The sequence below is a fragment of the Paenibacillus sp. FSL R10-2788 genome (assembly GCF_038003885.1).
Taxonomy (GTDB): domain Bacteria; phylum Bacillota; class Bacilli; order Paenibacillales; family Paenibacillaceae; genus Paenibacillus_AQ; species Paenibacillus_AQ odorifer.
On the sequence record NZ_JBBOQA010000002.1, the window covers coordinates 1 to 57671 of the forward strand.

69 protein-coding genes are annotated in these 57671 nt (G+C 38.9%); 55 read left to right on the forward strand and 14 right to left on the reverse strand.

What is annotated here, in order from left to right; translation table 11 throughout:
• The first annotated feature begins 505 nt into the window (after positions 1–505).
• From mobQ to NSQ50_RS31025, 11 genes are all read left to right on the forward strand, one after another.
• A complete protein-coding gene (gene mobQ / locus NSQ50_RS30975; RefSeq protein WP_051491167.1) occupies positions 506–2389 on the forward strand; it encodes a MobQ family relaxase in 1884 nt (627 codons plus the stop codon).
• Positions 2390–2413: 24 nt separating this feature from the next.
• Positions 2414–2716 carry a hypothetical protein gene (locus NSQ50_RS30980; RefSeq protein WP_036681045.1) on the forward strand — a complete coding sequence of 101 codons (303 nt, stop codon included), beginning with the start codon at positions 2414–2416 and terminating at the stop codon, positions 2714–2716.
• A 758-nt stretch (positions 2717–3474) separates the two neighbouring features.
• On the forward strand, positions 3475–3750 hold the full coding sequence (locus tag NSQ50_RS30985; RefSeq protein WP_143758621.1) for a hypothetical protein: 276 nt from the start codon (positions 3475–3477) through the stop codon (positions 3748–3750).
• Complete coding sequence (locus NSQ50_RS30990) at positions 3740–5602, forward strand: VirD4-like conjugal transfer protein, CD1115 family (protein WP_051491168.1); 1863 nt, start codon at positions 3740–3742, stop codon at positions 5600–5602. Before NSQ50_RS30985 ends, NSQ50_RS30990 begins: the two co-directional genes overlap by 11 nt.
• 19 nt (positions 5603–5621) lie before the next feature.
• Entirely contained in the window at positions 5622–5954 is a 333-nt protein-coding gene (locus NSQ50_RS30995) for a hypothetical protein (protein ID WP_036681049.1), read from the forward strand.
• Positions 5955–5969: 15 nt separating this feature from the next.
• The gene (locus tag NSQ50_RS31000; RefSeq protein WP_036681051.1) at positions 5970–6857 is read left to right on the forward strand and encodes a conjugal transfer protein TrbL family protein; all 888 of its coding nucleotides are present in this window, start codon (positions 5970–5972) and stop codon (positions 6855–6857) included.
• 9 nt (positions 6858–6866) lie between these two features.
• Positions 6867–7178, forward strand: coding sequence for a hypothetical protein (locus NSQ50_RS31005; RefSeq protein ID WP_036681053.1), 312 nt, complete (start codon positions 6867–6869; stop codon positions 7176–7178).
• Complete coding sequence (locus tag NSQ50_RS31010) at positions 7171–7863, forward strand: hypothetical protein (protein ID WP_036681055.1); 693 nt, start codon at positions 7171–7173, stop codon at positions 7861–7863. The genes NSQ50_RS31005 and NSQ50_RS31010 overlap by 8 nt, the downstream gene beginning before the upstream one ends.
• Position 7864: 1 nt before the next feature.
• On the forward strand, positions 7865–9712 hold the full coding sequence (locus tag NSQ50_RS31015) for a VirB4 family type IV secretion system protein (RefSeq protein ID WP_036681057.1): 1848 nt from the start codon (positions 7865–7867) through the stop codon (positions 9710–9712).
• Positions 9712–11076, forward strand: coding sequence for a bifunctional lytic transglycosylase/C40 family peptidase (locus tag NSQ50_RS31020; RefSeq protein ID WP_051491169.1), 1365 nt, complete (start codon positions 9712–9714; stop codon positions 11074–11076). The genes NSQ50_RS31015 and NSQ50_RS31020 overlap by 1 nt, the downstream gene beginning before the upstream one ends.
• A gap of 66 nt (positions 11077–11142) precedes the next feature.
• Positions 11143–11577, forward strand: a complete 435-nt coding sequence (locus NSQ50_RS31025) for a hypothetical protein (protein WP_340949978.1) — start codon at positions 11143–11145, stop codon at positions 11575–11577.
• A gap of 3 nt (positions 11578–11580) precedes the next feature.
• Here the strand turns inward: NSQ50_RS31025 and NSQ50_RS31030 are convergent, their stop codons facing one another.
• Positions 11581–11892 (reverse strand): helix-turn-helix transcriptional regulator, encoded by a 312-nt coding sequence (locus NSQ50_RS31030; RefSeq protein ID WP_063829801.1) that lies wholly within the window; start codon positions 11890–11892, stop codon positions 11581–11583.
• Between the two features lie 143 nt (positions 11893–12035).
• Between NSQ50_RS31030 and NSQ50_RS31035 the strand changes: the two genes are divergently transcribed.
• The 27 genes from NSQ50_RS31035 (at position 12036) to NSQ50_RS31165 (ending at position 34898) form a co-directional block, all read left to right on the forward strand.
• Positions 12036–13322 carry a hypothetical protein gene (locus NSQ50_RS31035; RefSeq protein WP_340949980.1) on the forward strand — a complete coding sequence of 429 codons (1287 nt, stop codon included), beginning with the start codon at positions 12036–12038 and terminating at the stop codon, positions 13320–13322.
• Between the two features lie 15 nt (positions 13323–13337).
• On the forward strand, positions 13338–14027 hold the full coding sequence (locus NSQ50_RS31040; protein ID WP_036681064.1) for an SAF domain-containing protein: 690 nt from the start codon (positions 13338–13340) through the stop codon (positions 14025–14027).
• Positions 14028–14039: 12 nt separating this feature from the next.
• Complete coding sequence (locus tag NSQ50_RS31045; protein ID WP_036681066.1) at positions 14040–15110, forward strand: hypothetical protein; 1071 nt, start codon at positions 14040–14042, stop codon at positions 15108–15110.
• 188 nt (positions 15111–15298) lie between these two features.
• A complete protein-coding gene (locus NSQ50_RS31050; RefSeq protein ID WP_178420288.1) occupies positions 15299–16540 on the forward strand; it encodes an ATPase, T2SS/T4P/T4SS family in 1242 nt (413 codons plus the stop codon).
• Positions 16541–16551: 11 nt separating this feature from the next.
• Entirely contained in the window at positions 16552–17580 is a 1029-nt protein-coding gene (locus NSQ50_RS31055) for a hypothetical protein (RefSeq protein ID WP_036681071.1), read from the forward strand.
• 12 nt (positions 17581–17592) lie between these two features.
• Entirely contained in the window at positions 17593–18462 is an 870-nt protein-coding gene (locus NSQ50_RS31060; RefSeq protein ID WP_036681074.1) for a hypothetical protein, read from the forward strand.
• A gap of 101 nt (positions 18463–18563) precedes the next feature.
• Positions 18564–18791 (forward strand): hypothetical protein, encoded by a 228-nt coding sequence (locus tag NSQ50_RS31065; RefSeq protein ID WP_036681077.1) that lies wholly within the window; start codon positions 18564–18566, stop codon positions 18789–18791.
• A 165-nt stretch (positions 18792–18956) separates the two neighbouring features.
• The gene (locus NSQ50_RS31070; RefSeq protein WP_036681080.1) at positions 18957–19337 is read left to right on the forward strand and encodes a hypothetical protein; all 381 of its coding nucleotides are present in this window, start codon (positions 18957–18959) and stop codon (positions 19335–19337) included.
• A gap of 13 nt (positions 19338–19350) precedes the next feature.
• On the forward strand, positions 19351–19848 hold the full coding sequence (locus NSQ50_RS31075) for a hypothetical protein (protein ID WP_036681082.1): 498 nt from the start codon (positions 19351–19353) through the stop codon (positions 19846–19848).
• Between the two features lie 293 nt (positions 19849–20141).
• Positions 20142–20783 carry a hypothetical protein gene (locus NSQ50_RS31080; RefSeq protein WP_036681085.1) on the forward strand — a complete coding sequence of 214 codons (642 nt, stop codon included), beginning with the start codon at positions 20142–20144 and terminating at the stop codon, positions 20781–20783.
• A gap of 15 nt (positions 20784–20798) precedes the next feature.
• Positions 20799–23078 carry a PKD domain-containing protein gene (locus tag NSQ50_RS31085; RefSeq protein ID WP_036681086.1) on the forward strand — a complete coding sequence of 760 codons (2280 nt, stop codon included), beginning with the start codon at positions 20799–20801 and terminating at the stop codon, positions 23076–23078.
• An 11-nt stretch (positions 23079–23089) separates the two neighbouring features.
• Positions 23090–26899: a hypothetical protein gene (locus tag NSQ50_RS31090; protein WP_036681089.1), complete on the forward strand. Its 3810-nt coding sequence runs from the start codon at positions 23090–23092 to the stop codon at positions 26897–26899.
• Between the two features lie 141 nt (positions 26900–27040).
• Positions 27041–27358, forward strand: a complete 318-nt coding sequence (locus NSQ50_RS31095; RefSeq protein WP_051491170.1) for a helix-turn-helix domain-containing protein — start codon at positions 27041–27043, stop codon at positions 27356–27358.
• Entirely contained in the window at positions 27351–28550 is a 1200-nt protein-coding gene (locus NSQ50_RS31100; protein WP_036681092.1) for a toprim domain-containing protein, read from the forward strand. The genes NSQ50_RS31095 and NSQ50_RS31100 overlap by 8 nt, the downstream gene beginning before the upstream one ends.
• Positions 28551–28563: 13 nt before the next feature.
• Positions 28564–28974 (forward strand): hypothetical protein, encoded by a 411-nt coding sequence (locus NSQ50_RS31105; RefSeq protein WP_178420286.1) that lies wholly within the window; start codon positions 28564–28566, stop codon positions 28972–28974.
• A gap of 9 nt (positions 28975–28983) precedes the next feature.
• Positions 28984–29409, forward strand: coding sequence for a hypothetical protein (locus NSQ50_RS31110; protein ID WP_036681096.1), 426 nt, complete (start codon positions 28984–28986; stop codon positions 29407–29409).
• A 16-nt stretch (positions 29410–29425) separates the two neighbouring features.
• Positions 29426–29764 carry a hypothetical protein gene (locus tag NSQ50_RS31115; protein ID WP_036681098.1) on the forward strand — a complete coding sequence of 113 codons (339 nt, stop codon included), beginning with the start codon at positions 29426–29428 and terminating at the stop codon, positions 29762–29764.
• Positions 29757–29951, forward strand: a complete 195-nt coding sequence (locus NSQ50_RS31120; protein WP_143758618.1) for a hypothetical protein — start codon at positions 29757–29759, stop codon at positions 29949–29951. The genes NSQ50_RS31115 and NSQ50_RS31120 overlap by 8 nt, the downstream gene beginning before the upstream one ends.
• Entirely contained in the window at positions 29948–30853 is a 906-nt protein-coding gene (locus NSQ50_RS31125) for a Fic/DOC family protein (protein ID WP_051491171.1), read from the forward strand. The genes NSQ50_RS31120 and NSQ50_RS31125 overlap by 4 nt, the downstream gene beginning before the upstream one ends.
• A 642-nt stretch (positions 30854–31495) precedes the next feature.
• Positions 31496–31879, forward strand: coding sequence for a hypothetical protein (locus tag NSQ50_RS31130; RefSeq protein ID WP_036681100.1), 384 nt, complete (start codon positions 31496–31498; stop codon positions 31877–31879).
• Positions 31880–31980: 101 nt separating this feature from the next.
• Entirely contained in the window at positions 31981–32313 is a 333-nt protein-coding gene (locus tag NSQ50_RS31135; protein ID WP_036681102.1) for a hypothetical protein, read from the forward strand.
• A gap of 31 nt (positions 32314–32344) precedes the next feature.
• Positions 32345–32731 carry a hypothetical protein gene (locus NSQ50_RS31140; RefSeq protein WP_200870214.1) on the forward strand — a complete coding sequence of 129 codons (387 nt, stop codon included), beginning with the start codon at positions 32345–32347 and terminating at the stop codon, positions 32729–32731.
• Between the two features lie 229 nt (positions 32732–32960).
• Entirely contained in the window at positions 32961–33212 is a 252-nt protein-coding gene (locus NSQ50_RS31145) for a hypothetical protein (protein ID WP_036681105.1), read from the forward strand.
• 161 nt (positions 33213–33373) lie between these two features.
• Positions 33374–33664: a hypothetical protein gene (locus NSQ50_RS31150; protein WP_235219452.1), complete on the forward strand. Its 291-nt coding sequence runs from the start codon at positions 33374–33376 to the stop codon at positions 33662–33664.
• A gap of 41 nt (positions 33665–33705) precedes the next feature.
• Positions 33706–34107, forward strand: a complete 402-nt coding sequence (locus tag NSQ50_RS31155) for a hypothetical protein (RefSeq protein WP_036681107.1) — start codon at positions 33706–33708, stop codon at positions 34105–34107.
• Positions 34108–34155: 48 nt separating this feature from the next.
• A complete protein-coding gene (locus tag NSQ50_RS31160; RefSeq protein WP_036681109.1) occupies positions 34156–34524 on the forward strand; it encodes a hypothetical protein in 369 nt (122 codons plus the stop codon).
• 2 nt (positions 34525–34526) lie between these two features.
• Positions 34527–34898 carry a hypothetical protein gene (locus NSQ50_RS31165; protein ID WP_036681111.1) on the forward strand — a complete coding sequence of 124 codons (372 nt, stop codon included), beginning with the start codon at positions 34527–34529 and terminating at the stop codon, positions 34896–34898.
• A 79-nt stretch (positions 34899–34977) separates the two neighbouring features.
• Here the strand turns inward: NSQ50_RS31165 and NSQ50_RS31170 are convergent, their stop codons facing one another.
• From NSQ50_RS31170 to NSQ50_RS31180, 3 genes are all read right to left on the reverse strand, one after another.
• Positions 34978–35328, reverse strand: a complete 351-nt coding sequence (locus tag NSQ50_RS31170) for a YolD-like family protein (protein WP_051491172.1) — start codon at positions 35326–35328, stop codon at positions 34978–34980.
• Positions 35325–36536, reverse strand: coding sequence for a Y-family DNA polymerase (locus NSQ50_RS31175; protein ID WP_051491173.1), 1212 nt, complete (start codon positions 36534–36536; stop codon positions 35325–35327). Before NSQ50_RS31175 ends, NSQ50_RS31170 begins: the two co-directional genes overlap by 4 nt.
• 327 nt (positions 36537–36863) lie before the next feature.
• Positions 36864–37766, reverse strand: a complete 903-nt coding sequence (locus NSQ50_RS31180) for an AbrB/MazE/SpoVT family DNA-binding domain-containing protein (protein WP_036681117.1) — start codon at positions 37764–37766, stop codon at positions 36864–36866.
• Between the two features lie 274 nt (positions 37767–38040).
• On the opposite strand from NSQ50_RS31180, the gene NSQ50_RS31185 reads away from it, so the two are divergent.
• From NSQ50_RS31185 to NSQ50_RS31205, 5 genes are all read left to right on the forward strand, one after another.
• Entirely contained in the window at positions 38041–38547 is a 507-nt protein-coding gene (locus NSQ50_RS31185) for a hypothetical protein (RefSeq protein WP_036681119.1), read from the forward strand.
• A 265-nt stretch (positions 38548–38812) separates the two neighbouring features.
• Positions 38813–39706, forward strand: a complete 894-nt coding sequence (locus tag NSQ50_RS31190) for a tyrosine-type recombinase/integrase (RefSeq protein ID WP_036681121.1) — start codon at positions 38813–38815, stop codon at positions 39704–39706.
• A 28-nt stretch (positions 39707–39734) separates the two neighbouring features.
• The gene (locus NSQ50_RS31195) at positions 39735–39920 is read left to right on the forward strand and encodes a hypothetical protein (RefSeq protein WP_036681123.1); all 186 of its coding nucleotides are present in this window, start codon (positions 39735–39737) and stop codon (positions 39918–39920) included.
• A 45-nt stretch (positions 39921–39965) separates the two neighbouring features.
• Entirely contained in the window at positions 39966–40229 is a 264-nt protein-coding gene (locus NSQ50_RS31200; protein ID WP_036681126.1) for a hypothetical protein, read from the forward strand.
• A 58-nt stretch (positions 40230–40287) separates the two neighbouring features.
• On the forward strand, positions 40288–40668 hold the full coding sequence (locus tag NSQ50_RS31205; RefSeq protein WP_051491174.1) for a hypothetical protein: 381 nt from the start codon (positions 40288–40290) through the stop codon (positions 40666–40668).
• Positions 40669–40715: 47 nt separating this feature from the next.
• On the opposite strand, the gene NSQ50_RS31210 is transcribed toward NSQ50_RS31205, so the two are convergent.
• Positions 40716–41189: a hypothetical protein gene (locus tag NSQ50_RS31210; protein WP_036681919.1), complete on the reverse strand. Its 474-nt coding sequence runs from the start codon at positions 41187–41189 to the stop codon at positions 40716–40718.
• 112 nt (positions 41190–41301) lie between these two features.
• On the opposite strand from NSQ50_RS31210, the gene NSQ50_RS31215 reads away from it, so the two are divergent.
• From NSQ50_RS31215 to NSQ50_RS31225, 3 genes are all read left to right on the forward strand, one after another.
• The gene (locus NSQ50_RS31215; RefSeq protein ID WP_036681505.1) at positions 41302–41727 is read left to right on the forward strand and encodes a hypothetical protein; all 426 of its coding nucleotides are present in this window, start codon (positions 41302–41304) and stop codon (positions 41725–41727) included.
• Positions 41728–41846: 119 nt separating this feature from the next.
• On the forward strand, positions 41847–42311 hold the full coding sequence (locus NSQ50_RS31220; RefSeq protein ID WP_036681503.1) for a hypothetical protein: 465 nt from the start codon (positions 41847–41849) through the stop codon (positions 42309–42311).
• Between the two features lie 29 nt (positions 42312–42340).
• Positions 42341–42790 carry a hypothetical protein gene (locus tag NSQ50_RS31225; protein ID WP_036681501.1) on the forward strand — a complete coding sequence of 150 codons (450 nt, stop codon included), beginning with the start codon at positions 42341–42343 and terminating at the stop codon, positions 42788–42790.
• 306 nt (positions 42791–43096) lie between these two features.
• On the opposite strand, the gene NSQ50_RS31230 is transcribed toward NSQ50_RS31225, so the two are convergent.
• From NSQ50_RS31230 to NSQ50_RS31255, 6 genes are all read right to left on the reverse strand, one after another.
• Entirely contained in the window at positions 43097–43999 is a 903-nt protein-coding gene (locus NSQ50_RS31230; protein WP_036681499.1) for a hypothetical protein, read from the reverse strand.
• A gap of 220 nt (positions 44000–44219) precedes the next feature.
• Positions 44220–44930 carry a ZIP family metal transporter gene (locus tag NSQ50_RS31235; protein ID WP_036681497.1) on the reverse strand — a complete coding sequence of 237 codons (711 nt, stop codon included), beginning with the start codon at positions 44928–44930 and terminating at the stop codon, positions 44220–44222.
• Positions 44927–45151 (reverse strand): helix-turn-helix domain-containing protein, encoded by a 225-nt coding sequence (locus tag NSQ50_RS31240; protein ID WP_036681496.1) that lies wholly within the window; start codon positions 45149–45151, stop codon positions 44927–44929. The genes NSQ50_RS31235 and NSQ50_RS31240 overlap by 4 nt, the downstream gene beginning before the upstream one ends.
• Positions 45148–45315 carry a YvrJ family protein gene (locus tag NSQ50_RS31245; RefSeq protein WP_076099531.1) on the reverse strand — a complete coding sequence of 56 codons (168 nt, stop codon included), beginning with the start codon at positions 45313–45315 and terminating at the stop codon, positions 45148–45150. Before NSQ50_RS31245 ends, NSQ50_RS31240 begins: the two co-directional genes overlap by 4 nt.
• On the reverse strand, positions 45308–45751 hold the full coding sequence (locus NSQ50_RS31250) for a sigma-70 family RNA polymerase sigma factor (RefSeq protein ID WP_036681494.1): 444 nt from the start codon (positions 45749–45751) through the stop codon (positions 45308–45310). Before NSQ50_RS31250 ends, NSQ50_RS31245 begins: the two co-directional genes overlap by 8 nt.
• Before the next feature lie 165 nt (positions 45752–45916).
• Positions 45917–46240: a hypothetical protein gene (locus tag NSQ50_RS31255; RefSeq protein ID WP_036681493.1), complete on the reverse strand. Its 324-nt coding sequence runs from the start codon at positions 46238–46240 to the stop codon at positions 45917–45919.
• A 200-nt stretch (positions 46241–46440) separates the two neighbouring features.
• On the opposite strand from NSQ50_RS31255, the gene NSQ50_RS31260 reads away from it, so the two are divergent.
• The 9 genes from NSQ50_RS31260 to NSQ50_RS31300 all read left to right on the forward strand — a co-directional run bounded on the left by NSQ50_RS31260 (position 46441) and on the right by NSQ50_RS31300 (position 54391).
• A complete protein-coding gene (locus NSQ50_RS31260; RefSeq protein WP_036681491.1) occupies positions 46441–47076 on the forward strand; it encodes a hypothetical protein in 636 nt (211 codons plus the stop codon).
• 129 nt (positions 47077–47205) lie between these two features.
• On the forward strand, positions 47206–47403 hold the full coding sequence (locus tag NSQ50_RS31265; RefSeq protein ID WP_143758617.1) for a hypothetical protein: 198 nt from the start codon (positions 47206–47208) through the stop codon (positions 47401–47403).
• A 99-nt stretch (positions 47404–47502) separates the two neighbouring features.
• Positions 47503–48111, forward strand: coding sequence for a recombinase family protein (locus tag NSQ50_RS31270; RefSeq protein ID WP_036681489.1), 609 nt, complete (start codon positions 47503–47505; stop codon positions 48109–48111).
• Between the two features lie 78 nt (positions 48112–48189).
• Entirely contained in the window at positions 48190–48408 is a 219-nt protein-coding gene (locus NSQ50_RS31275; protein WP_143758616.1) for a hypothetical protein, read from the forward strand.
• A gap of 41 nt (positions 48409–48449) precedes the next feature.
• A complete protein-coding gene (locus tag NSQ50_RS31280) occupies positions 48450–48896 on the forward strand; it encodes a hypothetical protein (RefSeq protein ID WP_036681486.1) in 447 nt (148 codons plus the stop codon).
• A 55-nt stretch (positions 48897–48951) separates the two neighbouring features.
• Entirely contained in the window at positions 48952–49374 is a 423-nt protein-coding gene (locus NSQ50_RS31285) for a hypothetical protein (RefSeq protein ID WP_036681484.1), read from the forward strand.
• Positions 49375–49455: 81 nt separating this feature from the next.
• Positions 49456–49689, forward strand: a complete 234-nt coding sequence (locus NSQ50_RS31290; protein ID WP_036681483.1) for a hypothetical protein — start codon at positions 49456–49458, stop codon at positions 49687–49689.
• Positions 49690–50295: 606 nt separating this feature from the next.
• Positions 50296–51687 carry an MFS transporter gene (locus tag NSQ50_RS31295; RefSeq protein ID WP_036681480.1) on the forward strand — a complete coding sequence of 464 codons (1392 nt, stop codon included), beginning with the start codon at positions 50296–50298 and terminating at the stop codon, positions 51685–51687.
• Between the two features lie 34 nt (positions 51688–51721).
• On the forward strand, positions 51722–54391 hold the full coding sequence (locus tag NSQ50_RS31300) for a DNA topoisomerase (protein WP_036681478.1): 2670 nt from the start codon (positions 51722–51724) through the stop codon (positions 54389–54391).
• A gap of 203 nt (positions 54392–54594) precedes the next feature.
• On the opposite strand, the gene NSQ50_RS31305 is transcribed toward NSQ50_RS31300, so the two are convergent.
• From NSQ50_RS31305 to NSQ50_RS31315, 3 genes are all read right to left on the reverse strand, one after another.
• On the reverse strand, positions 54595–55266 hold the full coding sequence (locus NSQ50_RS31305; RefSeq protein ID WP_036681476.1) for a hypothetical protein: 672 nt from the start codon (positions 55264–55266) through the stop codon (positions 54595–54597).
• Between the two features lie 201 nt (positions 55267–55467).
• A complete protein-coding gene (locus tag NSQ50_RS31310; RefSeq protein WP_036681473.1) occupies positions 55468–55662 on the reverse strand; it encodes an aspartyl-phosphate phosphatase Spo0E family protein in 195 nt (64 codons plus the stop codon).
• Between the two features lie 29 nt (positions 55663–55691).
• On the reverse strand, positions 55692–56450 hold the full coding sequence (locus NSQ50_RS31315; protein WP_143758615.1) for a hypothetical protein: 759 nt from the start codon (positions 56448–56450) through the stop codon (positions 55692–55694).
• Positions 56451–57671 lie beyond the last annotated feature (1221 nt).

The window sequence follows — 57671 nt, forward strand, 5'->3', positions numbered from 1 at the left end:
TCGGCTATGCCTCCGGTTTTACTAGTCGGCTATGCCTCCGGTTTTTTCTATGGTGTTTAATGAAAAGTGTGAGCGAGAATGATACTTATATACTACCGCAAAATGAGCATACGTGGTAGAATTATCCCGAGCAGAGATGCGTAGCATTACTGCTGAGGGCGCACTTATACACCGCTACGCGGTGTGTGCGACAGGGTTTTACCCTGTATCCGTTCGATCCTACGAATCGAAAAAATGTAATTTTGCTTATCAGCGTATTCCATTTTTAAAACCATAAAACCAAAAAATAGAGGAAACCACTTCGTGTTTTCCCTCGTCGCTTCTGACGAAGCGAAAAACGTTAAGCTGCCGATGGCGCTTACGTTTTTGATGAATCAAAACATAATTTGTGCTACTTCGTATCGCACTAATCATGTTTTGATTTCCCTTGAAATACTTCGTCGCACTCTGCGTTTTAGCATTTTAAAACTTATGAATTCATTACACCCATGAAAGGAGAAGACTTATGGCCATCTACCATTTTGCAATGCAAATTAGTTCTCGTAGTGCTGGTAAATCCTCGGTCGCCATGGCTGCTTACCGCAGCGGCGAACGTTTAACCGATGATCGTACCGGCGAGATCAAACAATATCGTCCACGAGCTATTGAACCTGAAACTGCAATTTTGGCCCCTAAGCATGCTCCTGAATGGGTGTACAATCGTCAACGTCTGTGGAATGAAGTCGAGCTTATTGAAAAGCAAAGTAATGCGCAGCTTTGTCGCGAGTTCAATATTGCCCTTCCTGTTGAACTTTCAAAAGAGCAGCAGCAGATATTGGTTGCGAAGTTTGTTCAAGAACAGTTTGTAGATCGTGGGATGGTCGCGGATATTGGGATTCATCGGGACGATCCTGGTAACCCTCACTTTCACGTTATGTTAACCATGCGTCCATTTAATGAGGATGGGACTTGGGGAAATAAGTCCAGAAAAGTTTATGTTTTGGACGAACAGGGCGAAAAAATCAAACTTAAGAGTGGGAATTATAAGACCTACAAAGAACGGACTACGAATTGGGATGAAAAAGAGACTCTAACTAAATGGAGAGAAGAATGGGCCAACTATGCTAATAAGTCTCTTGAACAAGCTGGTTTTTCCACTCGTATAGATCATCGATCATTAGAAGAACAAGGAATTACTGATCGCATGCCTACGATTCATGAAGGTGTCATTGTAAATAGTATGGAACTAAAAGGGAAAATCACAGAACGCGGAGACATTAATCGTTCTGTTAAAGAACATAATGCTATAGTTGTTTCTTTGAATGACTATCGTAAAGAGAAAGAATCCATTGAACAACAAAATGGTCTTTTGCGTCCGGAAGAGCGTAAGATAATTCGCCAGGCTAAAGCCATAATTCAAAACACACTAAATCTAGATTCTGTTCAAGAAGGCTTGGATAGTTTAAGCATGCGTGAAAGTGGTCTACATCAACAAATTGATCAGATGCTGAAACAAGAAGTCTTGTTTAATAATGCTGAAGGGCTTCTGGATCTGATCAAATCATTACAATCGGATCTAGAAGGACCACGGGTTATTAATAAAGAGGGCAAGCTTCGGCATACCCGGATTGAAAATGAGATTGCTAAGGCACGTGATACTCTTCAAAAACTTGGCTTTAGTACAAATGAGGAACAATTTAAATCACGTAAAGCAAAAGTGCTTACTTATCATAATGATGAAATGACTAAGATCAAGCAGGCACGAGAGCAGATAGCCGAAAAGCAAAAGATACTGAGAAGGTCTGAAAAAATATTACTGAAACAAGAGGTGCAGATCCTCGCTCAACAATTCTCTGATTCGCCAGGTAGTGCGAAGTTACAGTACTCAGAAGTGAAGGCCATTCGAGAGATGAATGAGCATATGGGTAAAATGTCTCTCAAAGACCTACGGTCTACTTTTAACAAGCTGTCCGAAAAAATGAATGCTCTTATAAAGGCAAAAGAACAATTCATAAAAAATGCTGAACGATTACGTGTAGGAGAACAGTGGTTGGCTAAGTATGAAAAGCAGCTACAAGAAATTCGTAAGTTATTCTTGTCTAGCAAGGTTAAACAGCAGCTGAAGGAAGATATAGCAGTTTCTTCAAAGATGCTGAAACAACATGGGATCGTGGATAGGAAGGATTATAACAATCAGGTACTTATTCATAATCAAGATTCTAGCCAGATTCAGAAAATTGATGAACAGATCCATGACCTTCAGCCTGGGGTTAATGTCCTTCAAGGGGCTGTTCGAGCATTACGAGCTGCAGAGCAAAGAAATACAGCCGATCAGCAGCGTAATCACTGGGCCAATAAACAAAGAAATGTTATTAGAACACAAGAGAATGATAGGGACTTAGAACGGTAACTATACTAGGGGAGGCTATGATATATGGAGTGGATTAAAAATCTGGTTTGGAATCGAAGACTCCAAAATACACGGAGATGGGAAAGAACAAATTCAGAATCTTTAATCGAGGGGGAATCATTCGATCAAGCCACTAAGATTCTTAATAGTATTAGAGACGAGTTAATTTCAAAGGTTAGTGTAGTTGAAATAGGTTTAGTTTCTCAAGCTTTTGCATTTTTTGATGGTGAATATAGGCATCGCTATTGTCTTATTCCGACAATGGCGGGAAAAAATAAAGAGGGTTATGATGTTGTTCATTTTCAGGATCGATGGAAAACCAACTGAGACCGTAAGTAACTCTATGATACCCAGAGGCAGCCCTATTAAGGGCTGTTTTTTTGTACCAACCACCTCTGAAGTTATTGGCGGTCTATTATATTATCTGCCGAAAAGCTAGTTACAGGTTGCAAATCAAACGATAGCTCCTGTATCTACTGTGATTTTTCTCCGACCTTCTGGTTCTCAAACGCTACTTAAATCTACTAACTAAATAAAAAAGCAAAAGTTGGCCAAAAAATAACCGGTGAAAAGGATAAGATAAACCAAAATATGGATAGTTTTCAATTCTGTCAAAATTAATTTCAAATTCTTTTTTTAGATATTTGGTTTAAATATTATCTATTGGTGAATATTTACAGTCATATTTCGACATTAAATAACACATAAATACATGTTTTAAAAGTATGAAAGTATAAAACTACGTCTTAGTGCACTATTTAAATAATCCGTTCGTATATTCAAAAAAAGCTGGTATATCAATATTTCTCTAGAATTTGTATTTTTACTTGTATGTTTCATCAAAAGAAATGCTTTTAGTACCTAGATAAATTTTGTATGAAGGATTGTGTTAGTGCATTCGACAAAAACTAGTTCCAATGGATTATTAACAAAAAAACGCTTGTGGGTCTTATACCTTATTGTGGAAATATGTCTAAAGTACTTAAATTATGTCAGTAAGCAATTCAGGTAATTCGAAAGTAATGATCCGATTATCACAGTGGAAGAGAGGTTTCCTTTTGAAGACAATCCCTTTTAACGGAAGGTTGAAACTATCAGACGATGCTCGACATTTCTATGAATCTCATGGACAAGCGCGTGGAGGATATACACGAATCATTGAAAAAGCCCTTGAATACTATGTGGATCAAGGTGCTTTAGCCAATACATTAGAAATTGAGAAAATACATGAAAGACTTAAAAATCATAATCTGCAGTTAGAAGAAATAAGAGAGATTCTTTTGCAGATTTCTGAAGGCTTACTTTCTCACTCTGAGCTTTCTGACCCTCAATGCGGAAAGGGGGTGAATAATGAAACGTAAGCAAAAAATTAATGGGATTTATTTTAAGTGGGCAACGGTAGTCGTTTTGATTTTACTAGATTTCCTCTTCTTTCCTAGTTTGCTAAAGGGAATCGCAAACGTACTGAAGCATAAAGGTGAAGGCATAGGTTTTGGTTTTAGTATGAATACATTATCACCTATTCATACATTGAAAGAGATATTGTCAGATCCTTTACTGTCTAAAGTTTTGGCGATCTTGCAAGTTCCACTGCTAATGCTCATGGTGTCTATCTTTTGGAAAACTGATTATGAGCGCAAAACAATCAAAATTGACGGAATTGGAGGCCCACCAGCAGCAGGGGCGGGACAGTTTGGGACAGCACGTTGGCTCAATGAAAGAGAAGTGGATCAAAATTATACTGTTTGGCCTTTGAAGAAACCATTACTTAAAGGTGGAACCGTACTAGGTATGGATCCGGATCAAGGAAAGGCATGGCTAGATACTGAGGATACACACAAGTTAATTATTGGTACAACTCGGTCCGGTAAAACCAGAACAGTCGTTTATCCATCCATTTATGCTATCGCACAAGCCGGAGAAAGTATGATTTTAACAGACCCGAAAGGTGAGCTCTACGACCGAACATCGTTATATTTGGAAGAACAAGGTTATAACGTTGTGGTACTTAATTTTCTGAATCCAGGACATGGGAACAGATGGAATCCGATGAGTCTTGTAGTAGAGGCGTTACAACAAGGGGATCAAACGGCAGCAGCTGAAGCAGCATGGAACGCAGCTCATTTGCTTGCTCACCAAAAGGATTCCAAAGGAGATTCTATTTGGGTGGATGGGTCTGAATCGGTCATTGCGGCGTTAATTTTCGCTATAGCAACCGAGGCAGACTCTGAAGATCAGAAGCATATGACGTCTGTATATAAGACGCTCATTGAGCTGGGCGAAGTGCAAAAAGTTAAAGTAGCGAATCAAGTTATGGACTATGTTCCTCTGAATGAGTTCTTTAAGCATCTTCCGACTGATCATCCAGCCCGAGATGCATATGGTACAGCACGATTGTCACCTGAAAAAATGCGAGGAAGTTTTTTTGGGAGTGTCTCTGTTATGCTTCGACTCTTCGCAGATCCTGGTGTGGCGTATCTTACGGCGGCTCAAGATCATGACTTATCAGCCCCGGGTTCTGAAAAAACAGCAGTGTTTCTTATCATTCCAGATGAAAACACAACACGGCATCCACTTGCAGCCTTATATGTGGCACAAACCTATCAGGAATTAGTGAAGCTTTCACGTAAACATCGAAATCGTCTACCGGTGAGAGTTCATATGCTTCTCGACGAATTCGGTAACATGCCTCAATTTAATGACTTTGTAACCAAATTAACCGTTTCAGGCGGGCGTGGGATACTTTGGAACATCGTCGTGCAGGGGATTAACCAGATCAAGAAGACCTACGGAGCAGATGATATGGGGACGATTCTGGGGAACTGTCACACATGGATCTACATCCTAACAACGGATTCAACCACCGCGAAAGAAATCAGCTTTAAATTGGGTACCTATACGGTGGAGAGCGAGACCCTTAGCTCGAACCGAAACGATAGGTCTAGTGGAACAGGGGCATCAAGGGGACTGATGAAAAGGGAGTTGCTAACTCCAGATGAAGTATTACGCTGGCCGGTAGAGACATCCCTAGTCATAAGAGCTAGAAAAAACCCAGCCATGCTAAGCTGTCCGGATATTACAAAGTGGCCAGCTGATGCTCTTTTCGAATGGCGTGTAGACAATCAGAATCGTTCGGTCCCTAAAGTACCCATTTTTATTCCTGGCTCTTCAGCAGTTGAAATGGAACCAGATGAAGCCATGGATGATTACTAAAACAGGAGGATTACATTTAATGAAATTCAAAAAAATGAAGTCTAAGATTGCTGCAATAACAACACCACTTCTTATTTTTGCTACTCGTGTATCAGCATCAGATATTCAAAATTCTAAATATGCTACGGGTACAACAAAGATGGTTCGAGATATCGGAGCTGTCTTTACAATTCTCATCCCGATTGCCGCTGTTGCATTTATCGGATTCCAACAGTTGACCAAATATTATAGTAACCATGATGGACAAGTTACAACTGAAGCAAACAAAAGAACCAAAGCGGCATTATGGACAGCTGTAATCGGTACCACAGCTACAGGACTCGTTACTCTCATTACGAACTATTACGTTTAATAGGAGTAACCAACTATGGTAAAAATGCTGATCAAAGGATTTTCAGGTCTAATAGAGTGGATAGCCACGACTATGATTGAATTTGTACTATCTATTTTTCAATATTTAGGCCTTTTAGGAAGGGTGGTTTTAGAAATGCCGGTGGTAGACGCCGGCATTGTCTTCACACAAGTTTTGGCCTTATCGTTACTCTCTGTAAAGGTAGCCTATGAAGGATTCATGACATTTTTACTAAGACAGTCCGGCGAAGTTAATGGCGATCCTTCTAATTTAGTAGTTGGAACGGCAAGGGCAGCTGGTATTATCGCAGTGATGCCTTGGCTTGTACGTTACTTATTCGAATTTGGAGTGACATTGCAGAGTGATGTTGTTTCAATGGATGTCATTGGAAATGTTACGAATGTAAATAGTAGTACATTTTCAGTTTTGACCCAAGCACTTGCTGAGGCAGGGAACCTTATTCTGTTTTACGGTATAGGAGTTATTGTGTCTTTGTGCTTTTTACTTATCATCATGGTTCAGAGCTTCATCCGTGCAGCAGATCTGATTGTACAAGCTTGGACAGGATCTTTTAGTGCTCTTGGACTAACCAATTCACAGAGTCAAACCTGGAATCGATGGTTTTGGGATACATTGGGCATAGGTTTAACTGCAGCCTTACAGTTAGCACTTATTAAACTTTCTTTTTATTGCCTAGCTCCTATTAATGTATCCATAGGAGGTAGCATCATGCCTTTACCACCAATCGTTTCATTATTTCTATTTATTGCTGTTTTGTGGGTAGCTTATCGTTCCCCAATAACTTTAAAAGAGAAATTACACGTAACAGGTACGGGAAAAGTAGGCGGGGCAGTAGCACAAATGAGCGTACAATCTTTTGTTATGAGATCAATGAAAAGGTGAGGAAATCATATGTATTTGGTTCCTAAGAATGTGGGGGGAAGATTTGAGTTTTTTGAAGGTTTTGGGTTTAAAGAGTTATTTTACTGTCTAATAGCAGGAGCGATTAGTATTGGGTTTTCTTTATTCTTAGGAATTTTCATACATTCATTTTTTAGATTTTTACCTGTTCCAATATTGATTTATGGAACATACATGCTTGTGCGTGTAGATCCAAGATTAGGTAAATCACTACTCGATAATATGATCACAGTTAACTCATTCCACGGGAAACCAAAACGTTATGATTTTATATACGGAGAGGGGAGAAAAGATAGTGTTTAACCTTATGGGCAAGGACAAGAAAAATAAAAAGGCTACTGACTCTAAGAAGATCCAATCACCGATTAATACATTATCAGGTACAACAACTAACTTTCCTTCTGTACAGGCATGGCTTCCCTTTTACGATGTGAACAATAACTTTATTTGGTTGCGGCAAAATAAACTAGTTACTGCAATTTCGATTGAGCCGGTTAACTTGGATCTATATTCGACCGTTGAGGAAAAACGAATAATACATTCTTTATTTGAAGTCGTAAATAGTTTAGATGTTCATTGGATTATCCATTCTCAGCAAAGACCGGTTAACTTGGATGCTTACATTACCTCACAAGAAGAGATGAGGGATCAGGAAACCAACTTTACTCGTAGACGGATTTTAGATAGTTCTATAAGAAATGCTTCTAAAATTGCAAGTAGTGGAGAATCCATCGATGTGTTCTATTATCTAATTTTATTTTCTCAACTAATAGAAAAACAACATCGCTTAAATGCAGAGGAACTTGCTGCAAAGGCGACGGAGATATCTTTAAATTTATCAGCGTCCGTGCAAGAATCTCATGTTTGTGACGATCAAGAACTTCGTGATATTCTCTTTTCCTTCTTGAATCCTTCGCAATCGTCTTATGAAAGAGCACCTGCTCATAGCTGGGAACAACTACCACCTCAATTAGCAGGAGGAATCTAAAATGGCTGAACCTAAGCGAAAGAAGCAAGAGAGTGCTACAGCCATGACAGGGCTTTTGGATGTTTTAAGTCCGGCATCCTTACACTTCCAGCACAAAAAAGTATTACAGGGTGACTCCTATACTCGAACATTAGTTGTTACGGCGTATCCAGGAGAATTAAAGCCGGCGTTTCTCTCTCGGTTTACAACCATGCCAGGTGTTACCTTAACGATGCATGCTTTACCAACAGACCCGTATAATCTTGTAAATGCAATTAAGATTACGATGGGAGAAGCTGAGTCTCGCATGGAGACGGGAAATAGTGTCACTAAGGAAAGGGCATTAAAACAGTTCAACGACTCAAGAGTTCTTCTGAAAAAGATAGATGAAGAACAACAGAAAGTTTTTAATGTGGTTATTCTCTTTAAGGTTACGGCACCAAATGAGGACTTATTAGAGGTTCGGGTACGAACACTAGAACATCGTTTGTCTGGTGTAGGTATGCGCGGTAGAACAGCAATGAATAATCAGGAAGAGGCGTTTCTATCAGTGGGGCCTTGGGCCGTGCTAGATCCTAAAATTTTTAAAATGGGTTGGAGAAACATGCCGGCTGAGACGGTAGCAGGATCTTTTCCCTTTGTTTATTCGGGGCTTAATGATGGAAATGGTGTTTTGTTAGGCAAAGATAGTGCTGGTGGTATTGTGCTAATCGATATTTGGTTGCGGTCTGGTGATCGCACCAACTCGAATTTGACCATTCTCGGAAAACCGGGTGTGGGAAAAACGACAACAATAAAAAAATGGTTGAAAGAAGAATTTGGTCGGGGATGTAAGATTATCATGCTCGATCCGGAAAATGAATATCCAAGTTTAGCTGAAGGTTGTAATGGTGCAGTAGTGGATATCGGTGATGGCACTAGAGGACGGATTAATCCTCTGCAGGTTCGTGGGAGCGTACCAAAGGACGATGATAATGAAAAAGACCGCCTATATAGCAAAGAAGAAGTAGAAAAAGGTCTAGTTGCCCTGCACTTCAATTTCCTCAGAACCTTTTTCAAACTGTATTTAAAAGAAAATAAAGAAGACAGAGACTTTACTCAGAAACACTTATCGTGTCTTGAAATGGCCCTAATTGAAACTTATGAGAGATTCGATATTACATGGGATACTGACCCTACAACCATTCCAAATGAAAAGTGGCCTCATATGGGTCATTTATACGAAACGATTGAGGGAAAACAAAAAGAAACAAAATACAAGCAGTATTGGGAAGATCTTGAGCTCTTACTGTATCCAGCCGCTAAAGGCGCAGATCAGTTCTTATGGTGTGGACCTACTACACTGGAAGCCAAAGATGAAGTTGTTATTCTGAATCTTCAACAATTACTGGATGCTGATGAAAAGTTAAAGAGATCCCAATTTTTCAATGCACTATCTTGGGCTTGGGGAGTTATTGATGAAGATTGGGAGCAGCGTATCATTCTTGGGGTTGATGAAACCTATTTGCTTGCAGATCCCGAAACCCCACAAACACTAATGTTCTTAAGAAATTGTTCTAAGCGTATGCGTAAAAGAGAAGGTGGTCTATGGGCAATCACCCACAATATGATTGATTTTATGGATCCAGCGATTCGACGTTATGGACAAGCACTACTTGATAATCCTGCATACAAGTTTTTTATGGGACAAGGAGAACATGACATTGAAGCACTGAACACCCTTTTACATCTGAGCGATAAGGAAAAGGAAACCATAGCTGGGGCAAAACGGGGACATGGATTATTGCTTGCGGGGAATAAACGAGTGGCTATTAAAATTGAGATTACCGCCGAAGACAGAGTCTTTATAGGAAGTGCTGGTGGTCGATAATGGCAGCTATAGCAGGGAAAGTAGCTGTTGAGGTCATTAAGGATCCAGATAAAGCGGTTAAAACCGGGTTTATTTTAATTTTCATCATACTAGGTTTTTTAATGCTTCTACTGTTACCTGTAATGCTCTTTTTCTTACCTGCTGCTGAACCAGAAAGTTATGATCGTTACTATGAAGCAGCGCAGGAAATTTATAGAGAAACAGGCGTGGCGGTCAGTTGGGAAGAAATGATAGCTATTGATACTGTTTTGAAAGAGCAAGAAATTGAAAATATACAGACTAGTCAAATCATTAAAGAGTACACAGATCTTTTTATAGTTAAGACAACCGGACGGGAAGAAACATCATGCGGATATTTTGATCCTCCTGAAAGGAAATGTTACAAGGACGTCATTTTATATTCAGCAAGAACTTTCGAAGAAGTAATGTCTCTTCTTGGTCTGGATGATGATCAGCGCGAACAAATCTTAACGATTATGGAGTCTGATTTAAGTGAAATGCTATCAGAAAAGTATCAAAATACGCTTCCAATAGGTGGCGGTGGAGGTACTGCAAAAGTAACAGAAAGTGTATTGCGCTGGAAACCCATTGTAGTTAAATATGCTATAGCAAATGGGATAGAAGCATATGTACCTTATATCTTAGCTCAGATACAACAAGAAAGTTCAGGCGAACTATTAGATTTAATGCAGTGCTCTGAATCATTAGGACTCCCTCCTAATTCCATTACAGATCCTGAATATAGCATCAACAAGGGCGTTCAGTATTTTGCTGATGGATTAAAATTAGCGAAATACGATGTGAAAATTGCACTGCAAGCTTATAACTTTGGGCATGGCTTTGTTAATTATGCTGTTAAGAGAGGGGGATATACCAAAGAAGTTGCAAAAAGCTATAGCAAAATGATGGCCGAAAGAAATGGTTCAACTGGATACGGGGATGTCAATTATGTAGACAACGTAATGCAATACTACTCTGCTGATGGAGTACTTGTTTACAATTTCGATAATGTGTATGCAGAGTTAAAAAAGTATGAGGGTTGGCCTTATGTCGATGCAGGACGTGTCCCATCACAAGGCGGATTTGACTGCTCTGGCTTACTAGAATATGTATTTAAAGGTTTTGGTATTAAAGTATCTGGTGCAGCTTCAGATATGTTTGCGCAAACCGACGCTGTTAGCGAAAGTGAAGCACTACCAGGTGATCTTGTGTTTTTTAAGACTACGGCTAAAGAAATATCTCATGTTGGAATGTATATCGGAAATGGAAAGTTTTATGATGCAAACAATACGGGGATTGGGGAAAGTAATTTAGCTTATTGGAAAAATAAATATGTATTTAAAGGGTTTCGGCGGATCAAGTAAGGAGGGAATATGAAAAAAATAAAATTTATTGTGATACCCATACTTGCTGTAATAGTAATGATCCTAATGATTTATATATTGGTTTTAAACGGGCAGATCAAGGAGGGGGAAGCCAAATTATTTCGGATTGAAAAATCAGATTTTTCTATAACCAATCAACAATTTATTAAGGGTTTTTTCAATTATTCGAATCCAGGATTACGTTATAAACAAATCGAATCCATAATGACAGATAAAGGATATCATCAAACGTTTCCTTCTGGAACGGAGCTCCCTAAAAAAAGTGCGATTGATATTATATCGTCGGTTAAAAGTATTATCACTTATGAGAATCAAGTCTCCAAGGTAGAGGTGTGGTATATGAATGACATTGTTACAACAACAACTTTTAATGGAGTATCCAATAATATCAATCTAATCGTAAAAAATAAGCTTCTGTACCTAGAAGGTGAAGGCTGGAAGGTAGATGATGTAGAGTACGTTTCACAGGTTGCAAGATAAACACTAGCGCTTCTCAAGAATAAGTTTGAAGAGTTTTAAAAAATGTTCCTTTTCTTGTCCTGAAAGTTTTCGGTATATAGTCAAAAGCTCAGACTCATCTTCGGAAAGGAAGCTTTCTTGTGAATATGGAAAGATTTCCTGTAAAGAAATATTTAAAGCCATACACAATTTTTCCAAGGTGTTAACAGTCGGAGATCTATTTCCGGCTTCAATATCACTAATGGTTGATTGTGAAACACCAGACGATTTACTTAATTGAACGGTGTTTAGCTTTTGCTCTATTCGTTTTCTTTTTAATAGAATACCAATTTCCATAGACTCAATTCCTTATCATAAAAATAGTTAGTTCTATATTACCACGAAAAGAGCAGTCAAGTTATTGTCTATAATATCTTTTTACGGGTAGAATATATATTTTATATCTGTTTTAAGATATAATAAGGATACAAGCTTACTGCTTGGAGGTGTGTTATCTGTACGGGATCATTGCTAGCAGGGAATATATCCCTGATCTGAAGGAAGTAATTGGAATTTCTGAAATTTGGTTTGAGAGAGTTGGTGATTTTAGCGACGAAGATTTTATGATTCATTCACAGGCAGCCATGAGTGCCAACGTTCAAGTTCTATTTATAGATATGACCTGTGCTGAAGATAACGCAATCATACGAGGCATTAAGCAGTACAGACTAAAAAGAGATAACCGTATTATTATGATTGCCCCAAATCGAGTACCTGGAGACCCAACGATCACGGCGCTAATCTCACTGCAAGTGCTAGACTTTATTTCCTTCACCGTTGAAGTTGACGAAGAGGAAGAGACAAGAGAGTCCATATCATATCTCGTGAAGCAGCAGCTGAACAAAAAACCGAGCTATGGTAATGTCGCCCGGTGGAATGTTCAGACAGAAAATACAATTGAACGAAGCGAGAAAGCAAGGCTAGAGAAGAGGACATCCAGAAACAAGTCTGATGATCAGTATAGCCGTACATTATTGGAAGAACTCGAAGCACTGGCTGGTCAAGATAGTGGTCCGCGACGGGAGATCATCAAACAACCCGAACTCATTATCATGGAAAAAATGCTTGGTACCGCTCTGATCGCAGTGGGTGGAACTGGCCGGCGAACAGGAGCGTCACATACTGCAATTCAAATTTCAAACATTTTACAAGAATTGAGTGAATCCGTAGCCTGTGTAGAATTATTAGACCCGAATGCTGGAAAACCCGTCTTCAAGAAATTTAGGTCTGGTGACCAATCAGCATCCATTGAAGGAGGGTTTCGTTATAAGGAAGTTGATTATTATCCTGAAGCGGACATGAAGCAGTATCTTAGGGTTCTGTCTGGAAAATACGATTACATTGTTCTAGATCTTGGCGATTGTTTGAACAACCAATATTATGAAGAGTTTTTTCGAGCCCAAGTATCAATCCTAACATGCGGCTCATCAGTATGGGATTTTGACGATCTGCTGAATGCTTTGGATCATCTCTATCAGAAAGGCTGGAATAAACACTTGTTTATTCTTGTTAATCTTGGGGACGATGAAGCATTTGAAATGACAGCCAAGACCTTTAGTAAGAAAGAAAAGAAGCATATGAACGTGGATTTTTATCAAGGTCCATTTCAGCCAGATCCGTTTTTGATCGATGATGATAATCGAAGAAACTATGAATCAATGCTTGATGAGATCTTGCCGACCGAAAACAAAAAAAAGAGATTATTCGGCGGTTTTTTCAGGAGATAAAAAGGAGGATATAAATTGAAATTTCGGTGGAATTACCTTTATGCATTCCTCATTTGTGTAGTCGGTTTTGGAGGTTTGCTTGGATACGATCTTTATGTTAAGCCGTATCTCTTGTCAGAAAAAATTGTGAAGATCAAGGTTGCAAGTGGCGAGGTTCTGCCGAAGAACCATGAGATCAAACTAGGAGACGTCTACTTGGATTCAGTTCAAACCAAAGATGTTCCAAATGATGCTCTTCGAAACATTGATGAAGTACAAGGGAAAATTCTAAATGTGGGGGTCACCAACGGAGTCATACTAACATCTTCATTAGTCGATGTGGATGAGCTGGAGCCCAAAAAGAACGAGGGGATTTATCCCATCCCGAAAGATTCTATTTACGCCATCAATGGATCGCTTCGCAGTCGTGATAAGGTCGATATTTATTTGATTAAAAACCCACGAAACAAGAGTAACGATCCTGGCGCACAGGCTGAGACGTTGCTAAGTGCGGGAGAACCGATTTTCAGAAGTATAACCGTCAACTACGTGCGTACTGATGACAATAATGATGTTAAAGACACCGAGGAAGGAAATTATACGAATCGGTATACATCGACCGGTAAAGTATCGTCCCCTGAACTTAAGCTCACTCAGGAACAGGGAGAGACCCTAAAACCTTATTTGGAACAGGGTATGATGCTTTGGATTGTTCGAGTGGAATAGGAGGGTAACACCATGAAGAATATTTATACTTTGGGGATCGATCAGATCACATTAAATGAACTACGAAATGCCGAATACACTACTGTTCCCCAAAATGAACTTCCAGATCCTGAGCAAGTAAAGGATAGCGTACTTCTCCTTACTAGCGACATCGTTCGGGTGGAAAAAATAAATGAAATTCGAGACAGGTACAAATTCATACCCATCTTGTATTGGTATAAGAAAAAGGGGGTGCGCGGATATCAGTCCGTTCATCTCAGATGTCAAGAACATCAAATTACATTTATTCCGCCGAGAACAACGCCAAAAGGGATCATTGATATCATCCGAATCATTCAAGATGAAGAGATCGAAGTATACGGTAATACGATTGGGTTCTTCGGAACAGCTCCGGGTGTAGGTTGTACCGTTGTGGCAAAAGCTTTTGCGAAACGGTTTGCAGCTGCAGGAAAAAAAGTGATTTATCTTGGTCTGGATCTCTATGATCCTGGTCATGATCACAAACCAGCAATCAGCTTGGATGTTCTCCGGCCAAGAATTACAGGTAAAATTCTTCAGACCGGAGATTTGGAAGATTTTCTAAAACATGATGGTTACTACTATCTGCCGGGGAACTTTGATTACCTATCTGCTCAAGACTACCAGGAAGAAGAAATCGAATATTTATTGGAATGGTGCGGAAAGCAAGCAGATATTGTCGTTGCTGACTTCGGCTCCTTCCCTGAAAGCGCGGCTTGGTACGTTGGCATTCAGAAATCAGTTCTGCGGTACGTCGTTACTCATATGAGACATGATTACCGACTCACACAACTTATGGATCTGGCCAGCCACATCCACCTGACTCCAAATCAATTTCAGCTAATCATTAATCGGGCCAATATCCTAGATGGGGTCGTTTCCTTAAAGCAATTGGCAATGGCAGCTGGTGCAGAAGTATTTACGGAATTCCCATTATACCCAAACTTCCCAGATGAACTACAACCGGGGAGACGAGAACAAACGATACTTGATGAAAAGATCCAATCCATTCTTATTAGTATGGGTCTGGAAGAGAGAACAAAGAAGAAGGGGATATTCTCATGAGCCACCAGGTCCCTTTCTCATTGAAAAGTCGTGTGACACAAAATCGGAAGATTAACTCGGATAACTTCTATGAGTATCTGCAGGTAATGAGAGAGGACTTTTCCAAGATTCTAAGACAGGACGATGATAATTACTTTGAATTAAATACAAAGGCACTATTAGGGGACAGCAAAGCCATTTCATTTTTCATGAATGAAATTGAGAAGTACATCCGTAGGAAACCTTACGGCGGAACAATTCCAGAGGCTTATAGTAGCCTCTCTGAGGCGTTATATCATGAGTGGAAGGGTTTTGCTACTGCGTTTCGCTGGTTCACTGACAAGGCTTATAGTGCTTCTTCTGGACTTCAAATAATTGGGCAGAACATTTTCTATAAAGAAAATGGTGACTATGAAGCCTATCCCTATAAAATGCCTACCTTAGACCGGGTGGAACAGCTAAAACGGACACTAATGAAATCTGATCCGAATATTAAATTGAATGCGAACAAGCCATCTGCAGAGTTTAATATGGATGATCCATTATGGCCCGGTCGCTTTATTCGGATAGCTATATGGGTGTACCCACGAATATGGAATGGATTTACAACAATTACGTTCAGAAGACAAATTGTAAATTTTATGACCTACGATGAGCAAGCTGGAAAAAAGACGATTGGTTATGAATCCATCAAATTACATCGTCTCCTTGGTAATACGTTTCGGAATACTGTGGTTGCTGGGGCAACTGATTCAGGGAAAAGTACTTTGGCCAATACGCATGTTGGGGAGCAGCTGATTGCCGCTGATCACAAAATGGGCGGGATTCTCATCGAAAAGCATCCAGAGTCAACATTGCCGTATATAATGTCTGATCACCGGCTTATTCCGATTAGAGCTGAAAATGAAGAACTGATGGACGTTGGGATTGAATCCCTACGACATGACCCAGAAATCATATTTATGACCGAAATGCGCTACAACGAATGGCAATTCTATCTATTTAGTGGGGAAAAGGGCCACAAGGGTTTAACAGGTACTTATCATACAGAAGATCCAGAAGATATCCCTTATCAAGCTGCTCTTGCCGTGCAAACTAGAATTGGCGGGAGCTTAAAAGGGCATTTGATTTCAGCACTTAAATCGATTGAAATCGTATCGATTATGGAGAGTATGAGCAATGGAGTAAAGAAAGAAACGCGAGTCTCAGAAATCTATTTTGATGAACTGAACAATTCGGTTTTCGCAAATGATTTGATTCGGTATGAAAGAGATAGTGACTCTTGGACATATAACAGCCATATCACTGAAAGATTAAAAGAGAGAATGATTAGGAAAGATCCCAACGCTGCAAAACTCTTTTTTGATGAACTTGATAGATTATCAAAAGAAAAACCGATGAAAAATCCAATGAAAGAGAGCTTGAAGTCCAAAATTTTGCTTCAAGGGTGAGGTGAAGAGAAATGAGCACATTTGTCGATAATGTCATTCGTCTCATCTTTCAACTGATTGTAGTGTTTGGAATCTGGCGAATGATTAAACCGATTGTAGATCGACAAATCAGCCTATCTGATAGTAAACGAGATCTTCGGAAAAATTTAAAAAAACAGCGTGATCGGACACTGAAAATAAGAAAAGGGATATACAAGCACTTAGATGACTTGTTATATCTGGTCCAAAAGGGATATGAACCAGGAGCTAGTGTCACAAAATTTCTTATTCGTTCAATATTTATGTTCATAGGGATTTTCCTTTTGTCCTTCTTACTGCTACGTGGCTTGCCAGCACTAACAAATTCCGATATCTCATTTCTTCAAAATACACAAACACCAGCGAAGGAATCATGGCAGTTTCCGTTTTATCTAGCCATTCTTGCAGCAGTAATTCCTTATCTACAATTACGGTATCGATATTCGATTCGCCAAGCTAAAGGTAGCTATGATCTGCTCGAAGTGGTGAAGATTTATGCGAAATACTGCTATCTATCGATCGATGTGGCATTACATCGCACTTCGGAATTTTTGAGAGAAGATAACGTCTTGAGAGATCCACTTAAGTCTCTAGCTGAGGCCTTTGCGAATTATCGTACGACAGCAGAATTAAACGAGGAAGCAGCTCGCTTTACCAGAGCCGTTTCAACAACATTTGCAAGTAATTTTGTCTCCGACCTCTTGAACGCAGAACGAGAAGGAACCCATTTTTTAAATGCATCCCTACTTGATCTCAACCAAGCAATGGAGACGCAAAGAGAGACGATCATGGACGTAAAGTCGAATAACCGAGATGCTGTATCTCTGGGGTTATGGGTAAATCTATTTACTTTCATTTGTTGTGTAGGCAGCTTTATGTTTCTAGTTAATCCAAAGGTATATTTTAAGTTGCAATTCCAAACCACAATCGGATTAACGTTTCTGGTGATTATCATAAGTAGCTTCTTTGCAGCTCTTATCATGAGTGTAATACTGGCTAGACCCAAATTGGATTATATGTAAGGATGTGCGGCCATGGATAGACTATTTATGCTGATTGCCATTGTGGGAATAGCGTATCTTGCTTTAATCGTTTTTCTTAGCACAGCTAAACAAAGCCAAAGAAAGTTTTATCGAAATAAACTATCATTAAAAGCCGTACAGGGAAGGTTTAAGAGTGATCGTCTGCAAGAAATGCTGGACAAGGCGAAAATTCCTTACTCGGCTCAAGCCATCAATTACTTTCGAATTGTTACAGCTACGGCAATTATTTTAATTGAACTGATAGGAGCATTTCTTCGCAAAACTTCGTTATCGGGGACGGATTTTCTCATTCCGGCTGCGATCATTTATTTCACCACTCCAAATCGATTCTCTCCATTAGGGTGGGTGTTAGCAGCCAGACAACGAAGTATCGATACCAAGAAGGATGGGGAACTTGTTTCTTTTCTTAAACAATATGAAAACAATCGAAAGCGATCCAGAGGATATATAGATTTCGGTACATTCTGTGAGCAAATCGCCCCAAACTTTCAGTATCTGCAGAAGGATCTACAAGAACTTGCAGAGCGTTCAATAGATGACGGTACAGAAGAGGCGATTCTATGGTTTTGTAATACCTTTCCTACCAATCATCACTTCGTAGGCGATGTTCGCTCGATCTTACTAGCGACTGAAAGCATTCAAAATAATGAAGATGCAGTATTGTACCTGAAAGAACAGAGCAAGACTATTGCTAAGATCTCAAGTGATCATTATCAGAAAAAGTGGAAGAAAATTGGTGACCATGCCACGACTTTCAATACACTACCTTCACTTATAACCATTCTGATGATTGTGGTATTAGCGATTCAGTACGTAGGTGTTGTTCAAAGTAACTTCGGTGAAGTTAGTTTGTTCAGATAAAATTTTATTACGTCAAGGAGGGATTCAATGTAAAAATATATGATCATTTCTTTATCGCTTTTTTAAAATATTATTTAAAAACAAAAGGAGATTTTATTTAAATGAAAAACATGACGATTGGTGAAGTACTATTTCTTGTTATTGGTTTTGTAGCTGCTGGATTCTTTATTGTTTGGTTCTTCCCGCAACTCTCTGCAATCTTTAAGGATGCTGAAAACAAAAAGCCACCACTTCCGACAACTGCTTACGTTGCACCTGCATTCGAAAAAATGGAAGTACCTACTTCCAAAAAAGAACTGATCATCACCCTGCCAAATCAAGCAGCATGAAAAGGGATACAGTTTCGATTGTTATATTTATAATGGTTGCTTTTGCAGCACTTTCAGTATTTATACCTTTTGCAGTAAATTACATTGGGTCTTCTCAAGATGATGTAATTTCTTGGACCAAAAAAGTCGAAAAATATTAAAGCGGTATGAAAGGGGTTCTTTTCGTTGAAAGAGACCATCATTCGGGCGCTGACAATGTGGCTGGTCTTATTGATTATTCTACAGCCCATTGTATCTTATATGGATTACTTGCTAGATTTGCAGATCAAAGCAAATACATCCTACCTTGCGCAAAAAGCTGCTACTGAAGGGATGGTCACTTCAGCGTTGAAGAATGAAGTGATCAAAAATTTATCAGCCGTCGGGTTCCCGGCGGCTAGTATCCTTATTAGCAGTTCTACCGAAACAATACAAGACAGAAAGACAAGGCTTGATGTATACATAGAAGCGCCGCGTCTGGTGTCGTTCGTCTTCAACTTCTCTAAAGGAGGGCATTCCAAGAATTATTATGCCCATTCCTCAATTATGAGTGAATATATCAATTAAGGGATGTTTTCACATGGACTATATTTTTAAACTTACTTTTGTCCTTATTATCTTCATATATTCTTGGTTTTTCACCACTGAGAATCAGGAATGGGATATTATTAGGACAATGTTAAAAGATGCAAATAACATGGCCGTTCATGATGCAGCTCAAGAAGTGAATGAATACCAACTGTCTCAAGGCCGGTTAATAATAAATCCGGGGGAGGCTTACGAGACTTTTAGAGAAACATTGGGAATGAATCTCGGGTTGGATAGTGAACTGAACCCCAAAGTAGGAAGCCGATTTCATGATAAAGTCAAAATTGTGGATTTTGTTATTTTTGACGAATCTAGCGGCAAATCCTTTCCATTTCTTTACGAAGATAGTCGGTATGGAATCACCAAATACATTCAAGGCCCTTGCGTTGTAGCAGTAGTAGAAACTGAACATCCTGTTATACTCGCAGGCTCAAAGAAGCATAAGGCCATCCAGGTTCCTGCTGTACAGGAGTACAAATTTAATAGGTAACTCAGGAAGTATGCGGCCTTTGGGGCTCTGGTCGCCTTAGATCCAGCTTACCATTACCGGTTTGAACCGCAATTACGTTGCGGCATATCCTCCCAGCTACGCTGTTCCGGTAATCCTCACTACATTGCCCTTCAAGTTCATCGGCCCCTTCCCAAGCTTCGCTCGGGTGTGGCCCCTACCGATGAACTACCCGGTGCAGCATAGGGGTTAAGCATATTCGAAATGGTAAACCTGATCCGTGGCGAGCCTTTAGCGGCCGCATCTAAAACTAATTTAAAGGGAGAGATTCTACGATGAAAAAGACAACATTGGTAAAGAGCGTTTTGGCAGCAACTATGTTATTTAGTGTGGTATTAGGAAATGGGGCCATTACAAACGCAGCTGCAACGGCTAAACCAGCTAATACCGCCAAACCGACAGTTACGGCCAAACCAACTGCTACACCAGCACCTATTATGAGGGATAACCTTAGTAAATATGGGTTGAAGAAGGATGTTGAACTGCCGGTGACTGTGACAGCAGGAGGTCTTAGCTATACTTTGGAAAAGATCATGATCTATGATGCAAAGTCTAAAGATGCACAAGCACTGATTAAGAAGTTCAACTATTCCGGAGAAGGAAAGTACTTTATTTGGACCAAAATTACAGTTAAAAATAATAGTGGTAATACAATTAAAAAAGATTACACGGATGTAAGCGAGAAATGGCGTTTAGGATTCGGTAGTCAACTCGGCGCGTACCCGACTATGCCACAAAGCAAAGATACTTCTGTAAACGATAAAGAGGCTCTATGGGGTTGGAATCTGAAGCCAGGGCAGTCAATGACTAGCTACCAAGCCTATTACTATAATGGGGATTTTAAGTCTTTTGTTATTTGGGTGGAAAACAAAAATAATTTGGTTTCACAATATATCGTTAATCCTCCAGAAGTTTAAGAGGGGATGCAGCAGATGAAAAACAATAAAAAAATAAGGAAGTTCTCAATTTTCTTAATGATTTGCCTATTCTTTGCACCAAATTTAATGTATTCTGCTCAGGCTGCAGACGTAAAATCTGGATCTGTAAGTATACCGATCACAACTGGATTAACTGGATCAGGGAATGCCGCAAAGACTTTTTACTTAGATCCGCCTAGTGGAGTAAACAGCGCTGCAATTAAAGCAGGAACTTTTAAATATTCAGGTAATAACAGCGTAATTGGGGCAATCACCGTAGAAAACGGAAAAATAAAGGTTACTCTTAAAGGTAATGAAAAGGTCGAAACGTTTAAAGTCACAGGTGCTAACGGTAATAATTCTACAAGTGTTTTTAGGACTACGCCGGGTAACTCTATTTGGCGATATGCAGATGGTCGAAGATGGCAGATTAATGATTATAATCAAGATCGTGGAGCGAACACAACCAAAAACGTAAACGCTACAGATTATTCAACTCCATCTGGCGCACCGCCAAAAACAACTGTTACCACAAAATCTGATCCAGTTAGTCCGAGTCAAGCAACGTGGTTTAGGGACAGTGTAAATACTGTCCCTTACAGTAATATTATTCAGTCAAGCATTAAAATGATAGATATGGAGCTTGAAGGGGACAAAGGTAAAGTAGGTCAGAAAGATGGGAAATTCATTATTACTTACCAGGTCCCATCAGCGCAATACTTACCCGAAAATGTATCGGATGCATTTGATAAAGGTGAATGGGTAACGGGTCGACTATATTACATTACACTACCATATTATTTTACGGCTGAAGCGAAAATGACCTCATATAGTTATGCAGGAACTGTCAATTTTGATTATGCTTTGCCTGACCAAGTTACTTTAAATGCTTCAGCTACATTAATTCAGCCCAACCCGAATCCCACAAAAATGACTGGTGAAAAAGTAGCGGTGAAAATTAATGTTAAAGGCGAATTGCTCTCCTATACGGATGCCCAAAATATTTCTGAGTGGGTATTTTATGCAAGGGAAAAAGAAAAAACTGATTCGTCTATGAAGAAAGAATATTCAAAGGTACTTACTGCCAATAAGGATTTTGATTTTGAAATTCCGGCAACTAAATTAAATGGAAAAAATGATTATAAACAAGATTATGTTTTAAAAGTAGTTGTAAGATTCAAAAATCCAGTAATAACAAAAACAGGACCAATTTCATCTTTGGAAGTTGGGCTCGAAACTTCAGCTGGAGTATATAAAAAAGATCCTCCTGATGATCTGTTCCCGCCCCCGCCAAACCCACCGGCTAAACCAGAAGGTAAACCTCCTATCGCGCGAATAAGTGCTCCTAAATATATTAAAGCAGGCGCTGATATGTTAGTTAACGGGTCAGGATCTTCTGATCCAGACGGATACATTACGGACTATGCTTGGGGTACACAAGGAGCACAGGGAGGAATCGGTAATACATCGAGAGGATATGTATGGTATACCAGAGAGGACGTAGGTCAGACGTTTCCGATTGCGCTCACTGTAGTTGACAATGATGGTCAAATTGGAAGTACAAGTACAGAGGTAACGGTGATTGAACCTATCCCATCTGCAATTATTGATATCACAGGTACGTTAAAGCAAAACCGGTTAACTACCCTTACAAATCGTAGTCAAAGTCCGACGCGTTTTCCTTTGGTACCATCGAAAACTCAAGTTACAATTAGTGCTATATCAGGAGGGACTAATTCAGATATTAAATTCAGTGGTACGCTAGCTGAGTTTGAGAGTAAGGATGTCTTGTTTAAGAAGCCGGGTAAATACAAAGCAACAATCTATGTGGAGAATACGATTGGCTACTCTGCAAGTAGTGAGATAACATTTGATATCGTACCAGACGAGGTACCTTTTGCTTATTTTTCAATACCGAGTAAAGTATATCGCGATCCGAGTAATGGAAATAAGGCAGTGATTTCAATAGATGATATGTCATTTTCGAAGGATAAAGATCCACTCGTTCGGAGGGTATGGGAATATCGCTACGATTCTAATAACAACGGAACTTTTGCAGATGAAAGTTGGGTTACGTTTAATGAAGAGAATCGCACTCGTCTCAATTTGGAACTATATGAAGTCGGAAAATACGAAATACGCCTTACAGTTCTTGAAGAATTTGGGCAGCCGACCATCGAGCAGTTTGTAACTGAAGCTGACAGAAGATCGATAAATTCTGAAAGTACACAAAATCTCATTGAACGGATCGTAGAAGTTGAAAACCGAGCGCCAGATGTAGATTGGGATCTATAGGGGGGAAAAGATTGAGGTTTACTAAAAGAATTTTACTCGTTGTAGTGTTTCTGTTACTTTTTTCCCTTGTACCGGAGCAACTGCCTGGAGTATCAAAGAAAGACTTGAAAGTATCAGCAGCAGAAGGCGAAGACATCACATATTACCGTAATATCACGGTGTATCCCGTATCTGATTCACAAGGGGATTTCAGAGGGTCATTAAGTTTTTATGCCCCATCATTTACCCTTATAAATATTCAATATAATCGTACAACAAAGTTAATGAGCTTCGATATAAGTCCAGAAAACGCCACAATGCAAGGTAACGTGGGTGTGCCGATAACGGTAACTACTGGTGGAAGAAGTGTCAGAGCACAAATATCTTTGATGTTCAATGCATTGCAGAATCCTGATTGGGAATATGATAATGATCAATGGTCAGGAATGAGAACAATGACCTGGGAAAATTATATAGGCACAGTAGATAATTATGGGACTAATTATAATGAGTCTACTACTTTCGATCTGAGTTCTACCCCAGATAAAAATGATATAGGGTATTATTGGCGGCCTGATCCTTTTGAGCCAAAAGCGATTCAATTGTTTTATAATTATTCTACTACTGTGAGTAATTTAGATGAGTATAGCAAGTGGATTTACACAGGGGGGCACAAGTATACGCTGATCCCCAATCATCCACCAACGCTCACAGTGACCACGCCTAATAATCAGCTTTTAATTAATGATAATGGGTTGAGCGGTATGACTATTGAGGGTTATGTGAACGATCCGGATAATGAAGACGTGACGGTAACCGCCGAGATACCAAATATTTTCTATAAAAAAACGGTTGTCCCTCAAGCTCAAGCAGTAAAGCCGTTTTATATTCCGATAGATGCTATTGAAGATTCCTTGCCCCCAGGCGATTATACGATGAATATTACCGCATCAGATCCTTCGGGTATGAAAAAAACCGCCACGCTCAATTTGTCTGTGAAGGCGAGACTGAGGAACAAAGCGTTTGTCTTAATCAACACACCTATAGAAACAAAAACAAAATATATGGACTCTGAAGGAGATCAAAAATACACGGAGCGATTTAGATATGACCATGATCCTTACTTTTTTGATAATTCTATGGGGATTATTGGAGATTCAGGGTTATGGAGATCATCCGCTTATCCGTCATTTCCCTTCAGTGGTGTTTATACGGCAACTTTTCAGGGACGGGACAATCCCAAAAATGATGACCGATTTGATGTATACCGGAAGTGGAGTCGAGATAATTTATCTACCATGACTTTTCATGTGCATCGTAAGCCCATAGCATTATTTACTGCGAAACTGATGGGGGGATATGTTCAAATCGCTGATACCTCCTATGACCTAGACCACATTACTGCGTCCAATAAAGGGATTGTGGATAGGCAATGGCAATATAAGAAAACAAAATCCACAATATGGAATGATGGCCAGCCACCTAATCCGCTGCCAAGTAATGATCAATACGATATACGGTTAAGAGTAAGGGACATGGATGGTGAAAATGGGTTAGGTGTATGGAGCGACTGGTGCGAGAGGACAGTCGGAGCAGCTGGTAATTTACCTCCTGTAGCACTATTCACAGTTGAGCCTAATATTGTTTCCTATCGTAAAGCTACGACGATTATAGATAAATCCTTTGATCCGGATAATGATCCATTAGATGTTTATTATTGGACTGTAATCAAAGATGGTTGGAATAAAGTTTGGGAACATTGGGGTGGAGCAACAACACCGCCGAACATCGCCGCTTTTGGATTAGGAAATTATCAAATTAATCTACAAGTACATGATAATCGTGGTTTGTGGTCGGAGTGGTATAGCCAAAATGTACAAGTTATGAATCTTCCACCTGCAGCCGCTTTTAAAATGCCATCTGAAGTATATCGAGATACACCTATTACGATGCAAAATCTGACACCAGATCCAGATGAAGATGGAGATTCACTGTCATACGCATGGTACGCCAGACTTAATAGCAGCCCCTATTATTATACGGGTAGCAATCGTAATCAATCCATGACAATTGGTAGCATCATGGCAAGTAGTGGAGTTTCACCACAACAAGCAATCTCTGATGGATGGGAAATGCGACTTAATGTCACAGATATACCAGTAGCATCAAATATCACACCACTGACTTCGTATGCTACACGTATGTTCACTGTTAAAAACCATATTCCAACAGCAGGAATTAATGGCCCAAGTAGTGTTTATCAGTATGATACTATAACGTACTATGGCGTGGATTCAGATGAAGATCCATCAGATATTAGTAGCCTGCAGTATTACTGGAAAGTCACAGATAGTGATGGTACAACTGAAATGTATCGAACTCCTAATATCAAGATTGATTTTCCTGAGTCTGGGATCTACACATTAGAGCATTGGGTTGTGGACCAGATCGGTGATAAGTCCAACATCGCTACTCTGAAGGTAAATGTAGAGAAGAATCTAGCACCAACTCTAACTCTTACAACTCCTGCTGGGACCGCGACTAATCCGTCGGTAATCGATGCAGAGTTACAAGGAGATCCACTCATTAAGTGGACGTATACAGATCCTGAAAATGATCCACAGGAAAAGTATAGACTGGAGTTTTATTCGAAGGATGATCTCTTGGTTAAGAGTGTTGAAAATCCGGATAGCACCGGACTACTGAGACAATATCAAATTCCTAACAATACATTTGATCGTTTTGAATATTTTACAGTTTATGGACGTGCCTATTCAAAATTGTCTTGGTCAGAAATCTCTAATGAAAAAACGTTTATCATTGATAATCCACCTAAACCGGGATTCACTTTAGTAACGGATACAGGTAGAGATGCGACAAAGGTACCGATTTATCGGACGGACGTTCTTAATATTAAGAGTACGGCAACTGATCCGGACGAACCAAAAGGAGATACCATAAGCCACAAGTATTTCTTAAAACCAGCAAGTGGAACAGAAGCCCTAGCAAGCACTAAAAAGGACTTTAACAAGCAGTTTAGTAGTAATGGTGTATTCACCTTTAGACAGCTTGTAACGGATTCCCTGGGGCTGTACCGTGAAATTTCGCATAGTATAACAGTCGTGAATCGAATTCCAACAGTAAATATTACGTATCCAACCAGTACGGACTCGTCAAAACCAACGATCGCAAGTACACTCACACCGATCATTAAATGGGATTATCAAGATGAGGACGGAGATCTACAGCAACGGTTTAAGGTGCGAATTATTAACTTGGCCACTGGTGCAATCAAGGTACAATCCGGTGAACAAGTATCAAGCGCTAAGCAATGGCAGATTCCAGCTGGTTCGCTGATCGAGAACGAGAAGTATGCCGTCGAGGTTGAAGTTTTTGACGGATTCAACTGGAGCAATGTTTCTGCACGTAAATACTTCATGGTGAATCTATTAAGTATAAAAGGTGCAGTGAAGCACACCGAAGAATGGAATAATAACCGCAAAGACTACAACCTGAAACAGAGTGGTAACGAGGAAAGCCCGAGAGGTTATAACGTTTTCTGGGCAGGAGAACGTTTTGTCCTGCAGGGGATAGCAACAGGTCTGCCAGATACCGTGCAAGTAACCATGACAGGTGGATATACCACGCAACTCACGCCGACCAACAGTGATAAGACTCTTTGGACAGGAGAATTATATGACAGCTCTTTTGATAAGCTTCCGGATGGACCGGTTACGTTTACCTTTACAGCTAAGAACGAATACAATACCAAAGTAGATACGGTTTCCGTTGTGATCGCTGGCGACTGGTCTGAATATTTCAGAAGCCATCGGATTAAATAATTAATTGAAAAGAGAGCCGGAATCACGGCTCTTTTCTCTTTTATATTGCGTAAATACTCAAAAAAAGTTGTGTATTTACGCAATATAAAATGGTATAATTAACTTATCGATAATGCATTTGTTTACCAATGGAGGATGACCATGGAATTATTTAATGAGTACCTACGAGATTTAAGGAAGGAAAAAAGATTAAGTCAAGGTGAGCTGGCAGAAATGGCTAATATAAAAGCACCTTATTTGAGTAAAATCGAGACGGGAAAGGAACCGGCACCATCTGAAGAGATATTGATTCGGTTGGCTCATGTACTTGAAGAGGACCCGTACCGAATGATTATCAAGGCAGGAAGGATCCCTAATGACTTTAAAAATGTGATTCTTCGGGATGAGCATGTCTATAACTATCTGTATCGAAAAGTAAAAAGTAGACCTATAGAGGAAGGGGCAACCAAATATGAGTAGTCAGCGCTTGAAATTAGCTGAAAAAACTCCCCATCTTGCCATTGTAGAACGGAAAGAATCATCGTTTACAAAGATGCACTTTACAACGGATTATATCGATCAACTTTTAGCAAATGTGAGCCTGGTAGATGTTATGAAAGCACATGGTGTAAAGGTTAAGATTGGGAGCGCTAAAAATGATATGTATATAGCAGATTTTTGTTGTGGTAAAAGTGACTACGATAATGGAAGAATCAAAAAGAAGACTCAAACCTTTAAATGTGAATCATGTGGAGCTTACGGTAATGCCATTCATTTTTTGACTCGGTATTCTGGTAAGACATTTCAGGAAGCGATAGTTGAGTTAGCAGAAATGGCTGGAATGGATCTTCCGGAGAAAACGGGTGAAGATAGAAAGCATCTTGCGCTTAAATTAGCAGCTGAATTCTATCATAAGCAAGAAAACTATGAATATTTCCTAAGTCGAGGGATATCTTTGGACGTATTGAAAAAGTATAAAGCCGGTTACGCTCCTGGCGGTCGCTGCCTTCGTAATCACCTGGAGCAACTTGGATTCACGAAAGAAGAACTGACTGAATTTAAGCTGCTCAATAAAAAAGGGTTGGACAAGTTCTTCTACCGGGCGATCATTCCCATTTTTATGAACGGTAAAGTAGTGGATCTCTATGGCCGGGCCATTAATGATGAAAACACAGGGGTAAAGCATCTATACCTATACGGAGATACGAATTTCCTTGGTGGTTATGATTACCTTGTTTCGGGACTTGTTACTATATTTGAAAGTTTCATTGATCAGCTGGTGGCAGAAACTCACGGTAATGCCAATGGTACAAACACAGGAGGCGCTAATAAGTTCTCCAAGGAGCATGCAAAGTTGTTAAAGAAACGTGGTGCTACGAAAGGACTTATCCTATTTGACGGGGATCCAGCTGGCCAAGAAGGGGCGTATAATGCAGCGGAAATTCTTCAGGCTGAAGGGCTGGAGAGTTGGATTGGTTATCTTCCGGAAGGAGAAGATCCAGCAGACTTGATCACCAAGAAAGGCATGGAGGATTTTAAATCCAGCATCGAGACTAAGCCCTTCAGAGAGGTCGAAATGTTTAATCTGTTGAGCCAGTATACAGCAGAAGAAATTCAGAAATATTTAGAGCACCTATCAAATAAAGAGGGGACTTCTCATGGAGAATTATAGTTTGCTCGTAAGAATGGCTGTAGAGGCTGAGAAAATTAACCCTTTTGTAGTTATTGCGAAGTTAAGATGTCATGAGGAAGGATTTCAAAAACGAATGAGCAATGTATTGCCTCGATATGTAATGACATTTAGATATTATTCTTCCATTGAAAAACTGTTGCGAAATAGAGATCGTAGTAAGGTGTTTATATGTCCTGCAGGGACGCATGGACTTTTATACAACGAACAAGAAAAGTCACTCCTTGATCTTATGAAGCCAGAGGGATTAACGTATGTCCTGCATAGTGTGGGAGAACTGGACTTATTTCACCAGGAGGTTAATCAGGAACTTCAAAGTTACATCCACAGGGAGAACCACATCTACAATGAACTTAAAGAAAAAAGTGCAAAATATTCAATGAAAAGAGAATTTCTAATGGAATGAGGTTGTAATATGTGGCGTGTAATTCATTTTAACTATTACGATGATTTATTTGTTGAGGTTGTAGTCGGGGAGGCGGATAACTGTACTGAAGAAGAAGCGGCAGCTCGTTTCCAAGGAACGATCATGGTATTGAGAGAAGATTATATTCAGCTTCTAGCTCAGGAAGATAAAGAGATAACCGATACAGATCGAGTATTGTACGGATTTGAAATTGTCACGAAAGAAACACCACCTCCAATCGATCCCAGAAGGTTGTCTCAGAAGGAGAAACTAGACCTCTTGTTTAACCCAGATTACATGTTAGAAGAAGATGATTTTCAAAAAGTGACTTGGACGATATCTGAAGCTTTTCAGTGGCTAAAGAATCTCAATCCAGATGAGGATGAATTTTTGTTGTCTTCATCGGCCTATCGTGTGGAAAAGGTAGAGAATTAAGAAAGGAGCATACTTTATGTACGGGATCTGTAAAGTTTGCGGATGTACTGATAACAATGCTTGCGTGTCAGTGAATGGTCCTTGTTATTGGTTGAATAAAGAACATGATTTATGTAGTGAATGTTCCGACTGGCAGGGAGTTGATATATCCAAAATCCCAAAGATTGATAATCAGTTGACTATACAGGGTGAAAGCTATACAGATGGCCAAGAAGTTAGGGTTATCTTGGGTTGGGATAATGGAAATAAGAAAATTTATTATATAAGTAATCCTGTGATCGGTACAAAAATGAACGATTACAAAGAAGAAGAATGTCATTACCAAGATATGAAGGATTGGACACTTAATGAATAAGGAGAGAGAAAAAATGACTATTTCAAGAGAAGATTTCGAAAAAAGGTTCAAAGAGGTAAACGCTTCTCTCAATTATGAGGAAGCTGCGTTAAATGAAAAAGAAAAGGATCTGCTTTTCCGCCGATTAAACGGAGAGATTTCTGATAAAGAATACAACGAGGCAATGATGGAGGCTGGAAAAAAGTGAGTGAGGCTTACTTGTACCCGGGAACGAATGTCCTTATTAACCATGCTGGTTTGAGAGATCAAGAGCTGCTGGATATTTTCGAGAGGAACCGATCTGCGCTCCGTCTCATGGAGTTACAAGCTAAGCCTATCCTGGGCAACTTCGATATGAAACATCTTCAGGTCATACATAAGTATTTATTTGAAGACGTATACCCTTTCGCAGGTAACATTCGCACAGTGAATATTGGAAAGGACAATTTTTGGTTTTCGGATAGTCCTTCCATTCCTTTCAAGGCAGAGAATATCTTCAATACATTGAAAGAGAATAACTTTTTCAAGAATACAACGCCAGAACAGTTTGCTGACAAAGCTGCAGCGTTATATTCGGATGTAAACTACCTTCATCCCTTCCGAGAAGGGAACGGAAGAAGTACCCGAGAATTTTTTCGACAATTGGCACAGAATGCTGGCCATGAATTGAAGTGGTCACAAGCCTCAAAGGAAGAGTATATGAGTGCAGTGATCCAAGCTACTGACGATCCTATGAAGTACAATAGTGAGCTATCAAAGGTTCTTTTAAAATGTATCAAGCCTGAAGAGGTAGAATGGAAAGTACCTGAGAAAGAGATTCCGTTAAAAGAAGTGCTAAAGCAAGCTGAAGGCATGCCAGCCGTACATAATAAATTTGACATCACCTCAGAAATGCTTAATAAGCCTGTGGAGCGCTTTAAATTAGATCACACAGGGAAAGGAAAAGAGCGCCTACAATTTCAGTTTAAAGGAAGCCAGGAGATCTATAAGGTCGTACTAGAGAGACCGCCTTTAATGTCACAACAAATGAAAAATGAATGGTTAGACTTAGCTGCTAATACTGTAGGACCCATCCAAATGCGAAGTCTAGGAATGGGGCTAGGGGAGTGATTTACGATTAAAGAACATTTATCAAGTAGTAATCCCCGAGGTGAAAATACAGATGAATAAATTCGTTCATAGGAAAGGCAGTTTTTTGTTGTAGCCGTGTAAGGATGATAAACATGGTCCTGGTGAGCGCATGCCATACTAAAACAGCGCGCATCGATATTCAATCGGTACGCGCTAGTTACTTAGCTCAAACACTGAAGTTTTTCTGAATAACTCTCTATGCTAAGAACGTTTGTTAGTCACAATATTCTACGCATTCCTTAACGCAAACGCCACCAACACAAGTCTTTACACAAACAGTTCGGCACTGTCGTAACCCTTGTGGTCCCTGTTTCTGGTATGGTTGACTAATTGATTCTATAGTCACCTCCGGAGTGGGCATGTAGACATTCACTGGTATAAAATTTGGAGTGCTAGTATGTGGTTGTGTAAGATCATGTTTCATCATTAAGATAACCTCCATAAGATTTTTATATATCCTATGTAGTTGGTGCAAATACGTGATAAATGCCTAAGTCTCTAAATATAAGCTGATCAGTCCGATCGGCGTCCGATCAACCGCCCGAATTTGTCCTGTGGCAAATGAAAAAGTTCAGTAATGCCACTCTACAGCCATTGAAAAGATAAAAGGAGTGTATTTTTATGAAAGAGGTTACTTTTTGGATGCTTGGAGGGTTATTATTTATTCTTTTAGCGAAGCCCATACTAATTCTGCAGCAACACAGAAGTATAGGGAAAGCAGTGTCATTATTAGCAAATTATAATGACGATTTTAGCTCGAAACAGAAGAAAAATATTGCTTATGGTCTATCTGTTTCACGCGATTTGTGGTTGAGCAGAGGTAATAATGTATGTCAGTCATTAGGTGCCCGTTGTGATGGAATTGGTCGTTCTGTTTTAGGAATTTCAGATAGGCCAATAACAGAAAATGACCGTAAAATAGCAGCTGATCTGCACTACTGGAACTGGGCTTTTTCCGGTGGGGTATCTGAGGGAATCAAATCTATGATTCGCGCAAGGGTGTAAACATAATTCACGTATTGGATGACTGTTAAAATTAAGTCATATCATGATTTAGATGATGAAAAATATTAATGTACTTCAGTGAATAGAGAGGATGTATTGAAATGATGCTTGAGTATGAGTGGGAAAACTATATATCACCCAAAAGATTACAGAAGATTAAGGGCAAATATACTCTTCTTTTTCAAATTAGGGACTCCCTGTTAAAAGCAGATTCTGGCAATCAAGAAAAGGTTAGCATATCGTTCCCGGATAACAAAGATGAGAGGGAAATTTTGGCGATTGCCGGTAGCCTTCATTATTGGTGGGTAATTGATTACGTAATTCAGGAAGAAGGTAAAACAACTTTGCTCTATAGAAATTGCAAGAAACATAAAGATACTGATCCAGCCGAATTGTGGGCAGAATTCATTCCGACTTTGGCCAATCGGAATTAGGTTACATATTGATAAGGAGAGTGTATAGGGAATGAGCGATTGTGAAAGTAGTCAGAAAATGGTGTTGGATAAAGGTAATCCCGATATGTTGAAATTTTTAAGAAATGAATTTATACAAGTGATAAGTAATACAACAAATTCACATCTAAATTTTTTAGTTCGAAATGACGAGAAAACCATTGCTGATGTAAAAGAAATAATTCAGATATTTATGAAGGAAAATATATCACTTAATAAATGGGGGCTATTTGAAATTCCAATTGATGGATGCTATTGCTTCATTAATTGGGAAGAAGATAAACATGTATCATTCGCAAACTATTTTTCAGAAGATAATAAATTTGTACCAACAACATTGGATGAATATAGTAATGAGGTACAATCGGATTCAATTACACTTGCAATAAATGCCGGCTAAGATACATATTGAATAAATCTTTGTATCAGAAAAGGAGATTCAAAAAAAGTGAATTCTGTGGAGGAATGAATACATGGATGCTGAAAAGATTAGTCTAAAGTATAGTTTTATAGCGGCTATATTTTTAAGTATTATTATCATAATTTCAAAGTATTTTCTCTTGTAAATGTGGCCATATATAACGCTTCATGCGGTTGATGAATCATATTGAATAGAAGGGTGTGAAGGTATGAGAGTATTAGTTAGTCGTAAAGTAAACAACTACGGACAATACATATTTGAAAAAGCAGAGATCGAAGATGTTTCATCCTGGGACATTGTAGTCTTAAGTTCAGCTCTCGAAAAATTGATTCAACATATAGAAGAGAAAGATACTTCTACTAATGTCGAAGATCAAGAAAGACTTCAAACAGCTAAAGATTTATTTAAACAGTTAGATGTTCAAAATGAAGTTCCATGGAGTTCAAAAGATACAAAATGAATAGGACGGTGTATTAAATGTGGCTGATTTATCTTTTTTAAAAGATATAGGAATCTTTTTAGCTCCATTCAGTGGAATATTCTTCATTCTAGTTATTTATGGTATCTCTCAAAATCGCAAAGGAACAAAATGAATATTAAGTTGTATAGGGAGTTCCATATATGAATGAAAAATTCCAAGCAGTTATTGAAAAACATAACGAGCAACCGTTTGTCTTTGGAGACGATGAAATGATTCAAAGCATTTTGGAAGACGTAGGAATCTTAATCGAGGAGCTGCCTTATCTTGCAACTTATCTGGATCAGGAATATAAAATAGCAATCCGAGAAAATCAAAGGAATATAGCGGAAAAGATCGAACGACTTCATTACGGCGTGAATTTCATTTTTGAAGCCCTTCGAGAGGGTGATAAAGTGGGCTATAAAACTAAGTATATAGAACAAATATCATGAACACCGACTGAATATTAAGTTGTATAAGGGGAGCAATGTGAATGATGAAAAAATTTAATGTTTATGGAGTGTTTCAGAATAATGAATATCTAATGAATGTACTTGTAGATGTAATAGATGCAGAAGATCAAGAAAATGCAATGGATATTGTATGTGAAATGAACTTAGGAACAGTAATATTTGATGCTAATCAAAATGCTTTTTTTCATATATATAATGGAGAAACACAAATACTAAATGATGATAAAATAATACATTGTGAAGTTTGCGATCCGAGAAATAAGATTGTAGAGATACCTATATTAAAAATTCCAATTTATTCTAGTAAGGATTATGAAGAAATTACCTTAAATCAATTGGTTCGAGGGATTTTAAAGGAAGTGTTTGAAAAGAACAAAGAATTTATTTCATTTGAAAGTATTGCCTTTGGAGTAAATGCTTAAACACCGTATGAATATTATGTACCCTTCTTAGAAGGGTGGAGGCCTAAGATGAGTGAAAAATTATATTACACTTTTATAGGTATTGTTGCGATTGTATTAGTCATCCCTATGTATGTATTTATATGGACAAATCCAATATCACTTTCTTGGCTAGTTGTCATTCTGATTGTAGCCTTTGGAATAGGTTTAATTCTTAGTCATATTAGTGATTATTTTAAACTGATAATCGGTACAAATTACAAGAAAGAAAAATCACCGCCTCTTAACCTAACCAAAAGCGAACCGAGAGGGTATCGTCGAACATTTGATATTAAAACGAATTACTCATCATTTTCAAATCGTTCCAATGATGTAGATACTTCAAAACCCACGATGTTCATAATGGGGAAAAACAGTGAAAAAATTTCTAAGGAGTAATTATGGAACAGCATATTTTGTGGGCGATAATATTTTTAACTTTGTTGATGGGTATCAGTCTATTAATTCTTAGACAAATCCGAAATAACAACTATGTTTCCAAGATCGTGGGTTCATTACTGAAATCATTCCCTGAGCGTGAGAGACCCCTTGAATTTAGAATTGATGAAAAAAAAGCCAAACAAACAAACCGTGAATTTCAAGTCAAGACAATGAGAGGCGATTATTTCATAGTCAACATGAAAGGGAGACATGTTATAAAAAAGGCTCCTGTCATCGGGTTTACGTTGTCTGAAGAAGATTCTTTGCTCATTGGTAAAGTTGATCCGACAGATTTGAGTCGTTATGAATTAGAAATAAAGACTCGAAAATAAGTTGAATACTTACAAATAAACACAATATTATGAGTACGATGATATAGCTAATTGTTAGCAGTTGAAAAAAAAGTCCACTTTAATCGTGAGTGGTCTTTTCAGTGTTCACAACTAAATCTATATCCTTCACGTCACGAATTGAGATCCGCAGCAAGCCTCTTAATCCTGCAAGACTAATCGTTCCTTCCAACATATCGACCTTTACAATTTTCCCCGTACTATAGTGAAGCCTCTTATTGGAGTAATAGCAGACCTGCGCTGTACGATCTTCATTTAAACAGAACTGAATCACCTGGTTCAACTCTTCTAACTTATCCTCATCCAGCTCTGTATCTTCAACCTCTGTTTGAGATTCAACCCAACGCTGTAGCCGGTCTTTATGCTCCGGCAACATCATTGAAACCCACTTCTTATGTCCTCGATCAATCATCCTGTATGTCCTCCTATTTTTGTAGAATGGTTTATGACCGTGCTGGCCTCAGTCAAGGCATTAGCCCGTACCAGGGCAGTAGGGCCAAATCTCTTTTGAATATCGTCCATAACTGTTCCTAGCTTCATTAATTGCTCATCTTGCTTTGCCGTAAATAAATCGACCTGCAGAGTACCAGCATCGATGATATTAGACACACCAACATGAATAAACCGGACTGGTGCAGGAGATGCATGCTTCTTAAGCAAATGTAAGCAAGTTTCATACAGATGCTTGGAGGTATGACTAGCCTGATACATTGTCTTTGACCGAGAAAATCCTTTAATATTAGCGTGTTTGCTGTATCCAATAGATAGGGAAACAGTAAATGCTGCAGCTTGGATCTTCCGGAGTTTTCTAGCCAGTGTATCCGTCAATTCGTAGATTACTACGGGTACATCCTGGAGTGAGTAATCCCGCATTAAAGTAATGCCGGAAGAAAATCCCTTCCGCATTTCTTCTCTCGGATCAACAAATACAGGAGATAAATCTACTCCCCACGAATGGTAGAACAACTGCTCACCCATCAAGCCAAACTTTTTCCTCATTCGTTCTAAGGGCGTTCTCGCTAAATCTCCAAGCAAATAAATGCCCATTCGATTCAAATTTCGTTTCATCCGTTCACCAATGCCCCAAATATTTTCTACAGGTAGTGGCCAAAACATTTTTTCAACATCCTGGTAGCTACACGCTGCAATCCCGGTTTTTTTTGCGTAATTGTCGAGTACCAATTTTGCGATTAGTTTATTCGGGCCGATGCCGATCGCGGAAGGAAGGCCATGTAGATCCATGATTTTTTTTTGAATGTGCTCAGCAATGCTTCGGATATCACCATATAATCGTTCCAGTCCATCAGTCACAATCCAGCTTTCATCAATACTATAGATAGAAATGGCTTCGATTGGCGCGTACTCGTTCAGCAGCTGTGTAATCATCATCGAGGTGTCCAGATACAATTTCATCCGAGCTGGTACAATTAAGATCCGCGAATCCTGCGGAATCTCATACAGGCGGTTTCCCGTCTTTATCCCAAAGTCACGTTTAAGTGCAGGGGAGGCAGCCAGCACGATACTCCCTTTTCGATCTGGAGATCCTACGACAGCAAGATGCACTTGGAGTGGATCTAGCCCTCTGGATACAGCCTCTACCGATGCATAGAATGATTTCATATCTATACACATGACTTGGTGGACCGGTAACTTATCATAATTAATGAAAATGGTATTTCCCTCCCAATAACAGAACTTATGTTCTTGTTATTATATTACACTGTGTTAGAAATTATTCAATGATTAATATTGTCCAATTGTGGGGGCAATTCTGAAGTTCTATACAAGAAAGACCACTTCAAATTGAAGTGGTCTTTCTTATACTCTACTAATATTTTATTTTCGATCAGTAATGCAGCATAAATGTTCTGGTACTTTCTAAAACGACTAAATCCACGTTATACAATTCAATTGCCGCAACAGTAGCATAAATTGCCAATCCGTTGGCTAGTTATATAATATTCTTGGCCAGTATTCTATACTGTGAGTTTTAACAATAATTAAATCTCCATTATAGAGCTCAACCGATTCAACTTTTTCACCGGTTGGAGTATAGTAATCTCGAAACTCACGACCATTTCGAAAGAACAAACTGGCTAATTCTTGTTGGCCAAAATTAATCTCCTTACTCATTTGCTGACCACTTTCAAGATAGGAGACTTTTCTTTCTTTGACTACAAACGCTTTTCTAGTGCGAAACAGTTTGTTAAGTGGTTCTGGTAGGTATGCAGCCCCTAGCTTTTGGATTGTAATTGCTTCAGGAACGATGGTTTGATCTAGAAATAGGGACAATCCTGTTTCTTCAAAGAGTCCATCAGGATCTAAAGGAATACCAACCCAAGGTTTTTGCGAATGGGGTTCATACTTAGCTTTGATTTTATGGAACAAAGATCTCATTAAAGAAAAAGTTTCCTCATTCACACGTAACGTGCGATTACCTGGTAAATCAGATTGAGCATGATACCTAACCGTAAGGCAATCATTTTTTGGATTCGTATCCCTAAAGAAGTCTGGACGACGCTCAATAACAATATTACGAAATATATAAAACCATCCTCGGATCAAATGTAGTTCACCATTTACGATTTCAACATCTAATTCCTCTTTATTCTGAATCTCCAAATGTTCTAGCATTTCGTTCGTGATCCGAATTTGCCCTTTAGACGAAACCTTATAAGTAGACGGTTTCTTTCCAAAAAAAGGTTTTTCGGGATTAAGTTGAATAATGTAGCCTTTATAATTCAGTTCTGTATTAAAGACAGCATACGAGACTTCAGTTCCAGAATCGATATTGAGTTCTGTTCGGATTTTACTAGGGATTGTAAATAGAAGTGGTTCAGTTAAAACCATAGCATTTCCTCCGTTCCATAAAAAGGTAATTGAATTATCTACAGTATAGCAGGGGTAAATTTTTTTGTAAATGTAAAGTTTTTTGTAAATGTTTAGAGTGGTGTAAATTCCGCAGATGGGCATAAGGTGGGATACTTGAAGGACTTCCCAGAAACTGCAATATCGCCAAAACAATTCGTAAAAATACCTGGTTTGAATTTATCGGACAATTCACCATAGGCAAATGCCACAAATAGAATAGCTAAAACGTATAGTTATGAAAGGAGAAAGTTGAATGTATTACTACTGCCCATTTAATTATAGCTACTCCCCAGCTCATTATACTGGACATCAATTAGCCCCGAGGTCAGAGTATAATTATCTGCGAGGTAGAGTCAAAAAGATTATTTTTGAGATCGAATATCCAGATGGAACCCAAAAAGTAATGATGTTAGATAATGCTCATGACATAACACACATTGCATTTAATCAAAAATATGTATTCCCCGAGGATACACACTTATTTAACGTATCTCCACAAGACTGGAATCAGAATCCAGCAATGATTGCTTATCGAACAAATGCTCAGGCGTATCCGCATTATTTTACTTTTGATTCAGTAACAGGCGCAGAAATTGCAATTAATCCCACCACTGTCGCATCTGATATAGGAGATAAACCCCGTCCGACTCCTTATTGTAGTAGTCAAAGGTGTGGTGGTGATGGCGGAGCTTTTGACCCGAATTTCAAAATATTAGATCCTAAAATACTTCAGCCGGGTGGAGGACTATTTGATCTATAAGTTGATACTTAGTTAGATTTAAGAAGTAAGAGACCACTTCAAATAGAGGTGGTTTATTTTAGTTCTTGATTTGTAGCTTACTAATTGCTTGGATAGTAGCCAAGTAGATAATTGGGCTAATATTGAGCTGCATATGTTCGTCGTCTTCTCTATACAAAGGACGACGAAATGAGATATAATGGAAATGCGGAGGACGCATTCTACCGTTTTATAACGCTGATTTATTTCGTCGTCCTCTATATTTTGAATAAAAGAGAGGTTCGCAATGTTTGAGAAATTTTTGAATCAATATAAACAACTAGGAAAAGCAGATAAGACGATTCAGAATTATTTGACAACCTGGACCACCTTTGAAAAATGGATACGGTTAAGTGATCCGGATTTGGAAGACGCAGGTTTTGCAACACAAAAAGATATTTCAGATTACAAGAGATATCTGTTACAGCATGGCGGCAGGAATGGCGGGCCGGCCAAACCATCGACCATGCAATTAACATTTGTCCAGTTAAACGCGATCTTCCGTTTTTTTGCTCAGAACAATTACATACCCGATAATCCAGTAGGGCCGATCAAAAAGCCTCCTGCAGCTCGTCGTCTTCCGAAATGGCTTTCCCGGAATGAACAGAATGCTTTACTTCGAGATGTCAGGTACAGGGCAGACAAAAGGGAAAATGCAATTATACTGACTTTTCTCCGGCTTGGACTACGGGTGCATGAGCTTTGCGATCTGCAGCTCACGGATTTAACCATGAGCGAACGGAAAGGTAGCGTATATATTCGTGGTAAAGGAGACAAGGATCGTGAGCTTCCTATTAATGCAGAGCTACGGGCCGCCCTACAGGGCTATCTAGCAGAAAGAACTTCTTCCAGTCCTTATGTGTTTGTTTCTAAACGATCGTCAAAATGCTCTGAGCGCGGAATTCAACATATCGTTGAGAAGTATCGAGCACGAACGCGAATCAAGGATTTATCTTGTCACAGCCTCCGACATACGTTTGGTCATGATTTAGTAGCTGCCGGTAACGATCTGCAGAAGGTGGCCATGTTGATGGGTCACTATAAGGAGGACGGAACACCGAACATTGCAATGACCATGATTTATACGACTCCTGGAGTGGAAGATTTAGAAGCTGCTGTGGAGTCGATCAGCTGGACATAAAAATCAAGGAAATTAAAGGAGGAAAAAAATGTTATCTATTGAAACAGTAAAAATATTGCGTAAGATGGCATTTTGGTTGTGGTTAGCTGTAACGGTTACGGTAATAATTAAGGGGATTTTTGATGGTACTGAACTGTTTTATATGATTGCGTCTATTCTACTAGTTTTTGCCACTGGTTTGTATTTGTTCAAAATTACCCATAGCGAATCCTGAAGAACTGGAATTTGCGGTGGAGTTGATCAGCTGGGAGTGAATCAAATGAAATTAGAGTACAAAGGTGTTAATGATCGCGGTCGTGTCGAGTGGGTTGAAAAGGATTTGACTAGTTCTTGGTTTCCAGAAGGTAAACCATTGGAAGAATGGCACCTTTTGCAATACAGACCGTTTGTAGAAGAAATACAGGCTACAATCGGGCGTGAATTAACAAAACCTGAGCTTGAAACGATTCATTGGCTTTCGGGGTTAGAGGAAAGCACTATAAGTCACATTTTGGGTCTTATTAAAGAAGGACGAAGTAAGTAAGCTTGCTACGCCGTACGACGAAACTGATTTATTTAGCGATAAAAAGGAGCGTTTTTTTATGAACAAGTATTTTACTACAGTTGGTTTGCATGATGGCAATTTTGAAATGGAAATATTGGTTCATTCATCTGCTAATTCAAATGAGGAATCAAAAAAGATAGGGAATAGTGGCAAGTTCCATATTGGTTATCTATATGAAGACAAACTTGTAGTTAAAGGAGAAACTCTGACAATAAAAAAAGAAGAAACGGACAAATATCAATTCAGAGTATGTAGAGAATGGAAGCCAGTTGTTAGTTATGAAGACTACGAGGACCTAACATGGGACGAAGCAATTAGATATTTAATTCTAGAAGAAAATAAGTCATTACCTTTTACTTTAGAATCCTACTATTACGGAACTTTTGAAACCCAGCCGTTTGTTGAGATACGTAATTGACGCAAACTGTGAACTAATAGGGCACCGAAGTGCCCAACAAGTTTCTATTATTTTTCTGGTGTGAAAGTAAAGGTTTCTTTGTACTTTCTATGATGGGTTTCGTTGTTTGAAGGTTTTCCGTACCAGCTAATTTCGATTTGAAGTTCCTTTGAATCAACTGAAATAGGGAAGTTAGAAAAGTCGACTAACTCACCATGTTTAAAATTCTTATGATGATCGTCTGAAATGCTTAATCCATACTTTGTTTGGGTATTTGGTTCATCTCTATAGGAGTTAAATACGACATTTTCTAATCCAGCTCCGATATTGGTGATGATAATGTTGTACATTTCACTTTCATTTTCACGAGGTTTTGACATCTTGGAGGTATATTTCTCAACTTTTTTGATTTCAACTTTCCACTGATCAGATTGTTTTGATGTAGGTGTTTTGTAGAGATCATTTGATGCTACGGCAGCATATGGAGAAATTCCAACGGCTATAAAGCAAAAAACAAAGAGAATTATTAGTTTTTTCAGCATTGTTGCCTCCTGTGAAATAAACAATTTTTGATTAGTATCTCTTTAAGAAGAAAAAATATTCTATTGCACAGTACGAAGATACTCAGAATCAAATTAGAAGAGGAGATCTTTAATGAATGATTTAGGTTTATTTACAATTGAAAAACGCGTTCAACCTGCGCTACCAGAGTCGTACATAGTCACCATTAAAATTTCTGAAGAACCTAAAGGTTTTTTTACACGTTTATACTCCATATACCAAAATAATAGAATCTACCTAACTAAAGAGATAAAGAAGAAGCTGTTTAAAGAGGATTCGATTATATGGAAAGCATCTTTTGAACCATCTCATGACAGAAAGGGAATGGAAATTTCTAAGCATCATGAGTTTAGACGTATTATGGCTTTTAATTTCAGAACTGAAATAGATATGATTGATGCACGCAATAGCGATCCTGGAAGCCGAAAAAATAAAGATAGAACATCAGGTGACTCCGGACGCAGAAGTGCCAAGATGGATTATGGAACGGATCCCTGTATCTGCTGTAATGCGGATTGATCAGGCTCCTAGCCGGAAGAAAACAACGTTTATAGTGAAGATTGAGGCAGAAGTAGTACAATAATGTTTTACAACTAAACATATTAGTGAATTCCATCTTTGAAGGAGAATGTAGAGATATGAAAATACACGTGTACATTGATAATGAATTTGTTAAGACATTCAGTAGTGAAAAAGAAATTAATAATGCGGACCTTGGGAAAGTAGCAATTGTAAAAAGTGAACCTATGAATGATGATAAGTCGGAAATTAATCTGTATTTAGTGACGGTTGATGAAAGACCCGACGAGCTTAGGGACAAGCTTATAATGCTGCTGAAAAAACATGAAGGTAATAGCTTTGAGGGAACTTTAGAGTCTGCCGATCCTGATACATTTCAATTTATTTCCTATATACCAAATGTAAAACTTAACATTGGCGAATCTGGTATTGTTGTTGCAGATCAGCGAGAAAGATACTATTTCACGATACCATTTGAAAATCTTCAAAGTATCACTGATGAAAGTGATGATAGACGACCGGCGTACAATATATCCTACAAAAATGGGTACTACATTTTAGTCGAGATCAACAACGAATACTAACTCAAATATTAGTAAAAGGAGCCTGCTTAATGAAGAACAAAAACTTGCGTATGCATTCTGGTATCTATCGCTTTACTTGGCCGTATTTAGGAGTAGATTTGATTCGCGATAACAATGGTGAAGTTAAAGTATATCAATGCGAAGTGGAATTGAGAGTAGGGCAAGAGGAAGATATGCGTGAAGGAAAATTGATTACAGTCGTAGTTACGTCCTATGCACCTCCAGGTGTTCAAAGTTTTATCGAAAACATTGCTACCAAAGTCCGGATTGCATTTTTTGATAAGATATTCCATGAGAATCATTGGGACAAACCTGTTGTTCCAGAAGAAAGTATTCGTTGGATTGAGCAGCATCTATATTCTCAAGGGAATGGTGAAGGGCGTGGGGATAGTTCACTAGACACCATTCTGGAAGTGACCATGACTTGGGATGCTAAGCGATATGCATATGGTGGCGCTTCATGGAAGCCTATCAAATAAGTAGGTAAGGTTATCACTGAAGTATAGATTAGTATTGTATTAGAATAATGAAATGAAAAGCAACGCCTGTCAGGAATAAATTTACAGGCGTTGTTTTTTTTGTTTTTAATGCACGTGTCTGTTCTTAAAAGAGTGCCTTGCTTTATGTAGAGTAATACAAAAAGGAAGGGTGGGTAAAACCCACTCTTCCTTTTTGTGTTATTGCACCCCTTACCGGGGATATCGTAAATCACCATAAAGTAATTCGTCTTGCGCCCCTTACCGGGGATATCGTGTACATTTATTATATCATATGATATAAAGACGTCAAGGTGTCGGCGATTTTTCTGATTTTTTGTAATGATACCAGTCATAATAATGCGCTTCCGCATGAACGCGAACCTGCTCAATGTCGGAAAATAGATCATCAATGAGCTTCATTTTAATCTCTTTCATTATTGTAAAGCGAGGCATGATGAGCTGGATCTGTTGCTGGTCTACTTTATTCCAGGCATGGTAATGAAGGATATTGCTTACCGGATCTACTTTTCCCCGGATGGCATAAAAACGTTTCTCCTTCAGTATACGCAGATCACTCACCATGGCAGCCCCAGCTTTAAATTTCAAGAATTCCTCAAATGTAAATTCGCCGGCATAGGTACTCACAATTCCGGACAAGATACGATCTGCCCACGATGCCGGTAACCGAATTGGAACCAACCCTTTTTTCGGATGACGATAGGGATCAAGGGGTTCAATTCGTTTGCGGGAAACTCGAGTCATATCACTAATGAGCAGAGTCGTTTCTTTGCCGCCACGCAGTCCGGGGATGCTGTTTACAGAGAACACATTTTTTGATTCGGTTCTCGTTTTGCTGGTGGTCGGAATAACCATGACGGAATCCAATTGTGGATACACATCCCATACCAGAGCTATATGTTTAGCATCCCATTCATACCCGATTCCGGTGAAGTAGCAGTTCACTAGATCAAACCGGGAATAAGGTGGTGCGTAATGGTAGGGGGAAGTAGTACTTCTGTTAAGTGGTTTGATATCGTTCTGGGCAAAAGTAATGAGCTTCTCAAGTGTCATTGTTCGGTCCGGTTCTGGTACAGTATCAAGTAGAACTTGTAAAGGCTCCAAGTCTTTCAACTGATTAAGGAGTTTTAGAAAATCGGCTGCGTTTAATTCTGCTATAGAGGTGACGAGATCATCCAGTGTTTTAGTCAACAAAATCCTTCCTTCGACAAAGAGTTTAGGCGTTCTTATATAGCATACCAAAAATCTCCATCCTGTGGCAGATTCTTTCAGATAATGAATGTAGCAGAACCCCTTGATTAGTTTTCATTTCGTTGTCTTTTCTATACAAAGTATACGTAAGAAGAGGAACCGTTGATGTTTGAAGGGGACCCCTTAGAATAGACATTCATAAATCGATTTTATTATCAGCTTAATGGAGAAAGATATGAAGACCAAAATAGAGAGCACAGCCGACAAAAGGATAGAAGTTTGCATATTTTAAATTGGAACACTCCACAACTTTGGATAGTGCTGTTAGCGCCATAAATATGAAAATGCCAGCAGAAAGTGAAATGGCTATACCTGAAATGGTCTCAATATTTTCAAGCCTGCCAATAAAACCAGCAGTAACCATCATCCCTAATATCGTACAAAAACTCAAACTGACTAAATACATAATCAGCCTGAATGAATCACGAACCAGCGTACACAATATTAGCGAGAACATAATTATTTCTGTGAGTTTATGTAGAAGCATAGATGAAATTATCACAATCCCCGTATGTTCATCCACCAGAAATCCAGTAGCTATAATCATTCCATCTACAAAGCTATGGATGCATGCACCCATCATCATGAATTTGATAGACAACTTCGACTTCTGTTCCTCTTCATGTTTATGTCCATTATGATGAAAGAGAAGGGGAATTAAAATTCCCAGAACAATAAAAATAAGCCCAACATGTGAAAACTCAACTGCTAAGGGAATGAGTTCGATAACCGTAAAAGTTAGCAGAACACTCATATTTAACGCTACAATTTTAAAATGATTATGAATGATCCACTGACTCTTAAAATTCATCAGCACTCCTGAGAGAACAGAAATAGCTAATAGCCCAGCAGAAATAAGAACGTATGTCATTGGGAAATCACCTCTAATTTCCCATCGTCTAAACTGAAAGTATGAACCACTTCAATAAATTTGACTATCAACTCCTGCTTTAGATCATCCCGGTTCTGAAAACTGGTTTGATGCAATGATTTTTTTATTTTGGGTTCAAATCTATAGATAATTTCCATCATAGCTTGCTTGTCATTTTCTTGTGCTTGTGCGATCAATTCATATAAATGGAATTGGTTCATTTTCGACCTCCTGTTGAACTGTTTTTAATAGCTTCAATGAGTTTGCCCATTGTCTCACTCAGTACATCTATTTTCTTCTCAAATCGAATAAGCAAATAAAAAGTTACTCCTATCGGAAATCCAACATTCGCAATGATTTGTCCCCAGGACGGAACATCATCCATCTGTTTTCCCTTCCTTTCTATTTATCGATTCTCGTAATTTTTTTAAGGCAACCTTTTTCGTTTTAGAAATACTCTGCTGAGATACGCCTAACTTATTGGCAATTTCTTTATCCTTCATATTCTGTACGATGGAAAAGTTTAGTATTTCGCGTTCTCGCTCAGTGAGGTTGATAAACGCAGCATACAGAGAAGGATCGCTAATCTGGTTCTCTAACTCTTCAAAGAAATTATCTGAATATTCAACGCTGTTTTCGGCGGGATGATTCAAGTAATCGGATTCATCCAAGACCATTGAAAAGCGCTCATTGTGTTTCCTATTCTTTTTATCAAAATAAATTGAGTTATAGTGCAGCAGACTCGATATATAGCCAACAAATCTTTTTTCTAGGGTCATATCTTTATCCTCTTTATTTTCTGGATAATCATTCCTTAACAAGTGTAATCCCTCCTTTTTATATAAAGAGATGTAAGTGGAGAAAAAAACAACCTAAATAGAACAAATGTTCCCATTTTATTATACCATCTATTCGATTGACGATATAATCTAAAAAAAAAAAGCAACTTGCTCTCGAAAGAACAAGTTGCTTTTTTTAAAATTAGTTTAATAAACGAACAGGTACCCCGGTAATGTAGAAGCTGAAGTATATCGAAGATAGCTTCTATTAATTGTGAATACCCAAACCCCAGCTTGCCCTTGAGCGGAAATGACGCCACCCTGAGTTACATAATGATCAACTGCCCAACCAGGGCCGTAATCAGGCTTCCCAGCTACAATCATGTACTCATGACAACCCGTGCACTCGTATTTAGAACCGCCAGCAAGTTCAGAAACATTATTCCCATTTTGGTCCACTACCCGGGGCGACAACCCCGAAGGTTTCATGTGGTGACCATTACCGTAGACCGGACATGGATTTTCAGCCATTGTAATCTCTCCTATACAATTTAGTTTCAAGAACGTCAACCGAAGTTGATCGTGCTTGTACTAAGTAAAGAGATCTCATGAGAAAAAAATACAACCAGTTACTTTAAAAAATTTTAGCCACCTTTAAATTTACGGAACTAAATTGGATGAAATAAGTAATATATGGTAAGGTTATCCTAAAAGGAGGAGGAATTAAGACAATGAAGAAAGTGAAATGGTTATTTTATTTGACTCTGCTATCTGTAGTCCTAATGACCGGATGCAGTCAAGCAGCACCCACAAATGACCCGAACGCAGCTTCAGGTAACTCGCCCACATCATCTGTCGCTCCAGATGAAGAAGCAGCAACAAGAGAACCGCAAGCAGCTACGCAGAACCCCTCATCTTCTGTTTCAGATGAACAAGCCGTAAATGAAGCCATTAAGGTTGCCGAAATATACAAGAATATAGAATACAATGTTACAGCTTCTGATGAATTGTTGTCTGAAGAGTCAATTCAAAAGCGAACTGAAGAAATGAAATCATTCTTTACAGAAGGTTTTTCCGAAAAAGCCGTGGATACGCGCTACACAATTATGGTATTACAAGTAGCAGAAGCACAACAGGCATCGGTAACATCAGAAAATCTAAAATTTACGGTTTCAAATCAGAAAAAAGATATGGTTGAATTGATCTATACAGCTGACCTTATCTTATTGGATCAGGAGAATAAGGAAAGTAATCGAGTACCGTTACAAGGGACTTTAACTTTATTTAATGAAAACGGAAAATGGCTCATACAAGGAGATAGATTTGACAAACCTGCATTTGCTAAACTTTCAAGCCCCTTAGAATAATTCGGTGTGACTTAATTGTGCCCTGTAGTTTGGATTGCATTTTCGTTAGGATAATGAAATAAAAAAGCAACTCTCGCCAGCTATTGGTTGGCAAGAGTTGCTTTTTTCCATTTCTAATGGACTTTTCAGGTGACAATCAAGAATTTAGCAGCTGACATAGAATTATTCTCGCATCCTGTAGAGGAACTATTTCCGGTTCTGGGAATTTCGATGTCGATACTTTGTAGTCAAGCAGGGGGAAACTTCATTTTCGGATATGCAACGCTGGCGATTATTTACTTGGAAATTCTCAATGACCGTAAAAGCATGCTTTTGTGGACACTTTAAAAACGCCTATTATAGTGTTCGTAAATGTGGTATAATTACTTTAGGAACATCCCGAAAATAACAGGCACATTTTGAAACATAATAAGGAGTTTTCTGGCAATGAAAATAGCATATGGACGGGTATCGGCTAAAGATCAGAACCCGGAACGGCAACTTGTGAAGTTTCGGGAGTTGGGCATCGAGGAACGGTTTATTTTTGTGGAAAAGCTAAGTGGCAAGGATTTTGAGCGGCCACGCTATCAAGCCATGCGGATGATGATCCGAGAAGGGGATTTGGTGTATCTGGATGCGCTGGATAGGCTAGGTCGTGATTATGACGGCATCATTGCTGAATGGAAATATATCACGAGGGAAGTCCGAGCTGATATTGTTTGTCTGGATAATGAAACCTTGTTCGATAGTCGGAAATTCAAGACCATGGGGGATCTGGGAAAACTGCTGGAAGATCAGTTTCTTAGCATGCTGGCTTATGTGGCTGAGCAAGAGCGCAAGAAAAATCGGCAACGGCAGGCAGAGGGTATCGATGTTGCCCGAAAAGCTGGGGTAACCTTTGGGAGACCGAAGAAGGGAATCAATGCTCAGTTTTTGCATGCGTACAATCAATGGAAGGAAGGGAGCATAACGGCTACTGTAGCTATGAAAATGGTGGGTATGGGAAGGACTACTTTCTACAGACGAGTAAAGGAATATGAAAATAACAATAGATGATAGATATCGTAGCTTATTAAGTAGGTGCTGTTATTCCTGTAGTTGGCCATAAGTATCGATCTGTGTAAGTTAAAGAAGGTGAATTTACTGGAAGAATACTATAAAGAACTATATGAGCGATTGAGTAAGGAAAATGAACATGTTATAAGGCTGCTATTTGAAAAAGAACAAGAAATTGTAGAACTCAGAAATGAGAACAAGTGGTTGAAAGATCAAATCGCTGGTAAGCCAATGGCAGATAGGGAGAAGATCTTACTGCGGGTGGCGAGACAGATAATCAAAGAATTGGAAAAGTAACGGCTGCCGTTGAGTCAATTAATCTGAAAGGGTGATTACGAATGAATAAGACCATAGAAGAATTGGAATACCTTATGAAGTTTTACGGAAAATTACGCGGTGTAGCCACTGATGAAAGCGGAGCTCTCACTGACATCGAAAACGAACTTGGTATTGAGGAAGATGTATATTTACCGCATGTTTTATATCATGAAAAAATCGATGAGATGTACGAAATAATTGATATTAAATATGAGGAAACGGTCAAGGAGTGGAGACAACAGCTTTTAAAGGATGGGATCATCACGGGAAAAGAGAGTCACTATTTTTATGAACAAACTATCTGCGAGAACGAAAGTCCATTTGCTGCTACACATCAATTGATTACTAATATCTATAATTCAGGTTTAACTCAGGAAGAGAAAGAAAAGCATATTAAACTGGTTCAAATAGCAGCGGAGGCCACAGGGAAAGTTGAAGTGCAGGATTGTTTGTGGGACGGAAAATAGTGATCTTAAGTCAAACTACAGAATCTAATAAATACATGAATGAGGGTGAATATGAATGTCTACTATGCAAATTATTCTAAAAGAAATCGAAAATCAATTAATAACTTATTTGGACACATTAGAAAATCAATACGGGTTAAAGTACACCCTTGATTTTGAGGATAATCGAATAGAAATACGTGGGCAAACAGTAGAAATGGATAATTTTAAGATGCTTTTCTTCTCAATATTTGATAAAGATGAGGAAGGACCAGGACAGGTTGCTTTGGATACACTTTTTTTGCCTTTTGAATTAAGAGGTACTGGAATTGTACTGAAATTAATGGATATCACGTACCAAATAGCCAAAAAGCATAGTTACACTACCATGGTAGTGGGTATGGTTGAAGGTTTTTACAAAGCTCTCGTTCGCAGAGGTGCATATCCAATAGATTATGAAACCGTGCAAATCGTTGGTCGTACTAATTTAATAAAATAAATAGTAGGATCCGCAGAATACATATTGAATAAGGAGAGTGTATTAGTCATAAATAGCTTTCACAGAAGGGAATCTAACTCTTTGAATAACTACAATTTTAATCAGGCCCAAATCCAATTAGCCTCATTCAACCAATTTGGGGAGTTCTACTTTTATATTAATCCATTGCTATTGCAAGAGTATCTAGATGAAAAATCAATAACCATTACCCTTGATGAATTTTTGGGAAGCAGCACTATAGAAGAAACACAATCTATATATATCTGGCTTAGAGAAAAGTCTACTCCAATTCAGGTGAATGCTGAGATCATTTAATAGATAGTGGTTAAGCTTCTATATCTCTGCAAATACCGAAAAACTAAAGGAATGACTTTGACACAAAATCGGGAGTTGGTAGATATGTACCGGAAGGAGAAATTGATATGTTTTTGCTCTTCGTTGCAGTTGTACTAGTAATTTTATATTATTTAATATTTATGAATAATAAAGAAAATCGGCCGAGTAGAGGTCAAAAGAAGCCCATTGTAAATAAGAGCCAATATGAACGGCCTAGAAGGAACCGCATTCGCCCGAGAAACTAAAAAAGATTAGATGGAATTCATTTTAAACAAAATTAGTAACTAAAAAATAGAGACGAACCGCCGCTAGAACGAATTAAATACTAAATATATGGTAGAAAGCAGTGTTCTTCCGAATACTGTTCTCTTAAATTGCTTCGATCTATCTTTTTAAAGATATTAATTTTAATTTTAATCTTATTAAAGAATTCAGTTGAGAGGAAAAGGTTTTATATTTGGTAGACTTAGGATTATTTCTGAACTGAAATATGAATAACCTGCTGCTATTGAAAAAAGTCAGTTTGAAACCGATTATTCTAATGCAGCTAAGAAGCTAAAAACCCTTTTATAACGGAGGATCATTATGTTTAAGAATCACGGAGAACTTGCACCTCTATTGCTGATTAATGCTATTTTACTCATTTATTTTATGGTAGCTTATATGCTATTTCGGCGGTGGAAAACACAAAAATATCTTATTCTTGTCTCAACAACTGGGATCAGTTTCTTGGTATATGCCATCTTCATGCTTTTGCGAATGTTCCAAGACTCAGCCCTTGAAGATCTACGGTTTATGCTTGCCTTTCTCAATTTATTAGAAGTATTTGCAATGATTGTTTTAATGGGTAGCTTTCATTTTCTCTCACCCAAAAATAAGAAAAACTTCACGCAGCTGGTGATTGTTACTGGGAGTTTACTGCTTATATCTACAATATCTATTTTCATGAAGGGGCCAATGCTTTCTATACTGTTTCTTCTATTATCCGGAGCAGTGTTTTACGGTTTCTTTTGGTTTGGGATATTACCACTACTGACGAAGAAAAAGTATTTTTTTATTGCCATAGGTGCTCATTTTTTGGCTATGATTTTTCAAATGATTTATGTGCTATCACATAGTCCGATTACAATAATTGGATGTTTTCTATTTCAGGCTATTCTCTTTGCATCAATGTTGTTAGCATTCTTTGATCGTATTTTGGATCTCGTTCAGATAGCACTTCAACAATCTGCAACTCAGTCTTCCTCTACACTAGGTCAAACTAAACCGGAAGAAGAATTTCATGAGAGTAGTCATTACGAACCCAAAACAGTAGTCACAGAAATACCCAATGAAGTTGAGTTTGCGGCTCAGTCTTCCTCTACACTAAGCCAAATAAAACCAGAAGATGAGTCTCAAGAGAGTAATCATCCCGAATTCAAAACTGTGGCTACAGAAATACCCTATAAGGTTGAGTTAGCAACTGAACCACCTGCAGAGCCCGAGGTTCAAATTAAAAATGCGACTCATAAAGAAGAGGAAGTAAGAGATCCAGATCCAAATACAGATTCTATGTTAGAAGAGCCTGGTTCTGTAATTGCTAATACAAAGCATCCATTTCCTCCAAAAGAGGCAACTAAACTACCGAAGTTTAGTCCCGATTTGTCTAAACCAATGAAGTCCAAAGAGGATTTACCAGCCAAAGTTGAAGAAGAACATACAAATTCAAGGCAGTTATATTCAGAAAAAACATGGTTTGAGCGTATACCCCAATTAAATGATGATGAAAAAGAAGAATTAGAAAAAATATTGGAGGCTAACTACAGAACGCATTACGGTGATCGAAATCCGATTGATACACAAAAAAATTCTGCAATTGAGGTTACTGAAGAGACAAGTGAAGTATCTGAAGAAAAAGAGACTAAGCTCCCTTTCCTTCATGAAAAGGAGACAGGTAAGGATAAGGGCGTGGTTATAAATCCGTTCAAGAAGAATTAAGATTAGAGCCTGATAAATAAGGAGGTCTGATAATATGTACAATCGAGTTATTCTTGCTGAGAAGCCAGATATGGGAGAAAACATAGCAAAGGCATTGGGGATTGCCTCAAAAAAACGTGGCCACATTATACTACAGAATGGTGATGTGGTGACATGGGCAATTGGGCACTTAATACATTTAAAAACGCCAGATGCTTATCCGGAATATAAGGAATGGAAGTGGGATGCTCTTCCGATCATCCCTCATACAATGGAAACTGAAGTAGACCCGAAGAAGAAAGAGCAATTCGAGACTGTAAAGGGACTGATCAATCAAAGTAAGGAAGTTGTACTGGCCACAGATCCGGAAAGAGAAGGAGAATACATAGGGCGACTTATTCTAAAGCAATGCGGCTTCAATCGGAGTTTTAAACGACTATGGATTGATGATCTTACGGAGCCTACCATTCTGGCCGGGATGAATAATCTCCGGAATTCAGAAGAGCTGGATACTTTGGGAGACGCTGCCCGAGCAAGATCATATGCTGATTATTGGTTAGGATTCACAGCATCCAGATTCTTTTCTCTGGTAGCCCAAGATGCTACAGGAGGAAAAGCTAATCTATCAGCAGGACGCGTCCAAACCCCGACCCTTCGGTTGGTATACGATCGTGAGTTAGCCATTGACCAGTTTCAATCCAAACCTTTTTACACTCTCAATGTCGAATTTCATAATGAAAAGGGAAATTACAAGGGGCAGTGGTTCTCTGAAACTAAGAACCGTTTTGAAGAAATAGACCAAGCTGAAGTAATGAAGAAAAAGATTATAGGCCAATTTGGAGAAGTCACTCGATTTACTTCCAAAGAAAAAAAACGACAGGCCCCCCAGCTGCTCAACACTTCAGCACTGAAGACAGCCTCACGTAAGCAGCTAGGATTTAGTACCGTTCGGACCACAGATGTTCTGCAAGAGCTTTATGATGCTGGGTTTGTGTCTTACCCTCGTGTGGATAGCCGTCACTTGTCTGAAAACAAAGCAGACGAGCTGGCCAAGCATTTGAAAAGTCTTAAAGAGACAAGTGCGAATGCTGCTCTGTTTCCGGAATCTATCGGCAGTCTGAAGGGCAACACTCATTTTGTGGATAATAAGAAGGCTGCAACCCACCATGCCATTGTGCCAACGGCCAAAGATCCAGGGCAGCAGGAGAAACCTTTGACGGTAGATCAAATAAAGCTTTATGAACTAATACTCCGGCATACTCTTGCAGCCCACTATCCGGATGGAGTTGACCGAGAAACCGAAATTTTAACTACGGTTTCTGGAGAGACGTTCATTTCACGGGCTACGAGCATACTCACACCAGGATGGCGTGAGCTGCTGAAGCCAGATGCGGAAGAGCAGCCAGAAGAAGATATAGCTTCTATAAAACAGCTTCCAATACTTGATCAAGGAAGTCGTTCTAAAGCCAATCTAGCTGAGCTGGGGAAGGGTAAAACCAGCAAACCGAAGAGACTTAATGACGATGAGCTTGAAAAGCTAATGGAGAATGCAGGGAAATTTGTAGATGATACCGTGGATGAAGAAATATTGCTGCAGATTAAAGATAAAGGGATCGGAACGCCAGCAACCCGGACCAACATTGTACAAGGCCTTGTTGGGAAGGAGTATATCGAGATCACAAAGAACTTAGTGTATTTGACTAAAAAGGGCCGATCCTTCATGGAAATGGTCTATGATCATCCGATTGCAAGCATAGAACTTACTGGTGAGTTCGAAATGAAGTTGGCTGAGGTTGAAAGAGGAGAAAGACCCGTTGCGGATCTCTTGAATGAATTCCGACAGCTCACGCATGATATCTTGGCGAGTAAAGATAAAATGGTATTGAAGGTGAAAACTCTAACTGGTGATCATGCTTTTGATAATCTCGAAGAGATCGGTGTCTGTCCGAGCTGCGGTAAGCCGGTGATTGAATACCCTAAGATCTTCAGCTGTAGTGGTAGAAAGGAAGGGTGTTCTTTTGCTATATGGAAGAACTTTCGCGGAGTAACAATAAAAACAAAACAAGCCTCCGATCTCCTGCTGAACAAAGAAATCTTGCTGAAGAATATACCTGGGAAAGAGGGTAAGCCTGCGTATGATATGTACCTGAAGCTAAAAGACGGTGCAATCAGCACCAGGTTCCCGACTACCGAGGATCAAAGCCTTGGAGCTTGTCCTGCATGTGGGAAACCAGTTGTTGAAGGCAGTAAAGGATTTGGCTGTAGTGGCTGGAGAGAAGGGTGTAAGTTTACCATATGGAAGTCCTTCCGTAATACTGAATTGAATGCAAAGGTGGCCAAGAGCCTTCTGAGTGGCAAAGAAGTAGAGATCAAAGAACTTCCAAGTGAGAAGGGACCCTATTCTGTATTCTTGAAATTAAATAAGGATAAGATCGAGACACGGAGTCCGCAAGCAGCGGATAAGAGTTTAGGGCCATGTCCAATATGTAAGAGTCCTGTCGTGGAATATAGTAGTGCTTATGGTTGCAGTGATTTTAAATCTGGTTGCAAATTTAAGATTGGGAAGACCTTATTAGGTGTCGCCATTCCTTCAGCTCAAATCAAAAAAATACTGAAGCAGGGAAAGACCGACAAACTGGAAGGATTTAAGGGTGGGAAGAATGGATCTTTTGATACTGCACTTGGTTATGATGTGAAAAACAACCGTTATTCGTTCGTTAAGTAATAAGAGGGATGATACTTGAACACTATCTAGGAAAGGAATGAGAAAGGAGCTGCTAATGCGCAGCTCCTTTTATTCTACTTATATGTACGGCTATCGTTCCTCGTATTAGATTCTGCATTTGAGAAATGGATCTTACAATTCTAAAAATGAGCAGAAGAGGGCAAGTGTCGTTGGACAACATATCTTTTTATGACTAATGCAATTTAGTCCCTGATCGTCTCTTTAATAGTGAAATCCAAATGATCTATAAATGTTTCGCCTATTGGAGTATGGTAAAATAAATCTTTTTCCGGTTTTATACCTCTTGCATCAAAACCAATTTCACCTTTCCGACATTCAAATATATCTGAGAAAAACTTACTAAGCGATTGTCTTTTATTAAGTGGTACCTTTTTTACACGATAATCTGCGTTGATTACATCAATCGATTTCACTATATATACTTGATCATCATCATATACAGCTACATATGATTCCTTAGTAAAATCATTCATATCTCTTATTTGTTTTTTTAGTTTTCCGTAATCGGGATTCTTCGGAAGCTTTGCTTGAACTAAGATACTCTTTACTAATTTAGGGATTGTTACATCATTTTTAAGAAGATATTTGCGAACAGTAATAGCGAAATCTGCTCCAACTTCAGGCTCCATTGTAGTCTTGGGGAAATCTTTTGTAGTAACTTCAAATGTGGAATTTTCCACAGTATCTTTGTACTTCTCAATGGCTTGGGAACAAAATATTTTAATTGATTTTAATAAATCTATTGTAATATTTTCCTCACCATTTAGATCATGCTCTTTTATATCCTTGTATGTTCCTTTCTCGGCAAGTTCAATAGCTCCTACTAATATATCTTTTAATTGTGCTGGAATCATTAGCATCCCCCTATACTAGTTTTTTGGTTATTTTATTTATTCTTTGCCTCAACGACGGGTACCCTGATGAATAGTACCATTTCAATAATGTCACTAATCTTATACTAGATTTCAATAATGAAACTGTCCGAATCGGTATTTTTACAGTGAAGTCTTTAGAATGGAAGTAGCGTCAGTCTAATATTTTATTTTCTTCTGACATCAGCGGTAGTTAGAATGCTTCTTCAACTCCAGGTACTCTACTATTATCGAATCAAGTCGCTCGGATACCTCCAGCACCTTCGTAACGGATAAAACGTTGGCGTGCAAACCCAACTGGTTAAGCTCTGCTCTTAATGTCTCCATCTCAATTTTCATCCGATCTAGTTTACTTTCCGCGCTGATTTCTACATCCATACCTAAACCCTCCCTTAATGTACAATGCGTTAGAGATAAAATACCGTTTGGCATTTTTCACACTGGTACTGAACCATTTTCTGTAGAGGTCTGGTTGGGATAACAGTTGATCTCCGCTGGTATTTTCGGCGTGGTGCTGGTTCTATAGAATCCCCACTGGCCAAAACAAAAGAACCCGGCATTGGGGACACTCTTTTATAGCAGCAATTCGGACATGTTTTTTCTTCGAGAATGCTTTTTTCTTGATCAGTCACGGTTAACAGTAACTCTAATATGGCCTGGTTATGTGCATCGGTAACGCTATTGATGGATATCACCGGGGCTTCATAGGTTGTGAGTGAATACAGTTTATTCATGCCCTCGGTAGCTTCCATTCCTTTGATATAGCGTATGTAGCGATTACCTTGCCATTGGGTAACATAACTGATTACCGTTGTTTCTGTAATCCCTTCAGCGCTTGTATAACTGATTTCATTACGCTGCAGATCAACTTTGCAGAATACACCTGAATCTAGGACAACGGAGAAATTGAAACATTCATCCTGATTTAGTGGGTAGGCCCGCAAGTCCCTCAATATCTTCGCTTCAGCCTCTTTTTGCTTCTGCACTTTGGCCACCATGTTTTCATTGATTGCGTGTATAAGCTCAACCAATCTTTTTCGAAGCATATAGCTCGGTAATCTAAACTGGATTCGCTGATCTATAAGCGCGCAAAGCAACTTCACCTCCAATTGGTTAAAGTGCTTTCCAATCATTGAGCTGTAAAAGTTGTCGGTTACCATTTTCATTTTTCTCCTTCTTTATGGGGTAAGGCCTTTAAGAACCTCACGCCTTTGGGGTTAGCGTTTGCTTAGAATGTGTTTGCGGCCGGTATGCTTGCCGCTTGGCACATGTTTATCAGGCCGGGCTAACATCCATGAATAAGCTACATGCGTAGTTCCCTTAGAGGCTCCGGGGGCCGGTGTAACCGGTCTTTGGAGGAAGGGAACTTGCCTGTCATGGAGGAACGCGCAGCGGCAAATCCTTGACAGGCTCAAGCATCCTGATAAGCTTTGCCGGGCTGCGGCAAGTGACACCTAGGCCGCGGCTTCCGGCGTAGACGGAAGACCTCCGTTTCCGTTCTCTTGATCTGCGCTGTCCTTCGGGAGCACAACAAAAAAGCCCATGGAAACGGCACGCTGCCATAATCCTGGACTTTTACAAGGGGGTATATTTATTTGGTCCTTCAGATCTAATTAATTACTCTTAATCCGGTTTTCTTCTTCTATCTTCAGCAGAATATTAAACATTGACATTTACGTAAAAGGGGGCAGCTAAAGCACATGGTTAATGTCCTTTAGTTGCCCCTTACTGAGCATATATTTTGCTGGTTGAGAAAGGCCTTTTAATCTACAAAAGTTAACATTTTATGGACGAATAATGTATTTATTATGATTATTTTTTAACTTAACTGTGGATGAATTGTGGATTACTAATGGACAGGCTGAGGATGATTTGTGGAGAAGATTTAAGGAACTCAAGCCCCGCGCGGGTTTGTCTAAAAACTGTTTACAAACACAATATCTTGGGTTATTTTTATCTAACGGAGCCTACATTTGGATACCTGCTTCTGTTTGAAAGGAGGTAGGTATTATGAATCTAATTTTGTTGGCTACTGCAGTCTTAGGACTTGCAAAGGAGTTAGGTTTAGTCAAATTACTCAAGTATCTTCAGGTGAAGATATCTGAATATCTTAACAAACGAAAAAAGCACTAGCGGCCGCCAAGCAACTGTGCTCTTATCGTATTCGTTATTTCTGACTACTACTCAACAGAATCAGGATTCACATGTAGATCCAATTGGGCTGCGATCTTGCGAGGATCGCAGCTTTTTTAATTGGTAGAAGTGTAACTAATGTTGATTTAGTTGGTCAAATCATTTTTGTAATAAACAGATTATAATTCAATGAGTCTGATTTTTCTACTTCTTTATTCTTCCTTATTCTTTCTTAATCCTTTTGGAAATTTGAT

Bases quoted from the DNA above. Each gene is read 5' to 3' on its own strand.
- mobQ (WP_051491167.1), top strand. From the start codon at position 506: ATGGCCATCTACCATTTTGCAATGCAAATTAGTTCTCGTAGTGCTGGT.
- NSQ50_RS30980 (WP_036681045.1), top strand. From the start codon at position 2,414: ATGGAGTGGATTAAAAATCTGGTTTGGAATCGAAGACTCCAAAATACA.
- NSQ50_RS30990 (WP_051491168.1), top strand. From the start codon at position 3,740: ATGAAACGTAAGCAAAAAATTAATGGGATTTATTTTAAGTGGGCAACG.
- NSQ50_RS30995 (WP_036681049.1), top strand. From the start codon at position 5,622: ATGAAATTCAAAAAAATGAAGTCTAAGATTGCTGCAATAACAACACCA.
- NSQ50_RS31000 (WP_036681051.1), top strand. From the start codon at position 5,970: ATGGTAAAAATGCTGATCAAAGGATTTTCAGGTCTAATAGAGTGGATA.
- NSQ50_RS31005 (WP_036681053.1), top strand. From the start codon at position 6,867: ATGTATTTGGTTCCTAAGAATGTGGGGGGAAGATTTGAGTTTTTTGAA.
- NSQ50_RS31015 (WP_036681057.1), top strand. From the start codon at position 7,865: ATGGCTGAACCTAAGCGAAAGAAGCAAGAGAGTGCTACAGCCATGACA.
- NSQ50_RS31020 (WP_051491169.1), top strand. From the start codon at position 9,712: ATGGCAGCTATAGCAGGGAAAGTAGCTGTTGAGGTCATTAAGGATCCA.
- NSQ50_RS31025 (WP_340949978.1), top strand. From the start codon at position 11,143: ATGATTTATATATTGGTTTTAAACGGGCAGATCAAGGAGGGGGAAGCC.
- NSQ50_RS31030 (WP_063829801.1), bottom strand. From the start codon at position 11,892: ATGGAAATTGGTATTCTATTAAAAAGAAAACGAATAGAGCAAAAGCTA.
- NSQ50_RS31045 (WP_036681066.1), top strand. From the start codon at position 14,040: ATGAAGAATATTTATACTTTGGGGATCGATCAGATCACATTAAATGAA.
- NSQ50_RS31050 (WP_178420288.1), top strand. From the start codon at position 15,299: ATGAATGAAATTGAGAAGTACATCCGTAGGAAACCTTACGGCGGAACA.
- NSQ50_RS31055 (WP_036681071.1), top strand. From the start codon at position 16,552: ATGAGCACATTTGTCGATAATGTCATTCGTCTCATCTTTCAACTGATT.
- NSQ50_RS31060 (WP_036681074.1), top strand. From the start codon at position 17,593: ATGGATAGACTATTTATGCTGATTGCCATTGTGGGAATAGCGTATCTT.
- NSQ50_RS31065 (WP_036681077.1), top strand. From the start codon at position 18,564: ATGAAAAACATGACGATTGGTGAAGTACTATTTCTTGTTATTGGTTTT.
- NSQ50_RS31075 (WP_036681082.1), top strand. From the start codon at position 19,351: ATGGACTATATTTTTAAACTTACTTTTGTCCTTATTATCTTCATATAT.
- NSQ50_RS31080 (WP_036681085.1), top strand. From the start codon at position 20,142: ATGAAAAAGACAACATTGGTAAAGAGCGTTTTGGCAGCAACTATGTTA.
- NSQ50_RS31085 (WP_036681086.1), top strand. From the start codon at position 20,799: ATGAAAAACAATAAAAAAATAAGGAAGTTCTCAATTTTCTTAATGATT.
- NSQ50_RS31095 (WP_051491170.1), top strand. From the start codon at position 27,041: ATGGAATTATTTAATGAGTACCTACGAGATTTAAGGAAGGAAAAAAGA.
- NSQ50_RS31100 (WP_036681092.1), top strand. From the start codon at position 27,351: ATGAGTAGTCAGCGCTTGAAATTAGCTGAAAAAACTCCCCATCTTGCC.
- NSQ50_RS31105 (WP_178420286.1), top strand. From the start codon at position 28,564: ATGGCTGTAGAGGCTGAGAAAATTAACCCTTTTGTAGTTATTGCGAAG.
- NSQ50_RS31110 (WP_036681096.1), top strand. From the start codon at position 28,984: ATGTGGCGTGTAATTCATTTTAACTATTACGATGATTTATTTGTTGAG.
- NSQ50_RS31115 (WP_036681098.1), top strand. From the start codon at position 29,426: ATGTACGGGATCTGTAAAGTTTGCGGATGTACTGATAACAATGCTTGC.
- NSQ50_RS31120 (WP_143758618.1), top strand. From the start codon at position 29,757: ATGAATAAGGAGAGAGAAAAAATGACTATTTCAAGAGAAGATTTCGAA.
- NSQ50_RS31130 (WP_036681100.1), top strand. From the start codon at position 31,496: ATGAAAGAGGTTACTTTTTGGATGCTTGGAGGGTTATTATTTATTCTT.
- NSQ50_RS31135 (WP_036681102.1), top strand. From the start codon at position 31,981: ATGATGCTTGAGTATGAGTGGGAAAACTATATATCACCCAAAAGATTA.
- NSQ50_RS31140 (WP_200870214.1), top strand. From the start codon at position 32,345: ATGAGCGATTGTGAAAGTAGTCAGAAAATGGTGTTGGATAAAGGTAAT.
- NSQ50_RS31145 (WP_036681105.1), top strand. From the start codon at position 32,961: ATGAGAGTATTAGTTAGTCGTAAAGTAAACAACTACGGACAATACATA.
- NSQ50_RS31150 (WP_235219452.1), top strand. From the start codon at position 33,374: ATGAATGAAAAATTCCAAGCAGTTATTGAAAAACATAACGAGCAACCG.
- NSQ50_RS31155 (WP_036681107.1), top strand. From the start codon at position 33,706: ATGATGAAAAAATTTAATGTTTATGGAGTGTTTCAGAATAATGAATAT.
- NSQ50_RS31160 (WP_036681109.1), top strand. From the start codon at position 34,156: ATGAGTGAAAAATTATATTACACTTTTATAGGTATTGTTGCGATTGTA.
- NSQ50_RS31165 (WP_036681111.1), top strand. From the start codon at position 34,527: ATGGAACAGCATATTTTGTGGGCGATAATATTTTTAACTTTGTTGATG.
- NSQ50_RS31170 (WP_051491172.1), bottom strand. From the start codon at position 35,328: ATGATTGATCGAGGACATAAGAAGTGGGTTTCAATGATGTTGCCGGAG.
- NSQ50_RS31175 (WP_051491173.1), bottom strand. From the start codon at position 36,536: ATGAAATCATTCTATGCATCGGTAGAGGCTGTATCCAGAGGGCTAGAT.
- NSQ50_RS31180 (WP_036681117.1), bottom strand. From the start codon at position 37,766: ATGGTTTTAACTGAACCACTTCTATTTACAATCCCTAGTAAAATCCGA.
- NSQ50_RS31185 (WP_036681119.1), top strand. From the start codon at position 38,041: ATGTATTACTACTGCCCATTTAATTATAGCTACTCCCCAGCTCATTAT.
- NSQ50_RS31190 (WP_036681121.1), top strand. From the start codon at position 38,813: ATGTTTGAGAAATTTTTGAATCAATATAAACAACTAGGAAAAGCAGAT.
- NSQ50_RS31195 (WP_036681123.1), top strand. From the start codon at position 39,735: ATGTTATCTATTGAAACAGTAAAAATATTGCGTAAGATGGCATTTTGG.
- NSQ50_RS31200 (WP_036681126.1), top strand. From the start codon at position 39,966: ATGAAATTAGAGTACAAAGGTGTTAATGATCGCGGTCGTGTCGAGTGG.
- NSQ50_RS31205 (WP_051491174.1), top strand. From the start codon at position 40,288: ATGAACAAGTATTTTACTACAGTTGGTTTGCATGATGGCAATTTTGAA.
- NSQ50_RS31210 (WP_036681919.1), bottom strand. From the start codon at position 41,189: ATGCTGAAAAAACTAATAATTCTCTTTGTTTTTTGCTTTATAGCCGTT.
- NSQ50_RS31215 (WP_036681505.1), top strand. From the start codon at position 41,302: ATGAATGATTTAGGTTTATTTACAATTGAAAAACGCGTTCAACCTGCG.
- NSQ50_RS31220 (WP_036681503.1), top strand. From the start codon at position 41,847: ATGAAAATACACGTGTACATTGATAATGAATTTGTTAAGACATTCAGT.
- NSQ50_RS31225 (WP_036681501.1), top strand. From the start codon at position 42,341: ATGAAGAACAAAAACTTGCGTATGCATTCTGGTATCTATCGCTTTACT.
- NSQ50_RS31235 (WP_036681497.1), bottom strand. From the start codon at position 44,930: ATGACATACGTTCTTATTTCTGCTGGGCTATTAGCTATTTCTGTTCTC.
- NSQ50_RS31240 (WP_036681496.1), bottom strand. From the start codon at position 45,151: ATGAACCAATTCCATTTATATGAATTGATCGCACAAGCACAAGAAAAT.
- NSQ50_RS31245 (WP_076099531.1), bottom strand. From the start codon at position 45,315: ATGGATGATGTTCCGTCCTGGGGACAAATCATTGCGAATGTTGGATTT.
- NSQ50_RS31255 (WP_036681493.1), bottom strand. From the start codon at position 46,240: ATGGCTGAAAATCCATGTCCGGTCTACGGTAATGGTCACCACATGAAA.
- NSQ50_RS31260 (WP_036681491.1), top strand. From the start codon at position 46,441: ATGAAGAAAGTGAAATGGTTATTTTATTTGACTCTGCTATCTGTAGTC.
- NSQ50_RS31270 (WP_036681489.1), top strand. From the start codon at position 47,503: ATGAAAATAGCATATGGACGGGTATCGGCTAAAGATCAGAACCCGGAA.
- NSQ50_RS31280 (WP_036681486.1), top strand. From the start codon at position 48,450: ATGAATAAGACCATAGAAGAATTGGAATACCTTATGAAGTTTTACGGA.
- NSQ50_RS31285 (WP_036681484.1), top strand. From the start codon at position 48,952: ATGTCTACTATGCAAATTATTCTAAAAGAAATCGAAAATCAATTAATA.
- NSQ50_RS31295 (WP_036681480.1), top strand. From the start codon at position 50,296: ATGTTTAAGAATCACGGAGAACTTGCACCTCTATTGCTGATTAATGCT.
- NSQ50_RS31300 (WP_036681478.1), top strand. From the start codon at position 51,722: ATGTACAATCGAGTTATTCTTGCTGAGAAGCCAGATATGGGAGAAAAC.
- NSQ50_RS31305 (WP_036681476.1), bottom strand. From the start codon at position 55,266: ATGATTCCAGCACAATTAAAAGATATATTAGTAGGAGCTATTGAACTT.
- NSQ50_RS31310 (WP_036681473.1), bottom strand. From the start codon at position 55,662: ATGGATGTAGAAATCAGCGCGGAAAGTAAACTAGATCGGATGAAAATT.
- NSQ50_RS31315 (WP_143758615.1), bottom strand. From the start codon at position 56,450: ATGAAAATGGTAACCGACAACTTTTACAGCTCAATGATTGGAAAGCAC.